Source organism: Xanthomonas sp., assembly GCF_017163755.1.
Taxonomy (GTDB): Bacteria; Pseudomonadota; Gammaproteobacteria; order Xanthomonadales; family Xanthomonadaceae; genus Xanthomonas_A.
Genome location: NZ_JAFIWC010000007.1, coordinates 1 through 55,725 on the forward strand (window position 1 = coordinate 1; position 55,725 = coordinate 55,725).

Consider the following 55,725-nt stretch of genomic DNA (forward strand, 5'->3'; position numbering starts at 1 on the left):
GTCCCCAGTCCCCAGTCCCCAGTCCCAATCCCGGCCCAAACCTACATCGCCCGCGTCACCTGCCCGCCCAGGCCCAGCGCCATCAGCACCTCCTGCGCCTTTTCCAGCAGTTCGTCGGCCACGCAGACCTGCACCACGCCGAACGGCGGCAGCTCGCCCATGCCGCCGAGCAGCGATTCGCCGAACACGAAGGCGGTGATGCCCGCGTCCTCCAGCGCGTGCTTGGCCAGGTGCGCGTCGATCAGGTGGCTGGCGCGATAGGCGATCTGCATGGCCGGCCCTCAGCCGCGCGCGGCGACTTCGGCGGCCGCGTCGTCACGCCACTGGCGCAGCGCCGGCAAGGCCTCCAGTGCCGCGAGGTACTCCGCGGCGGCGGGCGGCACCTCGACGCCATAGCCGGCGAAACGTACCGCCACCGGCGCGAACATCGCATCGACGATGCCGAACTCGCCGCACAGGAACGGGCCACCGGCGCCATGCGCGCTGCGCAGCGTGTCCCACAGCTGCACGATGCGCTCGATGTCGTCCTGCGCCTCCGCGTCCCAGCGGCAGCCGTCCGGCCGGCGGCAGGCCTGCATCGGCAGCTGCCGGCGCAGCGCCAGGAACCCCGAGTGCATCTCGCACGCCGCCGCGCGCGCCTGCGCCCGCACCTCCAGCGCGGCCGGCCAGCCGCGGCCGTCCAGCCAGCGCTCGTTGGCGTACTCGCAGATCGCCAGCGAATCCCATATCTGCAGGGTGCCGTCCCACAGCGCCGGCACCCGCCCGGTCGGCGAATAGTCGCCGATGCGCTCGGCGAACTCGGGCGTATCCAGCGGCAGCGGCACCTCCTCGAACGGCACCGCGAAGTGCCGCAGCAGCAGCCACGGCCGCAGCGACCACGAGGACAGGTTCTTGTCGCCGATGACCAGACGGGGAAGCGGCATGACCGGGATCTCGCACAGGGATGGACTCGCAGCGTACGCGGCGGCGCGCGAGGCGGCTAGCCGGGCGCGATCGGTCGCCGTTCGCCGTTCGCCGACGCTGCACGCGCCCGGTGGCCGCCGCTTCCGTCCGAAATGCCCGCAGATGCGCCGGAACGCGGGCCAACCGCCGCCATGGGGTAAATAATTGTTTACTTGTAGACTGTCGCGTACCCACTTTTTGTTGACGCGCGCATGTCCGAGACCCCCGCCACCGATCCCGCCGCCCCGGCCGAGAAGAAAGACTTCATCCGCCAGATCGTTCGCGACGACCTGTCCAGCGGCAAGCACGCGAGCATCCGCACCCGCTTCCCGCCCGAGCCCAACGGCTACCTGCACATCGGCCACGCCAAGGCGATCTGCCTGGACTTCGGCATCGCCGCCGAATTCGGCGGGCGCTGCAACCTGCGCTTCGACGACACCAACCCGGCCAAGGAAGACCCCGAATTCGTCGCCGCGATCCAGGACGACGTGCGCTGGCTGGGCTTCGAATGGGCGCAGCTGCGGCATGCCTCGGACTATTTCGAGGTGTACTACCTGGCCGCCGAGAAGCTGATCCGCGACGGCCACGCCTTCGTCTGCGACCTGTCGGCCGAGCAGGTGCGCGAGTACCGCGGCACGCTGACCGAGCCGGGCCGCAACTCGCCCTGGCGCGAACGCAGCGTCGAGGAGAACCTGGACCTGTTCCGGCGCATGCGCGCCGGCGAGTTCCCGGACGGCGCGCGCACCCTGCGCGCCAAGATCGACATGGCCAGCGGCAACATCAACCTGCGCGATCCGGCGCTGTACCGGATCAAGCACGTCGAGCACCAGAACACCGGCAACGCCTGGCCGATCTACCCGATGTACGACTTCGCCCATTCGCTCGGCGACGCGGTCGAGGGCATCACCCATTCGCTGTGCACGCTGGAGTTCGAGGACCACCGCCCGCTGTACGACTGGTGCGTGGACAAGGTCGACCTGGCCGCGCATCCGCAACTGCTGCAGCCGCTGCTGGACAAGGGCCTGCCGCGCGAGGCCGCCAAGCCGCGGCAGATCGAGTTCTCGCGCCTGAACATCAACTACACGGTGATGAGCAAGCGCAAGCTCACCCAGCTGGTCGCCGAGAAGCTGGTCGATGGCTGGGACGATCCGCGCATGTACACGCTGCAGGGCCTGCGCCGCCGCGGCTACACGCCGGCGTCGCTGCGCCTGCTGGTGGACCGGGTCGGCATCAGCAAGCAGAACTCGGTGATCGACTTCTCGGTGCTGGAAGGCTGCCTGCGCGAGGACCTGGATGCCGCCGCGCCGCGGCGCATGGCGGTGATCGACCCGCTCAAGCTGGTGCTGGGCAACCTGCCCGAAGGCCACAGCGAGACGCTGAGCTTCTCCAACCATCCCAAGGACGAATCCTTCGGCCAGCGCGAGGTGCCGTTCGCGCGCGAACTGTGGATCGAACGCGAGGACTTCGCCGAAGTGCCGCCCAAGGGCTGGAAGCGGCTGGTGCCGGGCGGCGAAGTGCGCCTGCGCGGCGCCGGCATCGCCCGCGTCGACGAGGTGGTCAAGGACGCCGCCGGGCAGATCGTGGAGCTGCGCGGCTGGCTGGACCCCGAATCGCGCCCGGGCATGGAAGGCGCCAACCGCAAGGTCAAGGGCACCATCCACTGGGTCAGCGCCGCGCATGCGGTGGAAGCGGAGATCCGCCTGTACGACCGCCTGTTCTCGGTGGAAAAGCCCGACGACGAGTCGGAAGGCAAGACCTACCGCGACTACCTCAACCCGCACTCCAAGCGCAGCGTGCGCGGCTACGTGGAGCCGGCCGCCACGCAGGCGGCGCCGGAGCAGGCGTTCCAGTTCGAACGCAGCGGCTACTTCGTCGCCGACCGCTACGACCACAGCGCCGCCAGGCCGGTGTTCAACCGCAGCGTGACCCTGCGCGACACCTGGGCCAGCGGGCACGGCGCGGGCTGAGCGGACGGTGTCGCGCCGGCCTGCCCGTCCGCGTCCCGGCGCGCCGGGCCTGCACGCGGCAGCTGCCGCGCCGATCGCGCCTGCCGGCAGGCGGCGCATCCGGCAGGCCCCGCGCCGGTGTCGACCGGCCGCATGCACCGCGGTGCCATGGCGGCCGTGCCGCCCGGCGGCGAGCGCGCGCTAGCATGGCGCCCATGCCGCCCGCTCCCGCGCTGAGCCTGCGCAGCTACGGCCGCGACGGCCATGCCCACCAGCACGCGCACGTGCAGATCGTGCTGCCGCTGCGCGGCGAGCTGGAGATCGAGGTGGGCGGGCACGGCGGGCGCGTGGATGCGTTCCGCGCGGTCGTCGTCGCGCCGCAGACCCGGCACGCGCAGTCGGCCACGGGCGAGAACCGCTTCCTGGTGCTGGACTGCGACAGCGCCGGCTTCGACGAGGCGACGCTGGAGCGGCTGCAACGGCATCCGTTCGTCGACCTGCCGCCGCAGTTGCAGCGCCTGCTGGCCTCGCTCGGGCGCGCGCAGGCGCAGGCCGCCGGCCCGCCCGCGAACGCCGCCGCCTGCGCCGCGCTGATGCTGCAACAGCTGCGCGCGCAGCGCCACCCGTGGGCGCGCTTGCAGGCGCTGTGCCGGCGCATCGAGGCCGCACCCGGCCAGCCCTGGCCGGTGCAGCGCATGGCGGACGCGGCGCACCTGAGCGCGAGCCGCCTGCACGCGCTGTTCCGCGAGGCGCTGGGACGCACGCCGCAGGACTGGCTGTCGGCGCGCCGGCTGGACTGGGTGCGGCGGCAACTGGTGCACAGCGAGCGGCCGATCGCGCAGCTGGCGCAGGAAAGCGGCTATGCGGACCAGAGCGCGCTCACCCGCGCCTTGCGCCGCGCGACCGGCGATACGCCCGCCGCGTATCGCCGCCGCCACCGCGCGGCCCGCCTGCGGCCGGAACAGTAGCCTGGGACAAGCCATGCCGGCGCGCGCCGGCCATGCTGGCATCGCACGGATCTGAACGAGCGGACTGGAACGAGGCACGGCATGCGCGAGCGTTTATGGGCAGGCGTGGGCAGCGGCATGGCCGCCGGCGCGCTGTGGGGGTTGGTGTTCCTGGCGCCGCAGCTGCTCGCCGGGTTCTCGCCGCTGCAGCTGTCGGTGTCGCGCTACCTGGCCTACGGCGCGGTCGCCGCGCTCGTGCTGGCGCCGCGCTGGCGCGCCGCCACCGCTGCGCTGGGCGCGCCGGAATGGTGGGCGCTGCTGCGGCTGAGCCTGCTCGGCAACATCGTCTACTACGTGCTGCTGGGCAGCGCGGTGCAGTGGGCCGGCGGCGCGGCGACCGCGCTGGTCATCGGCCTGCTGCCGGTGGTGGTCACGGTGGTCGGTTCGCGCGCGGCCGGGGCGGTGCGCCTGCGCCGGCTGGCCGGCCCTTGCGCGCTGTGCGTGGCCGGCGTGGCGCTGGTGGCGGTGCAGACGCTGGGCGACGATCGCCATGCGCTGGCCAGCGTGGGCACGCGCGCGGCAGGACTGGCCTGCGCGGCCGGCGCGCTGGCGTGCTGGGCCGCGTATTCGGTCAAGAATTCGCGCTGGCTCTCGCGCCGGCCCGACGTTTCCGGGCGCGACTGGTCGCTGCTCACCGGCGTGGTCACCGGCGCGCTGGCGCTGGCACTGGCGGTGCCAGCGTTCGCGTTCGGGCGCAGCGCGCACGCCGCCGCGGACTGGGCGCGTTTCTGGGCCATGGCGATGGTGCTGGCGGTGTTCGCCTCGGTGATCGGCAACGCGTGCTGGAACCGCGCCAGCCGGTTGCTGCCGCTGACCCTGGTCGGGCAGATGATCGTGTTCGAGACCGTGTTCGCGCTGCTGTACGGGTTCGCCTGGGACGCGCGCTGGCCGACCGCGCTGGAGGCGGCGGCCATCGCCTGCCTGCTCGGCGGCGTGCTGTGGTGCGCGTCGGCGCACGTGGAACGGCGCCCGGTCGCGCCGCTGTCCGGGCCATGAGCGCGGCGGGATGCGCGAGGGTCCTGGTAGCGCGATCTGGATCGGCCGCGCCGTGGCCGGGGCGCGGAAGAGCCAAGGAGCCCATGTCGGCAGCCGAACCGGGCGATCCACCGCCTCTGCGCATTGAACGCGGCCTAGCCGTTGCCGTCACTGACGCGCGCGCGGCCGCAGCGGCGCCAGCCTGCGGCAGCGTCACGCGCGGCGCCCGGACGCCGGGGACGCAACCCGGATTACCCCTATCCCGCCCACAGGCCCTAGGATCGTCCGGTACCTCCATGGAGCCTGCGATGAAACGCCTGATCCTGCCCTTGCTGTTGCTGCTGGCCGCCTGCGCCGGCAGCGTCCCGCAGTCCACCGCCGACACCCCGGCCGCCGACCCCGCCACCCAGGCCCCGCGCGGACTGCCGGTGAAGGTGGACACCACCTGCCGCAGCGACGCCGACTGCACGGTCAAGAACGTCGGCAACTGCTGCGGCGCGATGCCGGCCTGCGTCAACCGCGACAGCCCCACCGACCCGCAGGGCGTGCAGGCGCAATGCCAGGCCAGCGGCCGCATGAGCGTGTGCGGCTCGCGCGCGATCGGCGGCTGCCAGTGCGTGTCCGGGCAATGCACCGCCAAGGACGCGCAAGCCGATACACTGCGCCGCCCGATGACCGCCGAACCCGTCCGCTGATGCTCTACGCGCAAGTCCATCTCACACTGCCGGCCTGGATCCACGACGCGCTGGATCCGCAAGCGGTCTATCCGGACGACGCCGACAAGGTGGCGCTGGCGGTCGAGCTGTCGCGCCTGAACGTGGAGGCCGGCAGCGGCGGCCCGTTCGGCGCGGCGGTGTTCGGCCCGGACCACCGGGTGATCGCCGCCGGGGTGAACCGGGTGGTGCCGCAGGCCACGTCGCTGGCGCATGCGGAGAACATGGCCTACATGCTGGCCCAGCAGCGCCTGCAGACCCCGCGCCTGAACGCGGTGCTGTCGCCGGTGACCCTGGCCACGTCGGCGCAGCCGTGCTGCCAGTGCTACGGCGCCACCGTCTGGGCCGGCATCGACCGCCTGCTGATCGGCGCCAGCGCCGAGGACGTGATGGCGCTGACCGAATTCGACGAGGGCCCGCTGCCGGCCGACTGGATCGGCGAACTCAACCGCCGCGGCATCGAGGTCGTGCGCGGCCTGCACCGCGACGCCGCCTGTGCCGTGCTGCGCCGCTATGGCGAGCTCGACAGCCCCCGCTACTGACTGACGCCGCACCGGCCAAGGCCCCCATGTCCTTCCTCAACGGCCTGCTGTGCTACTGCCGGCAAGGCTTCGAACCCGAACTGGCGGCGGAATTGAACGACCGCGCCGCGCGCGCCGGCCTGGCCGGCTACGCGCGCACCGAGCGCAACGCCGGCTATGCGCTGCTGATCTGCGACCAGCCGCTGCCGCCGCGCGCGATGCCGTGGCGCGGACTGATCTTCGCGCGGCAGAAGCTGCGCCTGCTGGCCGAGCTGCGCGAGCTGGACCCAAGCGACCGCATCACGCCGATGGTGCAGGCGCTTGCCGGGCAGACGCGCTTCGGCGACCTGTGGGTCGAGCACCCGGACTCGGACGAGGGCAAGCAACTGTCGGGCCTGGCGCGCAGCTTCGGCAACGCACTGCGCCCGGCGCTGCGCAAGGCCGGCCTGCTCAGCGACAAGCCGCAGCCGAAGCTGCCGCGCCTGCACGTGTGCTTCATCGCCGGCACCCACGCGTTGCTGGCCATCGCCGACAGCGACGATAGCGCGCCGTGGCCGCTCGGCATCCCGCGCCTGAAGCTGCTGTCCGACGCGCCGTCGCGCTCGGCGTTGAAGCTGGAGGAGGCGTTGCTGGCGCTGATGACGCCGGACGAGCGCCAGGCGCTGCTGCAGCCCGGCATGCGCGCCGCCGACCTGGGCGCTGCGCCCGGCGGCTGGACCTGGGTGCTGACCCGCCAGCACCTGCACGTGACCAGCGTCGACAACGGCCCGCTGCGCCAGCACGTGCTCGACACCGGCCTGGTCGAGCACCTGCGCGCCGACGGCTTCCAGTGGAAGCCGCCGCAGGCGCTGGACTGGATGGTCTGCGACATGGTCGAGCAGCCGATCCGCGTCGCCGAGCGCATGGCCACCTGGTTCCGCGAAGGCTGGTGCCGGCACGCGATCTTCAACCTCAAGCTGCCGATGAAGAAGCGCTGGGACGAGACCCAGCGCTGCCTGGACCTGTTCGCCGAACGCGCCGACCGCCCGCTGCAGATCCGCGCCAAGCAGCTGTACCACGACCGCGAGGAAATCACCGTGCTGGCGATGCCGGCCTGAGCTTGCAAGAAAGCGGATCCGAGCGACGCTCCGTGTAGGAGCGGCTTCAGCCGCGACGGGCTTTACCGGGAACGCCTGTCGCGGCTGAAGCCGCTCCTACAAAAACAATCGCGGAAAGAACGGCGACGGGCCTCTGCCAGCGCCGGCGACAGCGGCCATCGGCACCTCGTCGCGCGCTGTCGCTACAGCACGATGCGCTTGCCGCCCTCGCGCGCGGAACGGAAGATCGCATCGAGCACGCGCATGTCGCGCAGGCCTTCTTCGCCCGGCACGCGCAGCGGCGTGCCCTGCAGGATCGCCAGCGCGTCCTCGTCCATCTGCAGCGCCTGCTGGTGCTGCACCACCGCGTCGAACACGCGGCCATCGCTGGCGCGGCCGCGGATGCCGTCGTAGCTCTGGAACGGGGACAGCTCGTACCAGCCGCGCTCGCAGTCGGCGCGCAGCAGGTTCATCGTGCGGCCGAAGCTGGTGGCGCAGTCGGCGACCACGCCGCCGGGGAATTCGAGGGTGAAATCGGTGTGCTCGTCGACCTCGTCGAACAGCGCCGGACGGTCGGTGTGCTGCCTGGCGCTGACCGCCAGCGGCTCGGCGCCGGCGGTATAGCGCGCGCCGTTGAGCGAGTACACGCCCATGTCGTACATCGCGCCGCCGCCGAACTGCTTGCGCAGGCGCCACGGGCGCTCGCCGCTGGCGTCGCGGTAGCCGTCGTAGCCGGCCTCGGCGCGGATCTTGCGCATCGCTCCGAACGGGCGCTCCTTGGCCAGCGCGATGATCCGGCGCGTGTTGGGCTCGTGCTGCATCCGGTAGCCGATGCTCAGGCGCACCTTGTTGCGCGCGCACGCGTCGATCATCGACTGCGCCTCGCCGGCGTTCATCGCCATCGGCTTTTCGCACCATACGTGCTTGCCGGCCGCCGCCGCGCGCAGCGTCAGCGGCGCATGCAGGTGGCTCGGGGTGACCACGTAGACCACGTCGATGTCCGGGTTGTCGGCGATGCGGTCCATGTCGTCGTAGCTGTAGACGTTGCGGTCGGGAATGCGGTGGCGCGACTGCCACTGCGGAATCTTCTCCGGCGAGCCGGTGATGATCCCCGCCAGCCGGCAGTGCTTGGTCAGCGCCAGCCCGGGCGCCAGGCGCCCGCCGGCGTAGCCGCCGAGGCCGGCCAGCGCCACCCCGAGCGGCTTCTTCCCGGCGCTGTGCGTGGCCGCCCACAGCGGCGAGCCGATGGAGGCCAGGCCCGCGCCGGACAGGGCGGCGAGCAGACGACGACGATTCGGCGAATACAGCGACATCACGGAGTCTCCCTGGTGGCGGCCGGCGCGGCGGATCGAACCTTAGCGCATCCCCGGCATGCCGTTGTGAGCGCCATCCCGCCGCCGCCGCGGGCTCTGGCACACTGCGCTGCCCCGAAACGTCGTGGAGCCTCCGATGACCCGTCTACCGCTGCGCGCCGCCGGCGCCGGACTGCTGCTGGCCTGCGCCGCGCAGGCCGCCGCCACGTCGGGCGAGGCGCTGTTCAGCGCCCGCGACCTGATCGGCGACGGCAGCTTCACCCACAACATCGAAGGCCCGGCCAGCGGCCCCGACGGCGCGCTGTACGTGGTCAACTTCGGCCGTGACGGCACCATCGGGCGGGTCGAACTGCAGGCCGACGGCAGCGCGCGCGCCGCGCTGTTCGTGGCGCTGCCACCGGGCAGCATCGGCAACGGCATCCGCTTCGGCCGCGACGGGCGCATGTACGTCGCCGACTACGGCAAGCACCAGATCCTGCGCGTGGACCTGCGCAGCAGGCGCATCGAGGTCTACGCCACGTTGCCGGGCGCGTTCCAGCCCAACGACATCGCGATGGCCGCCGACGGCACGCTGTACGCCAGCGACCCCGACTGGCACGGCAACGGCGGCCAGCTGTGGCGCATCGATCCGGACCGCAGCGTGCATCTGCTGGAAACCGGCATGGGCACCACCAACGGCGTGGAGGTCAGCGCGGACGGCACGCGCCTGTACGTCAACGAGAGCATGCAGCGCAGGGTCTGGGTCTACGACCGCGGGCGCGATGGCGGCCTGTCCAACAAGCGCCTGCTGATCGAGTTCGCCGACTTCGGCCTGGACGGCATGCGCTGCGACGCCGACGGCAACCTGTATCTGACCCGCTACGACGCCGGCAAGATCCTGGTGGTGGACCCGGCCGGCAAGCCGCTGCGCGAGATCGCCACCCGGGGCCGCAAGCCGAGCAATATCGCCTTCGGCGGGCGCGACGGGCGCGACGTGTTCGTGACCCTGCAGGACCGCGGCGCGATCGAGACCTTCCGCGCCGACCGCCCGGGCCGCGAGCGCGGACGTTGATGGGATGGGCATCGCAGCGGCGTCTCAGCCCGCGCAATCGGGCGCTGGCATGATGCAGTCCTGAACTGGAGGGGACCACCATGCAGCCGATCGAACTGAAAGACCCGGCCGGATTCGCCGAGGAATTCCTGCGCCTGACGCTGCTGCAGGGGTTCCAGTCGCTGACCAAGCGCGATCTTGAATTGCTCATCTTCGTGCTGCTGGAACGCGACGGCGCGATCTCGCGCAGCGATTCCAACAACACCGTGGCGATGCAGCTGCGGCTGACGCCGGCCAAGGTCAAGGGCCTGCGCCGCGACGGTTACGCGCGCTGGCGCGCGCTGGTGCCGGAGGAAGGCGACGCCGCGCTGGAGCGCATCGTGGCCACGGTGCTGACCGAGGACAACCTGCGCTCGGGGGCCAAGCACGTCAGCGAGCGCAGCAAGAAGGACGGCTTCCTGGCGGTGCGGATCGAGCATCCGGACGACCAGCAGCGCTTCGAGCAGGCGATCATCGACGTCGGCGCGATGCCGGTGTACGAGCGCAACCGCGAGGTGGTGGCGGTACGCTTCGACACCCTGCTGAAGATCGCCGAACGCTGGGGCTACCTGCAGCAGGAGCCGGAGAAGATCGTGCGCGAGCTGGAAAAGCTCACGCCCACCGCCGAGGAAGTGGCCGACCTGTTGAAGAAGGACGTCGGCAAGCTACGCTGGGAGGACGTGCGGCGCGCGCTCAACAGCCTCGGGGCCAAGGCCATCGCCAGCACCGCCGAAGGGGGATTGAAGGGCCTGCTGAAGCTGGCCTTTCCGTTCATTCCCGGCTGAGCGCCGCCGCCGCGCCCGTTCCCGATCCGCCACCGGAGACCACGTTTGTCCATGCAACGCACTGCCTTGATCCTGGCCCTGGGCCTGACCGCGGCCAGCACCGCCCCGCTGCACGCGCAGAACCTGAAGGCGACCTCCGAAGCGGTCGCCGAACCGTTGCGCGAGGCGCCGCTCATCATCGTCTCGCAGCCGCTGGCCGGCGGCGAGGTCACCCATCAGGCGAAGGTGCAGGTCGGCGCCGGCGAGGCGCCGGTGACGGTGCGCTCGATCCAGCCCAATGCCGTGGTCGGCGACTACCGCATCGACTTCGATGCGCTGGACAGCGACCGCGACGGCTACCTCAGCCGCAGCGAGGCGCAGGCCAACCCGGCGCTGGCCGACGAATTCAATGCGCTGGACACCGCGCACAGCGGCCGCCTGAGCCGCGAGCAGCTGGCCGGCTGGCTCAAGTAGGTCCCACCGCCTGCGCAACGGGGGCGCCGGGTAGCGCTCGGGCCATCGGTCACGGCAGCAGGCGCAGCGGCAGCGACTTGCTTCGCCTGCCGCGGCCCGCGGAGCGTGGCCGGTGGCCCGACACCAGGCGTACCCACAGCGGCCCACCGGCTTCCTGCAGGAGCGGCTTCAGCCGCGACCGGCAACCCACGGCCACGTCGAGCCGTGCCTGCTCGGCCGACGCCTCCACAACAGCGATCCGCGCCTGCGTAGCTTCGTAAGAGCGCCGCAGGCGCGATCGCGAAGCGGCAGGCGCCTTGCCGGATCCGCCACGCCCACCCGCAGCGCGCCTACACCCCGGACGCGCGCTTCCAGAACCCGTGCAGCATCCCCGGCAGCGCGCTGGCCAGCCCCAGCAGCGGGCCGCGCAGCAGGGTCAGGTGCATCTCGTCGTTGGAGAACAGGCGGTTGATCGCCTCGAAACCGTAGGCGGCCACCGCGTTGTCGCTGCGCCGCCCGCGCGCCCAGCGCGCCAGCCGGTGCGGCGCCGACCAGTCGACCCGCCGCGCCTGCGCCTGGCGCACCTGCGCCGCCAGCGCGCTCACGTCGCGCAGGCCCAGGTTCACGCCCTGACCGGCCAGCGGATGCACCACGTGCGCGGCATCGCCCAGCACCAGCAGGCGGCCGCGGTGGTACTCGTCCACCAGCTGCCGGCGCAGCGGGAAGCCGGCCCGCGGCGACAGCGCGCGCACCGCGCCCAGGCGCGCGCCGAAGGCCTGGGTCAGCTCGCGTCCGAACGCCGCGTCGTCCAGCGCCAGCACCCGCGCCGCCTCGGCGTCGGGCAGGGTCCATACGATCGAACTGCGGCCGTCGGCGAACGGCAGGAACGCCAGCGGCCCGCCCGGCAGGAAGCGCTGCCAGGCGGTGTCCTGGTGCGGCTGTTCGGTCTGCACGAAGGCGACCACGCCGCGTTGCCCATAGTCGTGCGCCACCGCGGTCAGCCCGGCCAGCTGGCGCAAGGTGGAATCGGCGCCGTCGGCGGCGATCGCCAGCCGCGCATCGAGCCGGCTGCCGTCGTCCAGGCGCAGCCGCACCCGCTCGTCCAGCTGCTCCACCGCGTCCACCCGCGCCGGGCAATGCAGTTCCACCCCGGCGCCGGGCAGGGCCGCCCACAGGCGTTCGACCAGCAGCGCGTGTTCGACGATCCAGCCCAGTTGATCGCGCCCCAGCGCGTCGGCGTCGAAGGCCAGTTCGCCACCGCCGCCGGCATCCCACACGCGCATGCGCCGATACGGGGTCGCGCGCCGGGCCAGCACCTGCGGCCACACGCCCAGCGCCTGCAGCAGCGCCGCGTTGTCCGGGGCGAACGCGTAGACGCGCAGGTCCGGCTCGGCCTGCGACCAGCGCGGCGGCTCGCGCCCTTCCACCAGCGCCACCGCCAGGCCCTCGGCGGCCAGCGCCAGCGCGCAGGCCGCGCCGACCACGCCGCCGCCGACCACCACCGCGTCCAGCGGTCCGCGCCGGCTCATGCGCCGGCTCCGCGGCACAGCTGCGGCACGTCGCCGCGGAACCCCATCGCGCCGCCGACCAGGAACGACTGCAGCGGCGCGGCCTGCGCCGCCGCCAGCAGGCCCACGCTGCGCAGCGGGCGCAGCAGCGGCGCCGGATTGGCGGTCAGCCGCGCCAGGCCGCCGGAGAAGGTCACGGTACGCTGGCGGTCCTGCTCGCGGCGCTGCGCATAGCGCTGCAGCAGCGCCGGCGCGCCGGCGTCGTCCGCCTGCTCGATCGATTCGGCCAGGGTCAGCGCGTCGCGCAGGCCCAGGTTGAAGCCCTGCGCGCCGAGCGGATGCAGGGTCTGCGCGGCGTTGCCGAGCAGCACCGCGCGCGCGCCGGTCAGGCGTTCGGCCAGCACCTGCACGATCGGATAGGCGCTGCGCTCGCCGCTGCCCAGCAGGCGCCCGACCCGCCAGCCCAACGCATCCTGCAGGCGCTGCAGCCAGGCGGCCTCGTCGAGCGCGGCGACCGCGTCGGCCTGTTCGGCGGCCACGGCGTGGACCGCGCCGTAGTGGCGGTCGCCGCGCGGCAGCAGCGCGGTCGGGCCGTCGTCGCGGAAGCGCTCGTAGGCGGTGCCGTCGGGCTGGCGGCTGCCGCGCACGCGGGCGACGAACAGGGTCTGGCGGAAATCGTGGCGGTTGGCGCCGATGCCCAGCGCGGCGCGCACCGCGCTGGCGGTGCCGTCGGCGCCGACCAGCAACCGGCTCTCCAGCACCTGGGTGGCGCCGTCGTGGGCGATGCGCACGCGGCGCAGGCCGTCGTCGCCGTCTTCGTCCAGGCCGAGGAACTGCGCCGGCCGGTAGCGGGTGACGCTGCGCAGTTCCGCCAGGCGCGCTTCCAGCGCCTCGCCGAAGTCGCGCGCCACCACCACCTGGCCGAACGCCTCGCGCCCGTAGTCGGCCGCGTCCAGCCGGACCCGGCCGAAATCGCCGGCGCGGCTGACGTGGATGCGGCGGATCGGCCCGGTCGGCGCGCGCAAGCGCTGCATCACCCCCAGAGCGCTCAGCGCGTTGACCGTGGCCGCGGCGAAACTGAGGTTGCGCTGGTCGAACACCGGCGGCAGCGCGCCCGGCGGCGCGGCCTCGACCAGGCCCACGTCCACCCCCAGCCGGTCCAGCGCGATGGCCAGGCTGGCGCCGACCAGGCCGCCGCCGACGATCACCACATCATGTCGTTTGCTCATCCGGCCATGATACGACCGTCGCCCGAATCGACGGTGATCCCGCCGCGCGCATCCGCTGATGCGATGCACATCCGCCGCGGCCCGTGCGCGCGCCCTGGACGATGCGCGCGCTCGGCACCGCGCCGGCGGCGGCCTGGCCGGAAGGAGCGCGCGACGCGGCATGGCGAACGCCTCGCCGGCGCGGCAACCGCATCGACCCGCTGCGCCGCCGGACCATGGCCGCGCCTGTGCGCAGCGCTCCTGCGGCGCAGCGGGCGCCGGTGGCTTAGAATGCCCCCCTGCCCGAGGAGCCCCGCATCATGACCGCCACGCCACAACGCCTACTCGTCCTGTTCGTGTTGATGCTGCTGATGATGGCCAGCCGCGCGCACCCGTTCGAACATTTCACCCCGCCGGACGCCTCCTGGGCGGCCTTCTTCATCGGCGGGTTCTACCTGCGCAGCTGGTCGCGCTGGGCGTTCCCGCTGCTGATGGCGCTGGCGGTGGCGATCGACTGGTTCGTCATCACCCAGCAGGGGCTCAGCTTCTGGAACCACTACTGCGTCTCGCCGGCCTACTGGTGCCTGGTCCCGGCCTACCTGACGCTATGGCTGGGCGGGGCGTGGCTGCAGCGGCACTACGCCGGCGCCAGCTGGGCCGCGCTGGGCCGGCTGGCCGCGGCGCTGGTGGTGTCGGTGGCGCTGTGCCAGCTGATCGCGCAGGGCAGCTTCTACTGGATCAGCCGCAGCGTCAGCGAGCCGACCCTGGCCGGCTGGTGGAAGAACTACACCGACTGGCTGCCGCCCTACCTGCTCACCACCGCGGTCTACACCGGCATCGCCGCCGCGCTGCTGGTCGCCGCCGAGCGGATCGCGCCGCTGCTGCCGCAGGCCGGGAAACGGCTGGACCACTGACCGGCGATGGGCAACCGCCTTTCGAAGATCTATACCCGCACCGGCGACGACGGCAGCACCGGCCTGGGCGACGGCAGCCGCACCGGCAAGGACTCGGCGCGGGTGGCCGCCTACGGCACCGTCGACGAGGCCAATTCGGCGATCGGCCTGGTGCTGGCCGCCGCCGTGCCCGACGACATCCGCGCGCTGCTGACCGCGATCCAGCACCAGCTGTTCGACCTGGGCGGCGAGCTGTGCATCCCCGGCCACGCCGCGATCCAGGCCGCCGACATCGACGCGCTGGAACGGCACCTGGACCGCCACAACGACCCCCTGCCGCCGCTGAAGGATTTCATCCTGCCGGCCGGCGGCGAGGCCGCGGCGCGCTGCCACCTGGCGCGCACCATCGTCCGCCGCGCCGAGCGCGAAACCGTGGCGCTGGCGCGCCAGGAGCCGGTGCGCCCGGAAGCGGTGCGCTATCTCAACCGCCTGTCCGACCTGCTGTTCGTGCTGGCGCGGGTGCTGGCGCGCGCCGACGGCCAGGGCGAAGTGCTCTGGCGCCACGACCGCCGCCAGGCCTGACCATGGCCGGCGCATCGCGCACCGAAGTGCCGCCATGCTGATCTACACCCACCCTGCCTGCCTGGGCCACGATCCCGGCCCGGAGCATCCGGAACGCCCGGACCGGCTGCGCGCGGTCACCGAGGCGCTGCGCGAGGCGTTTCCGGAACTGGAATGGCGCGAGGCGCCGCTGGCCAAGCTCGGCGACCTGTCGCGGGTCCACGACAAGGCGTTGATCGACGAGGTGCTCAGCGCCGACGTCGACGGCCGGCGCATGCTCGACATCGACACGGTGATCTCGCCGGGCTCGCGCACCGCCGCGTTGCGCGCGGCCGGCGCCGGGCTGGCGGCGGTGGATGCGGTGATGCTCGGCGAGACCGACACCGCGTTCTGCGCGGTGCGCCCGCCCGGCCACCACGCCACCGGCCAGGCCGCGATGGGCTTCTGCCTGTTCAACAACATCGCCGTCGCCGCTGCCCACGCCCGCGACAAGCACGGCCTGGAGCGCATCGCGATCGTCGACTTCGACGTGCACCACGGCAACGGCACCCAGGCGATCTTCGAGCGCGACCGGACCGTGCAGTACCTGAGCACCCACCAGTCCGGGCTGTTCCCCAACTCCGGCGGCGTGCACGAACGCGGCGTGGGCAACGTGCACAACGCGCTGCTGCCGCCGGGCAGCGGCGGGTTCCGCTTCCGCAACACCTGGGCCGACCAGATGCTGCCGCTGCTGGACGGCTTCAAGCCGCAGCTGCTGCTGATCTCGGCCGGCTTCGACGCGCACATGCGCGACCCGCTGGCCGACCTGATGCTGGAAAGCGAGGACTTCGGCTGGCTGACCGCCGAACTGCGCGCCCTGGCCGGGCGGCATGCGCGCGGCAGGGTGGTGTCGATGCTGGAAGGCGGCTACGACCTGCAGGCGCTGCGCGAGGCCAGCGTCGCCCACGTCGGCGCCCTGCGCTAGGGCCTGTCGCCGAAGGGCGGGCGGATGAACCCCGGCCCCTGCCCGGAAACGCCTTCATTGCCCCTATGCGTGGGATGGGGCAAGCTAGCGGCCGTTTTAGCCCGATACCTGACGCGCGTGCGCCGAGCCCTCCGCCTGCTACCTCTTCCGTTCAGTATCGCCCTTTGCCTGCCGGCAATGGCCGCGGAGAAGCCACCGAATTGGGGGCTGTGCCCCGCGACCGACGTGCTGCCGAAATTCGACGACGCGCCCAAGGTCGATCCGAAGATCGCCGCGATCCGCGACCAGCAGCCGACCGACATCGAAGGCGACCAGCTCTCAGGCACCACCACCACGCCCAACTACCAGGGCAACGTGGCGCTCAAGCGCGGCGACCAGTTCCTGGGCACCGACAACCTGCGTTTCGACACCGAGACCGGCAACTACATCGCCGAAGGCCACGTGCGCTACCAGGACTCGTCGATCCGCATGGTCGCCGAGCGCGCCGAGGGCAACCAGGACACCGACACGCACAAGATCACCGACATCCGCTACCAGCTGATCGACCGCCGCGGCAACGGCAAGGCCGATTCGGTCGACCTGCAGGGCGCGCTCGGGCAGATGCACCGCTCCACCTACACCACCTGCGACCCGTCGCAGCGGGTGTGGGAACTGCATGCGCCGGAGATCGACGTGGACAACGACGAGGGGTTCGGCACCGCGCGCAACGCCATCCTCAAGATCGGCAACGTGCCGGTGCTGTACGCGCCGTGGTTCAAGTTCCCGATCGACGACCGCCGCAGCAGCGGCTTCCTGTTCCCGGCGGTGGGCTTCTCCGGGCGCAACGGCTTCGACTACATGCAGCCGTACTACCTCAACCTGGCGCCGAACTACGACGCCACGCTGTATCCGCGCTACATGAGCGACCGCGGCTTCATGCTGGGCAGCGAGTTCCGCTACCTGTACGACGGCGGCAAGGGCGAGCTCGAGGCCGCCTACCTGCCCAGCGACAAGCTGCGCGACAAGGACCGCGGCAAGTTCGAGTACATCGGCTACCACAACATCGATTCGCACTGGCAGGCGCGCGCGTCGATCGCCTGGGTCAGCGACGAGCGCTACACCGAGGACTTCTCCAACCGCCTGCTCGGCACCTCCATCTCCAACCTGCAGAGCACCATCGGCGTCTACGGCACCGGCGAGAACTGGACCGGCGGGCTGATGGCCGACCGCTGGCAATTGACCGACTACACGCTGACCGAGGCGTCGCTGCCCTACAACCGGCAACCGCGCGCCTTCGTCAACTGGGACCGCTCGTTCGGCAACTGGTTCGAGGCCGGCGTCTATGCCGAAGCGGTGCGCTTCGTGCACGACGACGTACACCAGAAGGATGTCGAAAACGAACGCACCGGCGAGGTGACCGAGATGCCCGGCGGGTCGCGCCTGGACCTCAAGCCCTACATCTCGATGCCGCTGGCCGGCGCCGCCTGGTTCTTCAATCCGACCCTGGCCTGGCGCTACACCGCCTACCAGCTCGAAGACGACCTGGCCGACACCCTGGGCGGGGACACCTCGCCGTCGCGCAGCCTGCCGATCGCCACCGTCGACACCGGCCTGTACTTCGACCGCGACACCCGCTTCGGCGACACCAACTACCTGCAGACCCTGGAGCCGCGGCTGTTCTACCTGTACACGCCGTACCGCAACCAGGACGACCTGCCGATCTTCGACACGCGCGAGTTCACCTTCAGCTGGGGCCAGCTGTTCCGCGACTCGCGCTACACCGGCGCCGACCGCCAGAACGACGCCAACCAGCTGACCCTGGCGCTGAGCTCGCGGCTGCTGCGGCAGAACGACGGCAAGGAGAAGCTCTCGGTCAGCCTGGGCCAGATCCTGTACTTCACCGATTCGCGGGTCAGCCTGCCGGGCAGCGACACCAGCATCGAACAGGGCAAGTCGGCCTGGATCGCCGACGCCAACTACATGATCAACGACCGCTGGACCATAGGTACCACCTACCAGTGGGACCCCAAGTACCGGCGCAAGGACCTGGCCAGCTTCCGCACCCGCTATCTGCTGCCGGGCGACGGCATCGTCAACCTGAGCTACCGCTTCCGCCGCGACCTGCTCGAGCAGGCCGATCTGTCGTTCCTGTATCCGATCAACCCCACCTGGAGCGTGGTCGGCCGCCACTACTACTCGATCGAAGACAAGAAGTCGCTGGAAACCATCGCCGGCGTGCAGTGGGACAGCTGCTGCCTGGCGGTGCGCGCGCTGGCGCGGCGCTACGTGCGCAATCGCGAAGGCGACCTGGATACCGCGTTCCAGGTCGAGTTCGTGCTGAAGGGACTCTCCTCGCTTGGCCAGGACACGGACCGCGTTCTGCGCCGTGCTATTCTCGGCTACAACCGCGACGACCTGTACTTGGTCCCGCCCAGCAACACCACGACCGATCCGGACGATTACGATCCGAACCAGATTCCATGACTAAGACCCTCCCTGCTTTGCTCGCCACCTTGCTGGCGATCGCCGGCGTGTCCGCTCCGGCCGCCGCGCAACAAACCCAACCGCTGGACCGCATTGCCGCGGTGGTCGACGAGGATGTCGTGCTGCAGAGCGAACTGGATCGTGCCGTACGCAACGTGAAGGGCCAGTATGCCGGCCGCGAAGCGCAGCTGCCGCCGGACAACGTGCTGCAGCGGCAGGTGCTCGAGCGCCTGGTCCTGGTCAAGCTGCAGGTGGCGCGCGCCAACAGCACCGGCATCCGCGTCGGCGACGATGAACTGAACCGCGCGATCGCCAACATCGCCCAGCAGAACGGCACCGATGTCGAGGGCCTGGGCCGGAAGCTGGCCGCCGACGGCATGTCGTTCAACGACTTCCGCAGTTCGGTGCGCGACGAGATCACCGTGCAGCGCCTGCGCCAGAGTTTCGCGCAGAGCCGCATCAACGTCAGCGAGAGCGAAGTGGACGCGGCGCTGGCGCAGCAGGCCAACACCGGCGCGCAGTACCACCTGGCGCACATCCTGGTCGGCCTGCCCGAAGGCGCGAGCGCCGAGCAGATCAAGACCGGCCAGAGCAAGATCGAGGGCGTCAAGAACCTGATCGACAAGGGCGAGATCGATTTCGCCGCCGCCGCGGTGCGCTATTCCGATAGCCCCAACGCGCTGGAAGGCGGCGACCTGGGCTGGCGCAGCCTGGACGAGATCCCGAACGCGTTCGCGCAGTTGATCCGCGACCTCAAGCCGGGCCAGGTCGCCGGCCCGCTGCGCGGCCCCAGCGGCTTCCAGCTGCTGAAGCTGGTGGAGATCCGCGACGCCTCGGCGAACCCGGAAAAGAAGACGGTCACCGAATACCACGCGCGGCACATCCTGATCCGGATCAACGAAGCGCAGCCCGAGGCGGAGGCCAAGGCCAAGATCGACACGCTGCGTGCGCGCATCGCCGGCGGCGCCGATTTCCAGGCGGTGGCCAAGGAGTCCTCCGAGGACGCCACCAGCCGCAGCCAGGGCGGCGACCTGGGCTGGTTCCCGGCCGACGCGTTCGGCCCGGACTTCGGCCGCCAGGTCGAGGGCCTGAGCGACAACCAGGTCTCGCAGGCGTTCCGCACCGAGGCCGGCTGGCACATCGTGCAACGCGTGGGCACGCGCCAGACCGATGTGACCAGCGATACCCAGCGCGCCCAGGTCCGCGAGACCATCGGCCGCCGCAAGCTGGAGGAAGAGTACAACCGCTTCCTGCAGGAAATGCGCGGCGAAGCCTTCGTCGACCTGCGCGTCGGCGATCGCGCCGAAGCCAGCGGCGCGGCGCAGGCGCCCTCCGCCCCGGCCGCGACGCCGACCAAGCCGTAAGCGGTGCTGCCCTCGCTCGCGCTGGTGCCGGGCGAGCCGGCCGGGATCGGCCCGGAACTGTGCGTGCGGCTGGCCCAGCAGCCGCGAGACGACTGCCGGCTGCTCGCCTTCGCCGATCCCGATACCTTGCGCGCCGCCGCCGCGGCGCTGTCGCTGCCGCTGCAGCTGCTCCCCGAATCCGACTCCGCCCGCCGCCCCGGCGACCTGCGCCTGCGCGCGGTCGGCAACGCCGTGCCCAGCCGTTCCGGGCGCACCGACCCGGCCAACGCCGCAGCGGTGATCGCGGCGCTGACCCAGGCCGCCGATGACTGCCTGCATGGCCGGCTCGATGGCGTGGTCACCGGCCCGGTGCACAAGGCCGCCATCAACGACGGCGGCATCGCCTACACCGGCACCACCGAACTGCTCGCCGCCCATGCCGGCTGCGAGGTGGTGATGATGCTGGCCAACGACACCCTGCGCGTGGCGCTGGCCACCACCCACCTGCCGCTGCGCGCGGTCGCCGACGCGCTGACCCCCGCCCTGCTGGAACGTTGCCTGCGCATCGTCGACGCGGCGCTGCGGCGCGATTTCGGCATCGCCGCGCCGACCATCGCGGTGCTCGGGCTGAACCCGCATGCCGGCGAAGACGGCCACCTGGGCCGCGAGGAAATCGAGGTGATGGCGCCGGTGCTCGACGCCTTGCGCGGCGAAGGCCTGCGCCTGCGCGGCCCGCTGCCGGCCGATACCGCGTTCCTGCCGCAGAAGCTGGGCGGGTTCGATGCGGTGCTGGCGATGTACCACGACCAGGGCCTGCCGGTGCTCAAGTACAGCGGCTTCGAGCAGGCGGTGAACCTGACCCTGGGCCTGCCCTACCCGCGCGTGGCGGTCGACCACGGCACCGCGCTGGAGCTGGCCGGGCGCGGCGTCGCCGATCCGTCCAGCCTGTTCGCCGCGGTTGCGCTGTGCGCGCAACTGGCCGCGCGCCGCGCGCGTCTGTAGGAGCGGCTTCAGCCGCGACCAGGCGTTGTCGGTAGCGCCCGGTCGCGGCTGATGGCCCGAGGCCATCCAGAGCCGCTCCTACAGGACCGCGCCGCGCGCCATCCCGGCCCCATCCCGATAAGATGGCCGCATGACTTCCTATTCCGGCTTCAGCGCCCCGGCCAAGAAATCGCTTGGCCAGCACTTCCTCAGCGACCGCCACTACATCGACAGCATCGTCCGTGCGGTGAACCCCAAGCCCGACGACCTGCTGGTCGAGATCGGCCCCGGGCAGGGCGCGATCACCTTCCCGCTGCTGCGCCGCCATGGCCGCCTGACCGTGATCGAGTTCGACCGCGACCTGATCGCGCCGCTGACCGCCGCGGCCGCCGGGGTCGGCGAACTGACCATCCTCAACCGCGACGTGCTGTCGGTGGATTTCGCCGAACTGGCGGCCGGGCGCCGGATCCGGCTGGTCGGCAACCTGCCCTACAACATCTCCTCGCCGATCCTGTTTCATGCGCTGGACCACGCCGCGGCGATCGCCGACATGCACTTCATGCTGCAGAAGGAAGTGGTCGAGCGCATGGCCGCCGCGCCCGGCAGCAAGGTCTACGGCCGGCTCAGCGTGATGCTGCAGGCCTACTGCGAGGTCGACTCGCTGTTCGTGGTGCCGCCGGAGGCATTCCGGCCGCCGCCGAAGGTGGATTCGGCGGTGGTGCGGCTGCTGCCGCGCGCCCCCGCGGACATCGGTATCGACGACCGCAAGCGGTTCGCCGACGTGGTCCGCGCCGCGTTCGGGCAGCGCCGCAAGACCCTGCGCAACGCCCTCGGCGGGGTCTGCGACGCGGCCCAGTTCGAGGCCGCCGGGGTGCGCGCCGACGCGCGCGCCGAACAGCTGGAAGTGGCCGACTTCGTCCGCCTGGCCAACGCCGCGCATGCGTGAATCCCCTAGCGAAGCGGCTTTGCTTACACTGTGAACATGGACGATGAAACCCGCTACCGGATCGAGGTCGAAGTGTCGCCTCGCTTCCTCGACGACCAATCCACGCCGGAGGACGGGCGCTATGCGTTCGCCTACAGCATCCGCATCCGCAACCGCGGCCAGGTCGCCGCGCGGCTGATCGCGCGCCACTGGGAGATCACCGACGGCAACGGCCGCGTGGAACGCGTGGACGGGGACGGCGTGGTCGGCGAGCAGCCGCGGCTGCGGCCCGGCGAGGATTTCCGCTACACCTCCGGGCTGATGCTCGAGACCGAGCACGGCACCATGCGCGGGCACTACGACATGGAGGCCGACGACGGCACCCATTTCGTCGCGCCGATCGCGCCGTTCGTGCTGACCGTGCCGCGGACCCTGCACTGATGGGGCGCGGCGCATGAGCGTATGGGCCATCGGCGACCTGCAGGGATGCTACGACGTCACCCAGCGCCTGCTCGAGCGCATCCGCTTCGATCCGGCGGTGGACCGGCTGTGGTTCTGCGGCGACCTGGTCAACCGCGGCGGGCAGTCGCTGGAAACGCTGCGCCTGGTGCATTCGCTGCGCGAGTGCAGCGTGGTGGTGCTCGGCAACCACGACCTGTCGCTGCTGGCGATCGGCGAGCGCAGCCCCGAGGAGCAGCGCAAGGTCAATCCCGACCTGCAGCGCATCGTGCTGGCCGAGGACCGCGACGAACTGCTGACCTGGCTGCGCCTGCAGAAGCTGCTGCATGCCGACCGCGAGCTGGGCTGGATGATGATCCATGCCGGACTGGCGCCGAAATGGACCACCACCCTGGCCGAGAAGCACGCGCGCGAGGTCGAGCACCAGTTGCACGGCAACGGCTACCGCAAGCTGTTCCGCAACATGTACGGCGACCGCCCGGCGTGGTCGCCCGGCCTGACCGGCTACGACCGCTCGCGCGCGATCATCAACATGTTCACCCGCGCGCGCTATTGCACGCCGCGCGGGCGCATCGCGATCGAGGAGAAGGGCACGCCGGGCACCCAGGCGCAGGGCCTGTATCCCTGGTTCGAAGTGCCGGGCCGCGCCGAGCGCGACCTGAAGATCGTCTGCGGCCACTGGTCGACGCTGGGCCTGACCATCACCCAGGGCGTGCACGCGATCGACACCGGCGCGGTGTGGGGCGGCAAGCTCACCGCGCTGCAGCTGGACAGCGAGGACCTGCACGTGGTGCAGGTGCCGGGACGCCCGGCCGAGGGGCCGCCGCCGGTACCGCGCGCGCGTCCGCCACGGCGGCGCTCGGGCGGTGGACGCGGTGCAGGTGGTGGTGCTGCGGCGCCGCCGTCGCCCGCCCAGGACTGACAGCGGCCTCGCGGCAAGCAGAGCGTGCATGACTGCGCCCGGGTTCGATCCGAATCCGGATATCCCTGTAGGAGCGGCTTCAGCCGCGACCGGGGCTTTCCCGACAAAGCCAGTCGCGGCTGAAGCCGCTCCTACAACACACCCCGCTACGACGCTCCGCCGCCTGCGAATTGCATCGGAATGCCTTGACCAAGGTGTCCCTGCTGCGATGCCTGCGGTGGCGAAGCGATGGCCTCACAGCGCCGCGCCACCTGTCGCCAAAGCGAATCGCTACGGCGCGCTGCGCCTGCGCCGGTAATCGACGAACTCGAACGCCAGCGCATGCCGGGCATCGGCCGCATGCGCCTGCCGCGCCACCACCTCCCAGTCGCCAGCATCGAACGCCGGGAAATGCGCATCGGCACCCTCGACCACCGTGTCCACGTGGGTCAGGTACAGCATCTCGGCATGCGGCAGGGCCAGGGCGAAGATGTCGCCGCCGCCGATCACCGACAGCTCCTCGGCGCCGTTCGCCCGGGCCGCCTCGATCGCCGCCTGCAACGAGGGCACCGCCTGCATGCCCTCGAACGGCACCCGCCCCGAACGCGTCATCACCAGGTTCAACCGGCCCGGCAGCGCGCGGCCAAGCGACTGCGCGGTCTTGCGCCCCATCAGCACCGGCTTGCCGAGGGTCAGCGCCTTGAACCGCTTCAGGTCGTCGGGCAGCCGCCACGGCAGGTCGTTGTCGCGGCCGATGGCGTTGGCGCGGTCCAGCGCGGCGATCAGGGTTATTCGGGACCCGGGACCCGGGACCCGGGACTCGTCCACATCCGTCCTCGCCGATGCCGCCGCTTTTGCTTCTTCCGAGTCCCCCGTCCCGAGTCCCGAGTCCCGACCCTTCATACAGCCACCGGCGCCTTGATCGCTGGATGCGGGTCGTAGCCTTCGATCGCGATGTCGTCGTAGGTGAACGCGAACAGGTCGGTGACCTGCGGGTTGAGCCGCAGCGTCGGCAGCGGACGCGGCGTGCGCGACAACTGCTCGCGCGCCTGCTCGTAGTGGTTCGCATACAGGTGCGCGTCGCCCAACGTGTGCACGAAATCGCCCACGCCCAGGCCGGTGGCCTGCGCCACCATGTGGGTCAGCAAGGCGTAGCTGGCGATGTTGAACGGCACGCCGAGGAAGATGTCGCCGCTGCGCTGGTACAGCTGGCAGCTGAGCTTGCCGTCGACCACGTAGAACTGGAACAGCGCATGGCACGGCATCAACGCCATCTGCGGCAGCTCGGCCACGTTCCAGGCGCTGATCACCAGCCGCCGCGAATCCGGGTTGCGCTTGATCTCGTCCACCAGCCAGCGGATCTGGTCGATCTCGCCGCCGTCGGCGCTTGGCCAGTGCCGCCACTGCTTGCCGTACACCGGACCGAGCTCGCCGTTCTCGTCGGCCCACTCGTCCCAGATGCTGACCTTGTTGTCCTTCAGGTAGGCGATGTTGGTCTCGCCTTTGAGGAACCACAGCAGCTCGTGCACGATCGAGCGCAGGTGCAGCTTCTTGGTCGTCACCAGCGGGAAGCCGGCATTGAGGTCGTAGCGCATCTGCCAGCCGAACACGCTGCGCGTGCCGGTGCCGGTGCGGTCGGCCTTCTCGGCGCCGTGCTCGAGCACGTGCCGCAGCAGTTGCAGGTAGGTGTTCATGGCTGGCTCTCCTGCGCCGGCGGCGCCGGCTGCAGCACCGGCGCGCGACGCGACATCCACAACAGGATCAGGCCCAGCAGGATCAGCGGCGTGCTCAGGATCTGCCCCATCGTCAGCCAGTGGAACGCCAGGTAGCCGATCGGCGCATCCGGCACGCGCACGAACTCCACCGCGAAGCGGAACACGCCGTACAGCAGCGCGAACAGGCCGGACACCGCGTAGCGGCGGCGCGGCTTGAGCGAGAACAGCCACAGCGCGGCGAACATCGCCAGTCCTTCCAGCGCCGCTTCGTACAGCTGCGAAGGATGCCGCGCGAACTTGTCCAGCGCGCCGGCGGCGTACTGCGCCTGGATCTGCGCCGGCGGCACGTTGGCCAGTTCCGGCGCGTGCGGGAAGATCACCCCCCAGCCGGCCTCGGTGAACTTGCCCCACAGCTCGCCGCCGACGAAGTTGCCGACGCGGCCGAAGCCCAGCCCCAGCGGCACCAGCGGGGCGACGAAATCCATCGTGTCGAAGAAGTGCAGCCGCGCCTTGCGCGACCACCACCACGCCGCGGCCAGCACGCCGAGCAGGCCGCCATGGAAGCTCATGCCGCCGTCCCAGACCTTGAACAGCAGCAGCGGGTTGGCGAGGAAGTCGCCGAAGGCGTAGAACAGCATGTAGCCGATGCGCCCGCCGAGCACCACGCCGAGCATCGAATAGAACAGCAGGTCGGAGAAGCCTTCCATGTTCACGCCCGGCAGGCGCCCGGCGCGGATGCGCAGCCTTCCCAGCCACCACGCCGACGCGAACGCGGCCAGATACATCAGGCCGTACCAGTGCACCTTCACCGGGCCGAGCGAGAAGGCGATGGGGTCGATCTGGTGGAGATAGGTCATGCGCGGGCGTCGGCCGGGAAAGCGGGTCGCCTATTCTGCCATTGCCGCCGCCGCTTGCCGCGGCCCGCGCCGCGTCCGGTAGCGCCCGGCTTCATCTGCCGCCGCGCAGGCCCCGCGGGTGGCGTGCCGGCCACGCTGGCCGCGCCAGTCCTGGCTCAGTCCAGCACCTGCGGCATGTTCGGCAGTTCGTTGCGGTCCGCAGCGCCAGGTTGCGCCGGGAAATGCTCGGCCAGCAGCGCCGATACCGCCGCCACGCCGGCGATCACCGCCTTCTCGGCCTGGCCGGCACGCATGTCCTGTTCGATCAACGCGCAGACCTGGCGCCATTGCGCCGCGTCCACGCGCCCGCGCAGGCCGCGGTCGGCGACGATCTCGATGCGGTGGTCGGCGAGCAGCAGGTAGATCAGCACGCCGTTGTTGTCCTCGGTATCCCAGGTCCGCAACTGCGCGAAGGCCTGTTCGGCGCGCACGCGCGGCTCCACCCCGCGCAGCACCGCCGACGGCGCCAGCGCCGATTCCACCGCGAACATCACTTGGCCGCGATGGGTGCGCTCGCCGGCCGCGATCGCCGCGGCGATGCGTTCCAGGCACGGGTTGGGGAACAGCGCCTGCGCCGACGGCGCGAACAGATGCCGCAACAGTCTCATCACCAGCTCCCCGAGGCGCCACCGACCGCGCGCCCCGGCGCCAGGCCCGACAGCAGGCCGAGCACCAGCCCGATCGCGCCGGCGAGCAGGCCGACCAAGATCGAGGAACTCAGCAGCAGGCCCACGCCGCCGCCGGCGACGCCGGCCAGCACGCCGCGCAGCAGCCGCGGCGCGCGCGCGAACAGCGTCTGCGCGGCGATCGCGGCGAACAGGCCGGCGAAGAAGCCGAACGGCAGGCCGCTGGCGCCGCGCCGGCCGTCGTCGGCGTCATGCGTGCTGACCGGGGCCGGCAGCGGCTCGCCGTCGACCAGCCTGACCAGCATCGCGGTGGCCTCGGCGATGCCGCCGCCGTAGTCGCCGGCGCGGAAGCGCGGCGCCAGGTACTCCTGGATGATGCGGTTGGCGATCGCGTCGGGGATCGCGCCCTCCAGGCCGTAGCCCGGCTGGATCCTCACCCGCCGGTCGTCCTTGGCCACCACCAGCAGCACGCCGTCGTCCACGCCCTTGCGGCCCAGCTGCCATTGGTCGAACACGCGCTGGGTGTATTGCTCGATGGTCTCCGGCGCGGTGCTGGCGACCATCAGCACCTGCAACTGGCTGCCCTTGCGCGCCTGCAGCTCGCGCGCCTGCCGCTCCAGTTGCGCGCGCTGCGCCGCGTCGAGGGTGCCGGTGCGGTCGACCACCGGCGCGTCCAACGGCGGGATCGGCGCCTGCGTCGGCGCCTGCGCCCGGCCGGGCAGCGGCGACAGCCCCAGCAGCAGCGCGCAGAGCCAGGCGGCAAGCCAGCCGCCGCGCGCGGCCGTTGCGTTGATCGAAGCGCTCATCGCCGGCTCCAGCGCCACGCCACGCCACGCCCCGGCGCAGCGGCGAGCGCTGCCGCGCGGCGCTCAGGCCCGGTCATCGGCGCGCCGCGCCTCGCTCACTGGCCCGGTGCCGGCTGCTGCGCCGGCGCCGGCCTGGAGCCGAAGTCGACCGCGGGCGCCTCGGAAATCTGCGCTTCGTTGGCCACGCTGAAATTCGGCTTTTCCTTGTAGCCGAACATCTTGGCGGTGAGCACCGGCGGGAACGAGCGGATGTAGGTGTTGTAGTCCTGCACCGCCTGGATGTAGCGGCCGCGGGCCACGGTGATGCGGTTCTCGGTGCCTTCCAGCTGCGCCTGCAGGTCGCGGAACGACTGGTCCGACTTCAGGTTCGGGTAGTTCTCGGTCACCACCAGCAGCCGCGACAGCGCGCCGGACAGCTCGCCCTGGGCCTGCTGGAACTGCTGCAGCGACGCGGCGTCGTCGGCGTTGACCTGGATCTGGCCGACCCTGGCACGCGCATTGGTCACGTCGGTGAGCACCTGCCGCTCCTGGTCGGCGTAGCCCTTCACCGTGTTGACCAGGTTCGGGATCAGGTCGGCGCGGCGCTTGTACTGGTTCAGCACCTCGGACCAGCCGGCCTTGACCGCCTCGTCCTTCTGCTGGATCGCGTTGTAGCCGCAGCCGGACAGCAGCACCGCCACAGCGGCGAGGAACAGCGTACGGGACAACAGGCGCATGGCGCATCTCCGGTGGCAGGACGCGCGCAGCTTGCCACGCGCCCCGTGAAAACGCAGCCCGCGCCCGGGCTCAGCCGGCTACCACTGGCCGGCGCCGGGCACATGGTGCGCGGCGGCGCGGCGGCGCATCAGCAGGTTCAGCCACTCCACCAGCACCGAGAAGCCCATCGCCGCGTAGATGTACGGCTTGGGCACGTGCACGTCGAAGCCGTCCAGGACCAGCACCACGCCGATCATCAGGATGAAGGCCAGCGCCAGCATCTTCACCGTCGGGTTGTGGTCGATGAAGCGGCCCAGCGGGTTGGCCGCCAGCAGCATCACCGTGACCGCCAGCAGGATCGCCGCGACCATCACCGGGATGTGCTCGGCCATGCCGACCGCGGTGATCACCGAATCCAGCGAGAACACGATGTCGATCACCGCGATCTGCGCGATCACCATCCAGAACACGCCCGACGCCTTGCTGGTGGTGGGATCGGCGTCTTCGCCGCCGGTGATCATCTCGCGGATCTCCATCGCGCCCTTCACCAGCAGGAACAGGCCGCCGACGATCAGCACCAGGTCGCGCACCGAGATGTCCATGCCGGCCACGGTGAACAGGGTCACCTGCATCCGCGCCAGGAACGCCAGCGACACCAGCAGCGCGATGCGGGTCAGGCACGCCACGGCGATGCCGAACTTGCGCGCCGCCGGGCGCTGCGCCTCCGGCAACTTGCTGACCGCGATGGAGATGAACACCAGGTTGTCGATGCCCAGCACGATTTCCAGCCCGCTCAGCGTCAGCAGGGTGAGCCAGGTGTTGGGATCGGCGAGAAACTCAAAAGACATGGAGATCAATCCTTAACGGGAAGAGGAAAGCTGCCGGCATCACAGCCAGCGCGGTGCCAGGATCAGGCCCCAGCACAGCGCGACGTTGGCCAGCATCACGAATACCGCGGCCGAGCCCATGTCCTTGGCGCGCCCGGCCAGTTCGTGGTGTTCCGGCCCGTAGCGCTCGATCACCGCCTCGATCGCGGAGTTGAGCAGTTCCACCGCCAGCACCAGCAGCAGCGACCCTATCATCAGGATCCGCTGCACCGGGTCGGCGCCCAGCCACAGCGCCAGCGGCGCCAGCACCACGAACAGGCACACCTCCAGCCGGAACGAGGACTCGTGCAGCCACGCCGCGCGCAGCCCCTGCCACGACCAGCGCGCGGCCATCAGCATGCGGCGCGGGCCGCGCGGCATATGCCCCAGGTGGTCGGCCACGCCCTCAGCCCCGGCCTGCGGAAGGAGGACACGGCGGCAGCGGCCGGAAATGAGCGGTCATCGGGGATCGAGGCGAACGGCAGGAGCCGGATTTTGCCACAAGCCCCCGCGCCGCGCTGTGCAGGCGCCGGCGCGGCGGCGATTTGCGCGCGGCGCGCCCGCTGCGGCACCATCGTCGGCCGCACCCGTACTGCAACAGGAAGGCCATGCACACGACCCTGACCCCCTTGCGCGCGGCGCTGCTCGCCGCCACCGTCTCGCTGTTCGGGCTGGGCCCGGCGCCGGCCCTGGCGCGCGCGCCGGCGGCCGCGCCGCAGGTGCCCGAGCAGGTGTCCAACGCCGCCTGGGAAGAAGACATGGCGCGCTTCGCCAAGGCCGACGCCGCGCACCCGCCCAAGCCGCACGGGGTGCTGTTCGTCGGCAGCTCGTCGATCCGCTTCTGGGAATCGCTGGCGGCCGATTTCCCGGGCGTGGAGGTGATCAACCGCGGCTTCGGCGGCTCGGAGATCCGCGACAGCACCTGGTACGCCGACCGCATCGTGGTGCCGTACAAGCCGCGCCTGGTCGTGTTCTACGCCGGCGACAACGACCTCAACAGCGGACGCAGCCCGCAGCAGTTGCGCGAGGACTTCGTCGCCTTCGTCGCGCGGGTGCGCCGCGACCTGCCGCGCACCCGCATCGCCTATATCTCGGTCAAGCCCAGCCCGGCGCGCGCGCAGCTGATGCCGAAGATGGCCGAGGCCAACCGGCTGATCCGCCAGGCCGCCGCCGGCATGCGCCAGGTGGACTTCATCGACGTGTACACGCCGATGCTCGGCAGCGACGGCCAGCCGCGCCGCGAGCTGTTCGGCGACGACCAGTTGCACATGACCGCGGCCGGCTACGCGCTGTGGCGCGACACGGTCAGGCCGTACCTGGCGGCGCACTGAGCCCGGCGGACGCGGCGAAGCGCACCGTGGCGGTGGTGCCGCCGCCCGGCGCGCTGTCCAGCCGCACCTGCCAGCCGAAGCGCTCGCACAGCCGGCGCACGATCGACAGGCCCAGCCCGGTGCCCTGCGGGCGGTCGGGTTCGGCGCGGAAGAACGGCTCGAACGCGCGCTGCAGCGCCTCGTCGGACATGCCGATGCCGGTGTCGCGGATGCGCAGACTGTCGGTGCCGATCTCGACCTCGATGCTGCCCGCGTCGGTATAGCTGCAGGCGTTGCGCAACAGGTTGCTGACCACCACGTGCAATACCCGCGGCGGCGCATGCAGCCGCGCCGGCACCCGCACGTTGACCACCAGCGTCACCGGCTTGCCGGCCAGCAGCTCGCGCGCGTTGTCGGCCTCGTACTGGACGACGTCGGCGACGTCGACGTTCTCGCTCTGCGGCACCACGTCGGCTTCGCGCGCCAGGATCAGGAACGCGTCGATCACCGCCTCCATGTCGCGTCCGGCGCGCTGGATGCGCTGCAGGCTGCGGGCCAGCCGCGGCGGCAGTTCCGGATCGGTCATCGCGATGTCGCTGGCGACGCGGATCACGGTCAGCGGCGTGCGCAGCTCGTGGCTGGCGTCGCGGGTGAAGTTGCGTTCGCGCGAGACGTGGTCGGTGACGCGCAACGCCAGCGCATGCAGCGCCGTGGCCAGCTGCCGCGACTCGCCCTGGACCTCGGCGGGCAGGTTCTCCGGCGCCAGGTCGGCCGCCGCCGGGTGCCGCGGATCCCACTGCGACACCCGCCGCGCCAGCCAGTTGACCGGCGACAGCAGGCGCCGCGAGGCGCGGTAGGCCAGCCACCCCACCACGCTTACCGCCAACAGCGTCAGCAGCGCCGGCACCAGCCCGAACCAGAACGCCAGCTGGTCCGCCTGCGCACCGAGGAACACCAGGTACAGGCGCCCGGCCGGGCGTTGGTCGACCAGCACCAGATCGCCGCCGCTGCGTTCGTGCAGGCCCGGGCGCAAGGCGCGCAGTGGCGCGGGCACCGCCGCGTCCGAGCGGCCGGCAGGCACCACATAGCCGCGCAGGGCGTGGCTGTCGGGCGGCGGCTGGCCGCGGTCGCTGGCGTACAGGCGCCAGTAGTGGTCGGCCTCCTGGCGCATCACCGAGCCGACCAGCGAGTGCTTGACCACCGCCACGACCAGATAACCGCCGAGCACGGCCACCACCGCTGCCAGCAGCAGCCGCGAAAACAGCGCGATACGAAGTGTGTGCGGCAACCCAAGCGGCATTACGGCTTCCGTGTGTCGTCGCAAAAAGTATAAAAAGACGAGCCGTGAGCCCGCCGTGCAAGCAGGCGCCCGCTGGCGCGGGTGCCTGCTCGCGGTGCCCGGCGCACGCTCAGCTCATCGGCTGGGCGATGTCGGCGATGCGGTAGCCGGCGCTCTGCACGGTGTGCAGCAGCGGACGGTCGAACGGCTTGTCGATGATCTTGCGCAGGTTGTACAGGTGGCTGCGCAGGGTGTCCGAGTCCGGCAGGCCGTTGCCCCAGATCTCGCGCTCGATCTCCTGCCGCGTGACCACCCGCGGCGACTCGCGCATCAGGATGGTCAGCAGGCGCAGGCCGATCGGCGACAGCTGCAGCTCGGTGCCGGCGCGGGTGGCGCGCATGCTCACCGGGTCCAGCACCAGGTCGGCGACCTTCAACACCTCCGAGCCTACCTGGCGGCGCTCGCGACGGATCAGCGCGCGCAGCCGCGCTTCCAGTTCCTGGATCGCGAACGGCTTGGTCAGGTAGTCGTCGGCGCCGAAGCCCAGCCCGGTGAGCTTGTCGTCCAGCGTGTCGCGCGCGGTCAGCATCAGCACCGGCGTGGACTTGCGCGCGTCGTTGCGCAGCCGGCGGCACACTTCGATGCCGTCCAGGCGCGGCAGCATCAGGTCCAGCACCACCACGTCGTAGCTGTTCTCGGCGGCCAGGCGATATCCGTCCAGGCCATCGCAGGCGTAGTCCACTTCGAATCCCCGGCCTTCGAGGTATTCGCCGATCATCTCGGAGATGTTGCGGTTGTCCTCGACCACCAATACGAGTCCGGAGGTTTCCTTGGTCTGACGCATAGAGCTTCCTCATTCTTCAGCTTTGTGAAACATGCCGGATCACCGGTGGTGACGGCGTGAAGATGGCCTCATGTACCTGACCCTAAGTAAAATCAACCACTTATCAGCGGCCTGAGCTTGGGCCAGACGTTGTCCAGCACCCTCGGCTGGCCAGCCGCGGTCGGGTGCAGGCCGTCGTCCTGCATCAGCTTGGGGTCCAGCGCCACGCCCTCGAGCAGGAACGGCAGCAGCGCGGTCTGGTACTGTCGGGACAGGTCGGCGTAGGTCGCGCGCAGCCGCTGGCGGTACGCCGGGCCGTAGTTCGGCGGCACGTCGATGCCCAGCAGCAGCACCTTGGCGCCGGCGTCGCGGCTGAGCACGATCATCTTCTCCAGGTTGCCGCGCAACTGCGCCGGGGTCAGTCCGCGCAGGGCGTCGTTGCCGCCGAGCTCGATCACCACCACCGCCGGCCTGTGCTTCTGCAACAGTCCCGGCAGGCGGGTCAGCGCGCCGGAGGTGGTCTCGCCGCTGATGCTGGCATTGACGACGGCCGGTGGTGCCTTCATCTCCTGTTTGAGGCGGCGCTCCAGCAGCGTCACCCAGCCGGACTGGACCGGGATGTTGTGCGCGGCGCTGAGACTGTCGCCCACCACGAGCACCGGCCCGGGCGGACCTTTGGCACAGGCGACGGCCGGCAGCAACAGCAACCATGCCAGCCACAGCCAGGCGCCACGCGTCCAGGCCGGTGTTTCCTTCCTATCGTTGCCACGCATCCGGAGATTTCCTCATCGACAGTCTGGCCCCCACTACCCGCACCGGCATCGCGATCGACGTACGCGATGTCGGCAAATCCGTCAGCGGACCGGAGGGAACGGTCCACATTCTCGACAAGGTCGGATTGACCATCGATGAAGGTGACAGCGTCGCCATCGTCGGCGCCTCCGGTTCCGGCAAGACCACCCTGCTCGGCCTGCTCGCCGGGCTGGACCTGCCCAGCCGCGGCGAGATCGTGCTCGCCGGGCAGTCGCTCAACGCGCTGGACGAGGAGGCGCGCGCCGCCTTGCGCGCGCGCGAGGTCGGTTTCGTGTTCCAGAGCTTCCACCTGCTGCCGTCGCTGACCGCCGAGGAGAACATCGCGCTGCCGCTGGAGCTGGCCGGGCGCGAAGACCCGGCGCGGGTGCGCGAGGTGCTGCAGGCGGTAGGCCTGACCGCGCGCGCGCGGCACTACCCGCGGCAGCTGTCCGGTGGCGAGCAGCAGCGCGTGGCGCTGGCGCGCGCGTTCGTGGCGCGGCCGCGGATCCTGTTCGCCGACGAGCCCACCGGCAGCCTCGACCAGGCCACCGGGCAGCAGATCAGCGACCTGCTGTTCGCGCTCAACGCCGGCAGCGACACCACGCTGGTGCTGGTGACCCACGACCTGCGCCTGGCGCAGCGCTGCGAACACCGCTACCGGCTCGACGGCGGGCGCCTGGGCCCGGCCGAAGCGGTGACCGGCGCATGAACGTCCTGCGCCACGCGCTGCGCTCGCTGCGCCGGGAAATCCTCGCCGGCGACCTGCTGACCGTGTTCGCCGCGCTGGTACTCGGCGTGGCGGTGATGACCGCGGTCGGCACCCTGGTCGACCGCGTCACCCTGGCGCTGACCGGCAGCGCCGCCGAAGTGATCGGCGGCGACCTCGGCGTCACCGGGCGCCAGGACATCCCGGCCGCGTTCGCCGCCGAAGCGCAGCGTCGCGGCCTGCGCAGCACCCGCCTGGTCAGCTTCCCCAGCGTGCTGTTCCATGGCGAGGCCAGTCAGATGGCCAACATCAAGGCGGTCGCCGACGGCTATCCGTTGCGCGGCGAACTGCAGGTGGCGCGCGACACCGCCGGCGCCGGCAGCGAGCGCGCCGGGCCGCCGCCGCGCGGCCAGGCCTACGCCGATCCGCGCCTGCTCGAGGCGCTGGGGCTCAAGCTCGGCGACGCACTGGAATTCGGCGCCGGCACGTTGCGCGTGACCCGCGTGCTACGCGCCGAACCGGACGCGTCCGGCGAACTGATGCAGCTGTCGCCGCCGTTGCTGGTCAACCGCGCCGACGTCGATGCCGCCGGCCTGCTCGGCCCCGGCAGCCGCGCCTCGTACCGGCTGATGTTCGCCGGCGCGCCGGGCGAGATCGCCGCGCTGCGCGAATGGCTGCAGCCGCGCGCCAAGGCGTTCCGCCTGGTCGGCATCGAGGACACCCAGCGCGGCGTGCGCGGCGCCTTCGACCGCGCCGGGCGCTTCCTCGCGCTGGCCGCGCTGCTGGCGGTGCTGCTGGCCGGCGTGGCCACCGCGCTGGCGGCCAACCGCTTCGCGCTGCGCCGCATCGACAACGTCGCGGTGCTGCGCTGCCTGGGCGCGCGCCAGCGCGACATCCTCGGCGCGCTGGCGCTGCAGTTGCTGCTGCTGGCGATCCCGGCCTGCGCGCTCGGCGTGGGCCTGGGCATGCTGGCGCAGATCGGCCTGGTCGAGGCGCTGGGCAGCCTGATCCCGAACCGGCTGCCGCTGCCGCAGGCGACCCCGGCGCTGGCCGGCGCCGGCATCGGCCTGTTGCTGCTGCTCGGCTTCGGCCTGCCGCCGCTGTTGCGGCTGCGCAACGTGCCGCCGATGCGCGTGCTCAACCGCAGCTTCGCCGCGCTGCCGCCGACCTCGCTGCTGGTCTACGCCGCCGCGCTGGCCGCCACGGTGGTGCTGGCGGTCTACGCCACCGGCGACGGCCTGCTCGCGGCCTGGGTGCTGGGCGGGCTGACCGCGCTGGCCGCGCTCGCGGCGCTGGTCGGCAGCGTGCTGCTGGCGCTGCTGCGGCGCCTGCAATCGCGGCTGCGCGGGCCGTGGAAGCTCGGCCTGGCCTCGCTGACCCGGCGCCGCGCGCTGAGCGTGGTGCAGCTGGTGGGCCTGTCGCTGTCGCTGTGCGCGTTGCTGCTGCTGGCGGTGATCGGTCCCGGCCTGCTCGGACAGTGGCGCGACCGGCTGCCGGCCGATACGCCGAACTACTTCCTGATGAACATCCAGCCCGACCAGTCCGAGCAGGTGCTGCAGACGCTGCGCGGGCTGGGCGTGGCCGATGCGGCGGTGGAGCCGTTCAGCACCGGCAAGCTGGTGGCGATCAACGGCAAGCCGCCGCAGCGCCAGGACCAGGGCCCGGACGAGGACGGCGACGGCGTCGACCGGCCGATCAACTTCTCCTGGCGGCATACCTTCCCCGCCGCCAACACGCTGCTGTCCGGACGCTTCTGGGCGCCGGACAGCACCGCGGCCGAAGCCTCGGTGGAGGAAGGCTGGGCGCAGCGCTACGGGCTCAAGCTCGGCGACACGATCACCCTGTCGCTGGGCGAGCAGCAGCGCAGCTTCACCGTCACCAGCCTGCGCAAGGCCGACTGGGATTCGTTCCGGGTCAACTTCTTCCTGTTGATCAACGCCGGCGCGGTCGAAGACGCGCCCTACAACCTGATCTCCGCGTTCCACCTGCCCGGCGGCAACGCCGCGCCGCTGGCCGGGCTCACTCGCAGCTATCCGAACGTGTCGCTGCTGGACATCGACGCGATCCTCGGCCGCGTGCGCGAGGTGATCGACCGCGTCGCGCAGGCGGTGCAGCTGGTGATGGGCTTCAGCCTGCTGGCCGGCGCGCTGGTGCTGCTGGCCGCGTTGCAGGCCACCGCCGGCGAGCGCCGCTACGACAGCGCGGTACTGCGCACGCTGGGCGCGCGCCGCGGCCAGCTGCGCGGCGCGGTGCTGGTGGAATTCGGCACGCTCGGCCTGCTCGCGGCGATCCTGGCGGTCGGCGCGGCGGCGGTCATCGGCGTGGTGGTCGCCAGGCAGGCGTTCGAACTGGCGCTGTCGCCGCCGTGGCCGGCGCTGCTGCTCGGCGGCCTAGGCGGCGTGCTGCTGAGCCTGCTCGCCGGCTGGTCGGGCACCCGCCGCATCCTGCACACGCCGCCGGCGCTGGCGCTGCGCGAGAGCTGAGCGCCGCCGGCGCGGACGCGGCGGGGCGCCGACGCGGCTCGCCGCAGCGACCGGGATTCCGGCGCTGCTCGACCCCGCCGTTGGAAGCAGCGGTTCAGCCTGTCCGAAGGCGCCCACGGACGAAGGGCGCTGCCATGCGTGCCAACTTCAAAACGCCAGCTGGGTTTCAATGATGACGACCAGGATTGCATGAGGAACATCGGCCTGCTTGCCTACCAGGACATGCAATCGCTCGACCTGATCGGGCCGCTCGACGTATTCGGCATGGCCAATAGCGCGGCCACAGGGGAACCGCCCTATCACCTGCATGTCATCGGCCTGGATGCCGCCCCAGTTCGAGCCGAGAACAACCTCATCGTCACCCCCACCTGCACGCTCGACGACGCGCCACCGCTGGACACCATGCTCATCCCCGGCGGCATCGGCAGTCGCCGTTTCGACAGCGATGCACGGCTGCTTGCATGGCTGCGCCAGCGCGCCGCCACGACCCGCCGCATGGTCAGCGTCTGCACGGGCATCTACATCCTCGCGGCGACCGGTTTGCTCGACGGCCGTCGCGTCACCACCCACTGGCGCCATGCCACCGACGTGGTGCGCCGCTACCCGGCGCTGGATATCCAGCCGGATCAGCTGTTCCTGCGCGACGGCCGCTTCGCCACCTCCGGCGGATTGACTGCCGGCATGGACCTGGCGCTGGCACTGGTCGAAGAGGATCTTGGCGCCGCCATCGCGATGGAAGCGGCGCGCGATCTGGTCATGTACGTGAAACGCCCCGGCAATCAGGCGCAGTTCTCCATGCCGCTGGCCGCGCAGATCCGCAGCACCGGGCGCATGGCCGGCCTGCTCGAATGGCTGCTCGATCATCTCCCTGAAACGCTTAGCGTTGAGCGCATGGCCGAATACGTGGCGATGAGCCCGCGCAATTTCCGCCGCGTATTCGCGGCCACGTTCGCCACCACGCCGGCACGTTTCGTCGAACGGCTACGCCTGGAACAGGCATGCCTGCAACTGACGTCCAGGCACGATTCCATCGAACGCATCGCCAGCGTGGTCGGCTTCAACAGTGCGGACGCCTTCCATCGCGCATTCCGCAATCGCTACGGCATCACCCCTGGCGAGTATCGGCAACGCTTCGGGCCATGAAGCGTTGGCCGGATCTGTCGGCCATTTGGCCGCTCTCCGCCGAGCATGCCCCTAGAATCCCCCGAATGCATCCGACGGGCTGGGTCCGCCGCCCGCGTGCGGGCGCATGGCGCGATGCGGATGATTCGCGGAACGACGAGGATGAATGAATGAAGTGGGTTCTCGCTTTTTGCCTCCTGGCCGTCTCGACGGCGGCCGGCGCCGTGATCGTCGCGGCGGACGTGGAAGATGCCAGCTATCGGGTCCCGGCTGCGTCATTCCCCGCGCTGGTCGACCTGCCAGGCGAGGGACACGGCGTACTGATCGCGCCGCAATGGGTCGTCACCGCAGCGCATGCGGCGCCGATGCAGATGCAAGGCATGGAGGAAGAGGTCTCCATCGGCGGCATGGCGCGCAAGGTCAGACGTGTGGTGACCTATCCCGGCTACGAGAAACTGCCCGATCGGCTGGTCAACGAGGCCCTTGCGTCCGGCGACCTCTCCAAGCTGAGCGCCTTTCTCGCAGCGTCCAACGATATCGCGCTGATCGAACTCGTCTCGCCGGTGACGGATGCGACTCCCATCGCGCTCTATCGCGGCGACCAGGAACCGGGAATGACCGCCGAGCTGGTGGGCAAGGGCGCCACGGGCAATGGCGGCGCAGGCCAGGATCCCCACAGCCCGCATCGCACCGTCCTGCGCCACGCCTTCAACGTGATCGTCGGTGCCGACGCACGCTATGTCTGGTATCGATTCGACCCGCCACCGGCGGCCCTGCCGCTGGAGGGAATCACCGGAAGCGGCGACAGCGGCGGCCCCTTGCTGATCGGAGCCGGGCGTTCGAGGCAACTCGTCGGCCTGGCGTCCTGGAGCAAGTATCCGCCGGACCATCCATTCTGGAAGACATGGACACCGGATCGCCCATTCGTAGAAGGCCTCTACGGCCAGATCGTGCACGCCGTGCGCATCTCGCGCTACATCCCATGGATCGAAAGCGTGATTTCCGCATCCGCGGGCACCGGGAGCGGACAGCAGGCCGCGCAAGCGGAGCGCTCCGTCCAGCGGATGCGCGACGCGCACCCCTGATTCCGGCAAAGGCGCCGTGCGGCCGCCTTCCCCGCCCTGGGTACGTGGCGCCGCTCAGCGCGCGGCGGGTGCCGGCTCCACCCATTGCGCGAACACCGCGTCGATCTGCGCATCGTCCACCGTCTTGCCCTGCTGCAGCGACTCGGCCTGGGTGAACAGCGGCACGATCATCGCCATGCCGTCGAGCTTGGTCTTCAGCCGCACGCCCGGCGCCTGGCCGAGGAAGCGGTCCCAGCGCGCGCGCACCTTGGCCCAGTAGCCCTGCGTGGCCTTCCAGTAGGCGTAGGCCGGCTTGAAGTCCACCTCGCCGGTCTTGGCGTAGTCGTTGAAGCCGAACTCGCGCGCGATCGCCTGCTGGCTGCCGTCGGCCTGGCGCAGCAGCTTGGTGTTGAACTGCTCGTGGGTCCAGCCGTTGGGGGTGAGCGTGTGCCGGTTGACCACCGACAGCGCGTTGTAGTCGCTGCGCTTGGTGTATTCGCGACGCGGCAGCGGGCGCCAGCTCAGGTCGCTGGTCCAGGTCGGGTGGCCGTCGGCGTAGTCCCAGCGGCCGGTGCCGCAGTAGCGCGGGGCATCGCTGACCTCGTAGACGCACTGGGTCCACGCGCCGCGGGTCAGCGCCGCGGGCAGCGGCCGCACCGTCCAGGTCTGATCGGCGCTGAACTCGAAGCGCTGCGCCGCCTCGTAGATCCAGTCCTGGCGCCAGTGCTTGGTCACATGGCCGCTCTTCGCGTCGACCAGCAGGTGCTGCAGCACCACCTTGCGCGGGCTGTCCTCGACCACGATCACCACCTCGTTGGCGCCGCTGCGCATCGCCGGCGCGCGCTCGTAGCCGGGCTTGAGCAATACCGTCTCGTCGAAGGCGAAGTCGACGATGTATTCGCCCTGCATCGCCAGGATGCTGGCGCGGTCGCGCTGCGGCTCGGCGTCCTGCGCCTGGGCCAGGCCGCTGCCGGCGAGCAGCAGCGCGGTGATGAGCAATCGTTTCATGTCGGGTTCGGTTTCGCTGGAGGGAGAAGAGGATGCGCGGCGGCGGGGCCGTCGCCTACAGCCGCAGCAGCGGCCATTCGTGGTCCGGGTCGCGGCGCGGCGGCGGCTGCCCGGCGCGCGCGCAGCAGCAGTCGTCCACCAGCACTTCGCCGTCGGCGGCCTCGAGCCGGGCGATGCGGCGCGCCAGGGTGGCGCCGAGCGGCGACACCGTGGCGACGCTGGCGGCCAGCTCGCCCTCGGCCGCGTGCAGGCGCAGCGCGCGCGCGTGCCAGCTGTCCCCGCCCAGGCGCCGGGCCAGGCGCCGCCACAGCCGTTCGGCGACGCCGGCATCGGCCGGCGGGTGCGGATCCTGCGGCAGTCCCGACAGCAACGCGTCCCAGGCGACGAAGTCGCTGTCCGGCAGCAGGTACAGGCGCCAGCAGCACTGGTCGTGGCGGTCGAAGAACCACAGGCTCTCGCGCAGCCCGTCGCTGTCCACGCCGAGCTGCGAGGACGCGCGCACCGCGCGCGACCAGCCGACCAGTTCGGCGCCCAGCTGCGGACGGTACAGGCACAGCACGGTGCCCAGGCCGGCCAGTTGTGCCGGCCGCGGCAACGGCGCGGTTCGCGCGATGCGCGCGGCGGCCATGGACGCGGGCAGCGAGGCGGCCATCGGCGGCGCTACCAGTCCACCGCCAGGCTCACCGACAGGTTGCGGCCGGCGCCGGTGTAGCGGTCCAGCACCGCGCTGCCAACCGGCGTCGCGTTCGGCAGCGCGCTGCTGTCGATGTAGGTGCGGTCGGCCAGGTTGAACACGCCGACGTTGAGCTTGGCGCCGGGCGCGAAACGCCAGTGCGCCATCAGGTCCAGCGTGGCGTAGCCGGCCGGCGCGTAGTACGTCGGCAGCGCCGGACGCCGCTGGCGGTCGACGAAGGTGCCGACGAGTTCGGCGCCCCACGCGTCGCGCTCGTAGTTCAGGCCCACGGTCGCGCGCAGCGGATCCACCGAGTTCAGCGGCGCGTCGTCGGTCTGGTTGTCGCCGCGCGCATAGGCCGCCGCGGCGTGCATCGACCAGCCGCTCCAGCGCGCGTCGAGCGCGCCGAAGTCCACGCCGGCCTTGGCCTCCACGCCCTTGATCACCACGTGGTCCACGTTGCGCGACTGGTACAGCATCAGCCCGTCGGCGTTGAAGCCGACGAAGCTGTAGGACTCGATGAAGTCGCGATAGTCGTTGTAGTAGCCGCTGAGGCCGAAATAGCCGGCATCGCCGGCATAGCGCAGGCCCAGCTCGCCGCCCTTGCTGGTTTCCGGCTTCAGGTCGGGATTGGCGATGGCGGTATAGCCGACGACCAGATTGGTGAAGCCGATGTTGACGTCGTTGTACGGCGGCGCGCGGAAGCCGTGCGCGTAGTTGGCGTACACCGACCAGGCGTCGTTGAAGCGCCAGATCGCGCCGAGCTTGGGCGAGACGTTGCTGTCGGTGACCCGCTTCGCGGCCACCCCGGGATTGTCGCCGGCGAAGATTTCATCGACCTGTGGCGACAGCTTGTAGTAGTCCACGCGCACGCCGGGGATCAGGCTGAAGCGGCCGTCGGCCATGCGCATCTCGTCCTGCAGGTAGGCGCCGGCCTTGGTGGTTTCGGTGACCGGGAAGTCGCGCACCGGGAACGTCTCCAGGCCGACGGTCTTGCTGATCGCGCCGGTGGCCAGGTTCTGCGTGTGGCCGTCGCGCTTCTCGTGGGTGTCGCTCCACGACACGTCGATGCCGTAGCTGATGTCGTGGGCGACGCTGCCGTGGTCCACGTGCTTTTGCAGGTTCGCCTGCAACCCGTACACGCGCTGGTCGAAGTTGTGCTCCGTGTGCCGCAGCGTGTTGTTGCTGCGGCGCTCGTCGGTGCGCTGCAGGCTCTCGCTGTCCTGCCGGTACAGCTGCCATTGCAGCGCGTCGGCAAGGGTGGTGTCGAGCCGGTCGGCCTCGTGCGCCAGCGCCACGCGCGCGCGGGTCTGGTGATCGCGGCCGCGCTGGGACAGGATGGTGGCGCTGACGTTGCTCAGCGCGTCGATGCGCCCGTAGTCCTCGTTGCCGTCCACGGTCAGCTTGAAGCGCTGGTTCTCGCTCGGCGCGAACACCAGCTTGCCGAGCAGGCTGCGGCCATCGGTGCTGAGCGGATTGGGCGCGGTGCGCGCCGCGCCGACGCTGCGGTTGTCGCCCTGGGTCTCGCTTTCCTCGCCCTGGCGGTGGCTGACCGCGACCATGCCGCTCCAGCGCTCGCCGCCGAACGCGCCCAGCGCGCCGGCGAACAGGCCGTCCCATTCGCCTTCGTAGCCGAACTTCACCCCGACGTAGCTGTGCTTGTCCGCCGCCAGGTAGTCGGACGGGTCCTTGGTCACGTAGGCGACGACGCCGCCGAGCGCGTCCGAGCCGTACAGCGCGCTGGCCGGGCCGCGCACGATCTCCACCCGCTTCAGCGTCTCCAGGTCGACGAAGTTGCGGTTGGCGCTGAGGTAGCTGCCGAAGCTGAAGCCGTCGGAGACCGGGATGCCGTCGGTCTGGATCAGCACGCGGTTGCCTTCCAGGCCGCGGATGCGGATGCCGCTGACGCCGCTGAAGCGGCCGCTGCCGGTGGTCACCGACACGCCGGGCGTATAGCGCAGCAGGTCCTTCAGGTCGTGCACCAGATGCTCGTCCATCTGCTCGCGGTCGATCACGTCGACGCTGCTGGGCACATCGACGATGGCGCGTTCGGTGCGCGTGGCGGTGACCTGCAGGCGCTCGAAGTCATGGGGCGTAGGGGCGGCCTCGGCGGCCTGGGCAGCGGCGGGCGCAGCGGCGGCCAGGGCCAGCCACAGCGCGCGGGTCAGCGTAGCGGTACGTATCATCGGGTTCATCGGTGGTCGCGAGAAGACCCCCGGCAACGCCGGCGCAAGGCCGGCGCGGGCGCCGAGGGGGAGAGAACGGTTCGCGACTGCGGGGCGGCCGCGGCGGGACCGCGCGGGCCCCGCCAGGTGGCGGCAGTGTCGAATAGCGTCAGTGCGGCGCGCCGGAGCGCGCGGCGGGCTATTTGGTCAGGATCAGCTTGTCGTTGCTGGTATGGCGCAGGCGGTACACGCGGTCGCCATGCTGGATCAACACCTCGCGGCGGCCCTTGAGCAGGGCGTCGCTGCTGATGGTCTCTTCGGCCGGCACCGCGCGCGGCAACGCGCGCTCGCGCAGGCTGAGGGTTTCGGGGTGACGCAGCAGGACAGGTTGAGCGGTCATGATCTGGCTCCGTGCACAGGGGACGGATAAGATGATAATGATTCTCACTCGTTAATCAAGAGCAATTCTCGTTTGGACGATTCGAACTGTCGATGCGCTTGGCCGCGACGACAGGCGCAGCCAATGGCTACCCCAAAAAGCCGCCAGGACGACCCAATCCCAGGCTGAGAAATACCCATCCGAAAGATGCGCTCTGCAAGTCCCGAGTCCCGAGTCCCGAGGTCCCCGGTCCCCGGTCCCCGGTCCCCGGTCCCTGGTCCCTGGTCCCGGCTTCCCGGCCCCCTACTCCACCGCCGCCTCAACCCCAGCCCACACCGCGTCGTCGTAGCGCTCGGCCAGTTCCAGCGCGCCCAGGTTCTCCTGCAGCTGCGCCACCCGGCTCGCGCCCAGGATCACCGTCGATACCTGCCGATTGCGCAGGCACCAGGCGATGGCCAGCGTGGCCGGCGCCGCGCCCAGTTCGGCGGCCAGCGCGGTGAAGCGGCGCGCGCGCTCGATGCGGCGCTGCTGCGGCGGCCCGATCACCTCCTCGTGCAGCCAGGCATTGCCGGCCTGCCCCAGCCGCGAGGCCGGGTCGATGCCGTCGTTGTACTTGCCGGTCAGCAGCCCCGACGCCAGCGGCGACCAGATCGTGGTGCCCAGCCCCAGCTCGGCGTACAGCGGCGCGTACTCGCGCTCGACCCGCTCGCGGTGCAGCAGGTTGTACTGCGGCTGCTCCATCGACGGTCCCTGCAGGCCGTGCGCGCGCGCGATCGTCGCCGCCTCGCGGATGCGTTCGGCCGGCCATTCCGAGGTGCCCCAGTACAGCACCTTGCCCTGGCGGATCAGCGCGTCCATCGCGCGCACGGTTTCCTCCACCGGCGTGTCCGGGTCCGGGCGATGGCAGTAGTACAGGTCCAGGTAGTCCACCCGCAGCCGGCGCAGCGCGGCGTGGCAGGCGTCGGTGACGTGCTTGCGCGACAGCCCGCGCTGGGTCGGGCGCGGCTGCGCGACGGCGCCGAAGTAGACCTTGCTGGATACGCAGTAGCCGTCGCGCGGCAGCCGCAGGTCGGCGATCACGTCGCCCATCACCTGCTCGGCGCGGCCCTGCGCGTAGACCTCGGCGTTGTCGAAGAAGTTGACCCCGTGGTCCCAGGCGGTGGCGATCAGCTCGCGCGCCTCGTCGCGGCCGATCTGGCCGCCGAAATTGATCCAGGCGCCGAACGACAGCGCCGACAGCTGCAGCCCGGTGGCGCCAAGGCGACGGTAGTGCATGGAGGACTCCTGGAGCGGCGGTGGGCCCGCGGCGCGGTGCCGGCGGGCGGTGGCACAGTGTAGCCAGCGCGGCCGGCGCGGTCGCGCGGCCGCACCGCGCCTCGCCCCGACGCCGGTCCGCGGCGCTGAACGGGGTTTGCCTTGCCGCCCGTCACCCCCTGCACTAGGCTTCCTCTCTTTGTCCGGCGATCCAGGGGAAGCAGATGGTCGAGGGTTTGGGAAGGATCGGCTTCGGCCTGTTCGGGTTGGCCGTGCTGATCGCGATCACCTGGCTGTTCTCCAACAACAGGCGCGCGGTGGACTGGAAGCTGGTCGTCACCGGGCTGATCCTGCAGATCGCCTTCGCCGCGCTGGTGCTGCTGGTGCCGGGTGGGCGCGACGTGTTCGACGGGCTCGGCCGGCTGTTCGTGAAGGTGCTGAGCTTCGTCAACGAAGGCTCCGGCTTCATCTTCGGCAGCCTGATGGACGTCGACAGCAATGGCTTCATCTTCGCCTTCCAGGTGCTGCCGACGATCATCTTCTTCTCGGCGCTGATGGGCGTGCTCTACCACCTGGGCGTGATGCAGGCGGTGGTGCGGGTCATGGCCTGGGCGATCACCAAGGTGATGCGCGTGTCCGGCGCGGAAACCACCAGCGTGTGCGCCAGCGTGTTCATCGGCCAGACCGAGGCGCCGCTGACGGTGCGCCCCTACATCCCCAAGATGACCGAGTCCGAACTGCTGACGATGATGATCGGCGGCATGGCGCACATCGCCGGCGGCGTGCTGGCCGCCTACGTGGGCATGCTCGGCGGCACCGATCCGGCGCAGCAGGCGTTCTACGCCAAGCACCTGCTGGCGGCGAGCATCATGGCCGCGCCGGCGACGCTGGTGGTGGCCAAGCTGCTGGTGCCGGAGACCGGCACGCCGCTGACCCGCGGCACGGTCAAGATGGAAGTGGAGAGGACCACCAGCAACGTGATCGACGCGGCCGCCGCCGGCGCCGGCGACGGCCTGCGCCTGGCGCTGAACATCGGCGCGATGCTGCTGGCGTTCATCGCGCTGATCGCGCTGGTCAACGCGCCGCTGACCTGGATCGGCGAGGCCACCGGCCTGCAGGCGCTGCTCGGCAAGCCGACCAACCTGTCGACGATCCTGGGCTACGTGCTGGCGCCGATCGCCTGGGTGATCGGCACGCCGTGGGCCGATGCGACCACGGTCGGCTCGCTGATCGGGCAGAAGGTGGTGATCAACGAGTTCGTCGCCTACAGCGAGCTGTCGCAGATCGTCAAAGGCCAGGTGCCGGGCGTGAGCCTGAGCGACGAGGGCCGGCTGATCGCCACCTACGCGCTGTGCGGCTTCGCCAACTTCAGCTCGATCGCGATCCAGATCGGCGGCATCGGCGGCCTGGCCCCGGAACGCCGTCACGATCTGGCCCGGTTCGGCCTGCGTGCGGTGCTGGGCGGCTCGATCGCCACTTTCATGACCGCCACCATCGCCGGTGTACTGTCGCATTTCGGTTGAACGCTGTACCCGCTAGTCCCCCCGTCTTACTGTCGAGAAGTTGCATGTCTATGAGTTCGGTCATCGTCGTCGGTTCGTTCAATGTCGACCACGTCTGGCGCTGCGAAACCCTGCCCGCGCCCGGCGCGACCATCGCCGGCCGCTACAGCACCGGCCCCGGCGGCAAGGGCTTCAACCAGGCCGTGGCCGCGGCGCGCGCCGGCGCCAGGACCAGCTTCGTCTGCGCGCTGGGCGACGACGCCGGCGGCGCGATGGCGCGTGCGCTGGCCGCGCAGGACGGCATCGCGCTGGTCGCCGAGGCCAGCGTCGAACCGACCGGCACCGGCGGCATCTACGTCGACGGCCACGGCCGCAACACCATCGTGATCGGCGCCGGCGCCAACGCCACGCTGAGCACCGGCTTCGTGCAGGCGCAGCGCGCGCTGCTGGGCTCGGCGCGGGTGCTGCTGGCGCAGCTGGAATCGCCGATCGAGACCATCGAGGCGACGCTGGCGCTGGCGCGCGAGGCGGGCGTGTGCACGGTGCTCAACGCGGCGCCGGCCAACGCCCAGACCAGCATCGGCCTGCTCAAGCTGGCCGACGTGTTGACCCCGAACGAAACCGAGTTCGCGGCGCTGCTGACGCGCCACGTCGGCGAGCGCCTGGACGCGGACGACGTCGCCGCCACCGACGGCGGCAGCCTGCACGCGCTGTGCCGCAAGCTGCTGCCGGGCGGCACCGTGGTGGTGACGCTGGGTTCGGTCGGCGCGTTCATTTCCCATGCCGACGACCTGCGTGGCGACGCCCAGCCCTACTACCGGGTCGCCGCCGAGCCTGCGCAGACCGTGGACACCACCGGCGCCGGCGATGCCTTCAACGGCGCGCTGGTGGCGTCGCTGGCGCAGACGCCGAACGCGGCGTTCGCCACCCACGTGCGCTTCGCCAACCGCTACGCGGCGCGGTCGACCGAGGCCGAGGGCGCGGCGGCGTCGATGCCACAGCTCACGCCCGACGCGGCCTGAGCCTCGATCCGCCGGCCCGGCGGGCCGCGCCGGCCGATCGCCGCGTTTCTCCCGGGTCGTGTCCGGCCGCGGATCGCCGCATGGCCGGCCGCAGCGCGCGCCTCCTGGACTGACGGCGCGATCCTGACCGCCCCGCGCCGCGGCACTACAATGGCCGCATGCGCATCGGCCCCTACCTGATCGAACCGAAGGTGGTCCTGGCCCCGATGGCCGGGGTCACCGACAAGCCGTTCCGGCTGCTGTGCAAGCGCCTGGGCGCCGGCCTGGCGGTGTCGGAGATGACCATCTCCGATCCGCGCTTGTGGCAGACCCGCAAGTCGCTGCAGCGCATGGACCACGCCGGCGAGCCGGACCCGGTCAGCGTGCAGATCGCCGGCACCGAGCCGCAGCAGCTGGCCGAGGCGGCGCGCTACAACGCCGACCACGGCGCGCAGCTGATCGACATCAACATGGGCTGCCCGGCCAAGAAGGTGTGCAACGCCTGGGCCGGCTCGGCGCTGATGCGCGACGAGGCGCTGGTGGCGCGCATCCTCGGCGCCGTGGTGAAGGCCAGCCCGGTGCCGGTGACGCTGAAGATCCGCACCGGCTGGGATTGCGACCACCGCAACGGGCCGGCCATCGCGCGCATCGCGCAGGACTGCGGCATCGCCGCGCTGACCGTGCACGGCCGCACCCGCGACCAGCACTACAGCGGCCAGGCCGAATACGCGACGATCGCGCAGATCAAGGCCGCGCTGCGCATCCCGGTGATCGCCAACGGCGACATCGATTCGCCGCACAAGGCCGCGCAGGTGCTGGCGGCCACCGGCGCCGACGCGGTGATGGTCGGCCGCGCGGCGCAGGGGCGGCCGTGGGTCTTCGGCGAGATCGCGCATTACCTGGCCACTGGCGAAGTACTGCCGGCGCCGCCGCTGGCGTTCGTGCGCGACACCCTGCTCGGCCACCTGCAGGCGCTGCACGCGTTCTATGGCGAAGCGCAGGGCGTGCGTATCGCGCGCAAGCACCTGGGCTGGTACGCCAGGGACCGCCCGGAGAACGCCGCGTTCCGCGCCGTGGTCAACCGCGCCGAGACGGCGCAGGCGCAGCTGGCGCTGACCGCCGACTATTTCGATGCGCTGATCGCCGGCGTGCCGCCGGCGTTGTCCGCGGCGGCCTAGCCGCGACGCAGGAGCCCGCCCATGAGTTCGCCCGACGCCCCCACCTACCTGCACGGCTTCTCCGGCACCGAGCAGGCACGGCTGCTGAAACAGGCGCGCCTGCTCGAAGCCACGCTGTTCAACCAGATCGACTACACCGGCGCGCGGCGGCTGCTGGAAGTGGGCAGCGGCGTCGGCGCGCAGACCGAAGTGCTGCTGCGCCGCTTCCCCGACCTGCACGTCACCGGCGTGGACCTGAGCGAGGTGCAACTGCAGGCCGCGCGCGACAACCTGCAGCGCATGCCATGGTGCCGCGAGCGCTACACGCTGCAGCAGGCCGATGCCGGCGACCTGCCGTTCGAGCCGCGCAGCTTCGATGCGGCGTTCCTGTGCTGGGTGCTGGAACACGTGCCGTCGCCGGCGCGGGTGCTGAGCGAAGTGCGCCGCGTGCTGGCGCCGGGTTCGCCGGTGTACGTGACCGAGGTGATGAACGCCTCGTTCCTGCTGCATCCGTATTCGCCCAACGTGTGGCGCTACTGGATGGCGTTCAACGACTTCCAGTACGACCACGGCGGCGACCCGTTCGTCGGCGCCAAGCTGGGCAACCTGCTGCTGGCCGGCGGCTATCGCGACGTCAGCACCGAGATCAAGACGCTGCACCTGGACAACCGCGAACCGGCCCGGCGCAAGACCATGATCGCGTTCTGGGAGGAGGTGCTGCTGTCGGCCGCCGAGCGGCTGCTGCAGGCCGGCGCGGTCGGCGAGGACACCGTGGCCGGCATGCGCCGGGAGATGGCGCAGGTGCAGAGCGATCCGGACGCGGTGTTCTTCTATTCGTTCGTGCAGGCGCGCGCGACGGTCTATTGAGCGCACAGCGGCGCCGCCGACCGGCGCGCCGCGCTCAGCGTGGGCCGGGTTGCGCCGACGCGCCGACCGGCGTGGCCGCGGCCGGTTCGGTCCAGATCCGCTGCCACATCCGCGCCAGCGCCGCGCCAATCTGCCCGCGCGCCACCGGTGCGCGGTAGGCCGCCGACAGCTGCCTGGGCTCGATCGCCTGCCACTGCCCGCCGCGCTGCGCGGCCACCGCGAAGTTGAAGTTGTAGTCCGGCTCCAGGCCCATGCGCAGGTCGCTGAGGACCAGTTCGCCGTCCTTGACCTGGGCGCGCATGAAGCCGCGGTTGAACCAGCTCAGCCGCTGCACCGCCGGCAGCGCGCGCACTTCGCCCAGCGCCTGGGTATTGGACGGGTAGCCCTGGAAGCGCATCGGCCCGCGGTCGGCGACCAGCGAGCGCTCGCCGATCACGTAGCCCCCCGGCGTCATCGCCACCACCCGCCACAGCAGCGTGTTGAACGGCATCGGCACCGAGAAACGCGGCGCGTGCTGCAGGCCCATCGCCGCCAGCGCGCGGTCGGCTTCGCGGTCGACCAGCTGCTTGGCCAGCAGCGACCAGCCCAGGTAAGCGCTGCTCAGCAGCAGCGCGCCGAGCAGCGCCCGCTGCGCGACGCGCCGCTCGCGCGCCCACCACGCCACCGCGCAACCGACGATCAGCCACAGCGTATAGGCCGGATCGATGATGAACACGCTGGACCACATCGCCGGCGGCGGGCGCAGCGGCCACCACAGTTGGGTGCCGTAGACGGTGAACGCGTCCAGCAGCGGATGGGTGATCAAGGCCAGCTGGATCGCCCAGAACCAGCGCCGCGGCGCTTGCGCCACGCGGCCGTGGCCGAAGCGCCGGAACAGCCACCAGAGCAGCGCGCCGAGCAGCGGCAGCACGAACAGCGAATGGCTGAAGCTGCGGTGCACCGTCATCAGCGTCACCGGGTCGCGGGTCAGCGGCAGCAGGATCAGCGAGTCCAGGTCCGGCAGGGTGCCCAGCGCCGCGCCGGCGAGCAGCGCGGCGCGGCGGTGCGCCGCGGGAGTGATGGCGGCGGCGACGGCCGCGCCGAGAACGATCTGGGTGAGGGAGTCCATCGGCCGATGCTAGCAGGCGCGGCCGTCGCCGCCATGTGCGCTTGCCTGGAAGCGGCCTAGCCCTCCCCTGCCAACTCGCGGCCAGCGACCCGCACGACGCTTGCAGGAGGGGCTTCAGTCCCGACCGTCGGAGCCGGATGCGGTGCGGCTTCGGTGTCGCGACTGAAGTCGCTCCCACAGCGAGCGTTCGTTTGGGAGCAGCCACCCGACGCTTCGCACGCCAGCTCGGCGGTTGTCAGCCACGCGCTCTCGATGAGGGACTTCAGCCCGACTGCTGTTCGGAGCCGGATGCGGTGCGGCTTCGGCGTCGCGACTGAAGTCGCTCCCACAGCGAGCGTCTGCCCGGGAACGGCCAACTTACGCCCGCAGCAGACCAGCGCGTGGGAATGCCCTCGCCTGCGTAACGCTACCGCCGCGCGGTCACGCCGCCTGCGGCAGGCGCAACACGCGCGGCGCCAGGGTCTGCAGCACCTGCCCGGTATGCGACAGCAGCTGCAGGCGGCCCTGGTGGTCCTCGCCCAGCGCGGTCAGGCTTTCGACCCAGTCGCCGTCGTTGGCGTAGACCAGGCCGTCGCGCTCGAACAGCCCGGCGCGGTGCACGTGCCCGCAGACCACGCCGTCCAGGCCGCGGCGGCGCGCATCGTCCAGCCCGGCGCCGACGAAGCGCTCGATGTAGCGTTCGGCCGCCCCGCTCTGCCGTTTCAGGTAGTCGGCCAGCGACCAGTAGCGCATGCCGAAGCGGCGCCGCACCCGGTTGGTCAGCTGGTTGCCGGTGAGGATGCGGTAGTACAGCCAGTCGCCGAGCTTCTCCTGCAGGCCGCCGAACTGGGTGACCGCGTCGTAGTCGTCGCCGTGCACCACCAGCAGGCGGCGGCCGTCGGCGGTGACGTGCACCGCGCGCCGGCGCACCTGCATCGCCGGCAGCGCCAGGCCGCAGAAGCGGCGGATCGGCCGGTCGTGGTTGCCCGGCACGTAGATCAGCTCGGTGCCGCCGCGCGCCAGCGCGTGCAGCGCCTCGACCACCCGCTGCTGCGGCGCGCCCCACACCGCGCGGCGCTGCGCCATCCACCAGAAGTCGACGATGTCGCCGACCAGGTACAGCTGCCTGCAGTGCAGCCCGCCGAGGAAATCGGCCAGCTCGCGCGCATGGCAATGCGGCGCGCCCAGGTGCACGTCGGAGACGAACACCGCGCGTCGCGGGGACAAGCTGCTCACCGTGCTCATGCCATCACCTCTTCGCTGCGTGGCTGTTGCAGATAGCGCATGCGCTTCCTGGCGCGGATGCGCTGCAGGTCCACTTCGATCAGGCCGTCGACCGCGTCGCTGAACTGCGGGTCCACGCCGAAGGCGAGGAAGCGCGCGCCGCCGGGTTCGCACAGTTCGGTGTACTGCTTGTAGAGCATCGGCACCGCGGCGCCGAGCGCGTCCAGGTTGCCCTTGAGCACCTTGAACGCGGTCTCGGCATCCAGTTCGCCGCAGTCCGACGGCGCGTCGCGGTAGGCGAACGGGTGCGAGGACGCCGCCTCGCCGCGCAGGTCGCCGTAGTAGCGCGCGTAGTAGGCGACGATCTGTTCGCGCGCCTGTTGCGGCAGCGCGGCGCTGATCGACACCGCGCCGAACAGGTAGCGCACCTGCGGGTGCCGGCGCAGGTAGGCGCCGATGCCCTGCCACAGGTAGTCGATGCTGCGGCTGCCCCAGTAGTCCGGCGCGACGAAGCTGCGCCCCAGTTCCATGCCGGCGGCGATGCGCGGCAGCAGCGCCTCGCCGTAGCGGAACAGGCTGGCGGTATAGAAGCCGGCCAGCCCGCGCTCGGCCAGCACCTGCGCGCCGCGGGCGATGCGGTAGGCGCCGGCCACGCGCGCGGCGGCGGCGTCCCACAGCACGATGTGTTCGTACCAGGTGTCGTAGTCGTCCACGTCTAGGCGCCGGCCGCTGCCCTCGCCGACCGCGCGGAAGGTCAGCTCGCGCAGGCGGCCGATCTCGCGCAGCAGCGCCGAGCCGGCGCGCAGCCGGCCGACGCGGATCTGCTTGCCGTCGAAGGTGTCGCCGAGCGGCTGCAGCGCCGCGACCTCGGCGCCGACCGCGGCCGGATCGACCGCCTCGATCAACGCCTCCACCGCCGGCGCCGCAACCGCCTGGCCCGCGCCGCGGCCGCGTCCCAGCGCGTACAGCTCGCGGCGCAGCCGGCGCATCAGTTCCGCCTCGGGCACGTCCTGCGGCAGCGCGCGCGCGCTGCCCAGGGTCAACGCGATGCGCCGCTCGCGGCGCGCGAACATCTCCCGCGCCAGCAGCGCGGTGCCGGCCGGCTTGAACAGCGCCGAGGCGCCGTAGAACAGCGCCGAGTTGCGCGCATGGATGCGCACCGGCAGCACCGGGGTGGCGGTGCGCAGCGCGAAGCGCAGGAAGCCGCGGCGCCAGCGGCCGTCGGACACCCCGCCCCAGCCCAGCCGCGACACCTCGCCGGCCGGGAACACGATCACGCACTGCTCCTGCGCCAGCGCCTGCTCGATCGCGCGCATGCTCGACGCCGCCGGCGCGCCGCCGAGGATGCGCACCGGCAGCAGCAGGTCCTGCAGGCCGTCCAGCGCCGACAGGAAATCGTTGGCGACGATCTTCACGTCGCGGCGCACACTGCCGACGCAGTCCAGCAGCGCCAGCGCATCCAGCGCGCCGGACGGATGGTTGGCCACGATCAGCAGGCGCCCGCGCGGCGGGATCCGCCCGGCCGCCTCCGGCGCGACCACGTAGCGCGCCTGCAGGAAGTCCAGCCCGGCCTGGACCAGGGCGAAACCGCGCAGGTCGCGGTTGGCGTCGAGGAAGGTTTCCAGCGAATCCAGGCCCGACCACTTCTGCAGGCCGCGCAGCAGCGGCCGCACCAGCCGCGAGCGGCGGCCGGCGAACCAGTGCGGGTAGCGGGCCTGTAGGCGGCGTTCGAGTGCGAGCACGGCAAGTCCCCCTTGCTGACTGCGCACAGCTTGGGCCGCGGCGGCGACACCGATCTTGCAATACGGCTACGCCACGATGACGGCCGCCGCCCCCGTCCCTGAGCGGTTTAACCTTTGTCCGACCCCGCCGTGCGCACAATGCACGCAACCCCGCGCCCGTGTATCATGCGCGTCCATCTTTTCATCCGAATACAAGGATATAGCCGCGATGTCCAGCTATCTCTTCACCTCCGAGTCGGTCTCCGAAGGCCATCCGGACAAGATCGCCGACCAGATCTCCGACGCGGTGCTCGACGCCATCCTGACCCAGGACAAGCGCGCGCGCGTGGCCTGCGAGACGCTGGTCAAGACCGGCGTGGCGATCGTCGCCGGCGAGATCACCACCAGCGCCTGGATCGACCTGGAAGCGGTGACCCGCAAGGTGATCCTGGACATCGGCTACAACAGCTCCGACGTCGGCTTCGATGGCGAGACCTGCGGCGTGCTGAACCTGATCGGCAAGCAGTCGCCGGACATCAACCAGGGCGTGGACCGCAAGAAGCCCGAGGAACAGGGCGCCGGCGACCAGGGCCTGATGTTCGGCTACGCCACCCGCGAGACCGACAGCTTCATGCCGGCGGCGATCCACCTGTCGCACCGCCTGGTCGAACAGCAGGCCAAGATCCGCAAGAAGAAGAACTCGGCGCTGGCGTGGCTGCGCCCGGACGCCAAGAGCCAGGTCACCCTGCGCTACGAGAACGGCGTGGCGACGGCGATCGACGCGGTGGTGCTGTCCACCCAGCACGACCCGGACATCAAGCAGAAGCACCTGATCGAGGCCGTGCGCGAGGAGATCCTCAAGCCGGTGCTGCCGGCCAAGTGGCTGCACAAGGGCACCAAGTTCCACATCAACCCGACCGGCAAGTTCGTGATCGGCGGGCCGGTGGGCGACTGCGGCCTGACCGGGCGCAAGATCATCGTCGACACCTACGGCGGCTGGGCGCGCCACGGCGGCGGCGCGTTCTCCGGCAAGGATCCGTCCAAGGTCGACCGTTCCGCGGCCTACGCGGCGCGCTACGTGGCCAAGAACGTGGTCGCCGCCGGCCTGGCCGACCGCTGCGAAGTGCAGGTGTCCTACGCCATCGGCGTGGCCGAGCCGACCTCGATCTCGGTGACCACCTTCGGCACCGGCAAGATCGCCGACGACAAGATCGAGAAGCTGATCCGCAAGCACTTCGACCTGCGTCCGTTCGGCATCATCCAGATGCTCGACCTGATCCATCCGATGTACCAGCAGACCGCCTCGTACGGCCACTTCGGCCGCACTCCGAAGGCCTTCACCTACACCGACGGCACCGGCGCGCAGCACAACGCCACGGCGTTCTCGTGGGAAAAGACCGACCGCGCCGACGCGCTGCGCGCCGACGCCAAGCTGAAGTAAGTCCGCCGCGTTTCAGGGCGACGAAGAACGGGCCGCGATCGCGGCCCGTTTTTTTGCACGCCTAGCCAGCACCGGCGCCACCGCTACTAGGTGCGGTGGCGATGCGACCCGCATGCGGCGCAGGCCGTGGCCGCGCCTGGCCCTGCAGGCATGCGCTCGCCGAAACCGCCGGCGCCGGCGCCGGCGCTACAGCCGCACGTCGATCCGTACCGTGTCGCTGCCGGCGCCGCGCGCGACGACGATGCGCTCGCCGACCCGCTCGAAGCTCAGGTCCACCTGCCGTTCGCCGACCCGCAGCCGCTGCAGCTGCAGGCGGTTCACCCCGTCCGGCAGGCACGGCCGGTCGACGTGCACTTCGCCGCGCGCGGCATCGATGCGCACGCCGAGGCAGGCCTGCAGCAGCATGAACACCGAACCGGCCGCCCACGCCTGCGGCAGGCAGGCGACCGGATAGGCGATCGGCGCCTGCCCCGGCGAACGCGGGAAGCCGCAGAACAGCTCCGGCAGGCGCATGCCGAAGTGGGCCGCGGCCTCGAACAGTTCGGTCAGCAGCCGCGCCGCATCCAGGCGCTCGCCGTAGCGCGCGATGCCGGCCGCGCACAGCGCCACGTCGTGCGGCCATACCGAGCCGTCGTGGTAGGACATCGGGTTGTAGCGCGCCTGGCCCGAGGCCAGCGTGCGCACGCCCCATCCGCCGTCGAACGCCGGCGACCCCAGCTGCGCGGCCACCGCGCGCGCATGCTCGGCCGAGGTCGCACCGGCGAACAACAGGTGCCCGGCGTTGGAGGCGCGCACGCGGCAGCGCCGGCCTTCGCCGTCGCGCGCGATGGCGTAGAAGTTCAGCGCCGGGTCCCAGAACAGCGTCTCGATCTTCTCGCGCAGCGCCTGTGCGCGCGCATTCCAGCGCGCGGCGTCGGCATGCGCGCCGCGCGCGTCGGCCAGGGCCGCCAGCGCCTCCAGTCCGGCACAGGCATAGCCCTGCACTTCCACCAGCGCGATCGGGCCGGGCGGGATCGTGCCGTCTTCGTGGAACACCGAATCGCCGCTGTCCTTCCAGCCCTGGTTCAACAGCCCGCCCGGTTCGCCGCGGTGGTAGGCCAGCAGGCCGTCGCGGTCGGCGTCGCAGCTGCGTTCGATCCAGCCCGCGGCCGCGGTCAGCGACGGCCACAGCTGGTCGACGAAGGCCTGGTCGCCGCTGCGCTCGGCGTAGGCGCCGGCGAGCATCAGGAACAGCGGCGTGGTGTCCACACCGCCGTAGTACAGGCCGAACGGCAACTCCTGCAGCGCCACCATCTCGCCCTTGCGCGATTCGTGCATGATCTTGCCGGGCGTCGAATCGCGGAACGCGGAGGTCTCGCGTGCCTGGTGCTGGGCCAGATACGCCAGCACCCCGCGCGCCAGCGACGGATCCAGCCACAGCGTCTGCAGCGCGGTGATCACCGCATCGCGGCCGAACGGGGTGGAGAACCAGGGAATGCCGGCGTAGGGATAGGGCCCGGTGGGCAGGTCGCTGGTCAGCAGCGCGATGTCGGCGCGCGAGCGCTGCAGCCACGCATTGAACAGGCGGTTGCTGCTGCGCGGCTGCGCGCCGGTGCGGCGCCGGCGGCGCATCGCGTGCAGCGCGGCGGCCGCGGCGCGGCGGAAGCGCGCGCGATCGGGCTGCGCCGGATCGGCGCCGGCTTCCAGGTACAGGGTATGGCTGCCGCCAGGCGGCAGCTCCAGCTGGAAGTCGGCGCGGTCGGCGATCAGCACCTGCGGCGGCTGGGAAAAACTCAGGCACAACTGCCGCATCTGCCCGTCCAGGCCCACGTAGCTCAGGTTCGCCGCCTGCGCCGACAGCGCCGGCGGCAGCTGCTGGCCGCGGCCGTTGCGGCGCGCGCCGCGCACCTCGAACATGTCGTGGAAGTCGGCGCCGAACTCCAGCCCGATGGCGAAGCGCAGCGGTGCTTCGCCGTAGTTGCGGCAGGTGATGCGCTCGTACATGCGCGCGTCCCACAGAAAACGCGTGCGCTCGACGTGAATCACCCCTTCGGCCGGCGCCGTGTCGCCCAGCGGCGGCAGCGGGCGGTTGGTCAGG

At 71.2% G+C, this 55,725-nt stretch carries 53 protein-coding genes (1 of these 53 only partly in view); 28 read left to right on the plus strand and 25 right to left on the minus strand.

The window, feature by feature from the left end; all coding sequences use genetic code 11:
* Positions 1-41: 41 nt before the first annotated feature.
* Together JR065_RS06130 and JR065_RS06135 are read right to left on the minus strand one after the other, a co-directional pair.
* On the minus strand, positions 42-272 hold the full coding sequence (locus tag JR065_RS06130) for a DUF2007 domain-containing protein (protein ID WP_206233061.1): 231 nt from the start codon (positions 270-272) through the stop codon (positions 42-44).
* A gap of 9 nt (positions 273-281) precedes the next feature.
* A complete protein-coding gene (locus JR065_RS06135; protein WP_206233063.1) occupies positions 282-923 on the minus strand; it encodes a glutathione S-transferase family protein in 642 nt (213 codons plus the stop codon).
* A gap of 231 nt (positions 924-1,154) precedes the next feature.
* Here JR065_RS06135 and JR065_RS06140 point away from each other — a divergent pair, with 231 nt between their 5' ends.
* The 6 genes from JR065_RS06140 to rlmM all read left to right on the plus strand — a co-directional run bounded on the left by JR065_RS06140 (position 1,155) and on the right by rlmM (position 7,201).
* Entirely contained in the window at positions 1,155-2,909 is a 1,755-nt protein-coding gene (locus JR065_RS06140) for a glutamine--tRNA ligase/YqeY domain fusion protein (RefSeq protein ID WP_206233064.1), read from the plus strand.
* Between the two features lie 194 nt (positions 2,910-3,103).
* The gene (locus JR065_RS06145; RefSeq protein WP_206233066.1) at positions 3,104-3,856 is read left to right on the plus strand and encodes a helix-turn-helix transcriptional regulator; all 753 of its coding nucleotides are present in this window, start codon (positions 3,104-3,106) and stop codon (positions 3,854-3,856) included.
* Between the two features lie 81 nt (positions 3,857-3,937).
* Positions 3,938-4,891, plus strand: coding sequence for a DMT family transporter (locus JR065_RS06150; protein WP_206233067.1), 954 nt, complete (start codon positions 3,938-3,940; stop codon positions 4,889-4,891).
* A gap of 317 nt (positions 4,892-5,208) precedes the next feature.
* Entirely contained in the window at positions 5,209-5,565 is a 357-nt protein-coding gene (locus tag JR065_RS06155) for a hypothetical protein (protein ID WP_429001845.1), read from the plus strand.
* Positions 5,565-6,125, plus strand: coding sequence for a nucleoside deaminase (locus JR065_RS06160; protein WP_206233069.1), 561 nt, complete (start codon positions 5,565-5,567; stop codon positions 6,123-6,125). The genes JR065_RS06155 and JR065_RS06160 overlap by 1 nt, the downstream gene beginning before the upstream one ends.
* Before the next feature lie 26 nt (positions 6,126-6,151).
* Positions 6,152-7,201, plus strand: a complete 1,050-nt coding sequence (gene rlmM / locus JR065_RS06165; RefSeq protein WP_206233070.1) for a 23S rRNA (cytidine(2498)-2'-O)-methyltransferase RlmM — start codon at positions 6,152-6,154, stop codon at positions 7,199-7,201.
* A 182-nt stretch (positions 7,202-7,383) separates the two neighbouring features.
* On the opposite strand, the gene JR065_RS06170 is transcribed toward rlmM, so the two are convergent.
* Entirely contained in the window at positions 7,384-8,493 is a 1,110-nt protein-coding gene (locus tag JR065_RS06170) for a Gfo/Idh/MocA family protein (RefSeq protein WP_206233072.1), read from the minus strand.
* 136 nt (positions 8,494-8,629) lie between these two features.
* On the opposite strand from JR065_RS06170, the gene JR065_RS06175 reads away from it, so the two are divergent.
* The 3 genes from JR065_RS06175 to JR065_RS06185 all read left to right on the plus strand — a co-directional run bounded on the left by JR065_RS06175 (position 8,630) and on the right by JR065_RS06185 (position 10,800).
* Positions 8,630-9,544, plus strand: a complete 915-nt coding sequence (locus JR065_RS06175) for an SMP-30/gluconolactonase/LRE family protein (RefSeq protein ID WP_206233074.1) — start codon at positions 8,630-8,632, stop codon at positions 9,542-9,544.
* A gap of 80 nt (positions 9,545-9,624) precedes the next feature.
* Positions 9,625-10,347: a hypothetical protein gene (locus JR065_RS06180; RefSeq protein WP_206233076.1), complete on the plus strand. Its 723-nt coding sequence runs from the start codon at positions 9,625-9,627 to the stop codon at positions 10,345-10,347.
* A 51-nt stretch (positions 10,348-10,398) separates the two neighbouring features.
* A complete protein-coding gene (locus JR065_RS06185) occupies positions 10,399-10,800 on the plus strand; it encodes an EF-hand domain-containing protein (RefSeq protein ID WP_206233078.1) in 402 nt (133 codons plus the stop codon).
* Between the two features lie 329 nt (positions 10,801-11,129).
* Here the strand turns inward: JR065_RS06185 and JR065_RS06190 are convergent, their stop codons facing one another.
* Both JR065_RS06190 and ubiH read right to left on the minus strand, forming a co-directional pair.
* Positions 11,130-12,308 (minus strand): UbiH/UbiF family hydroxylase, encoded by a 1,179-nt coding sequence (locus JR065_RS06190; protein WP_206233079.1) that lies wholly within the window; start codon positions 12,306-12,308, stop codon positions 11,130-11,132.
* Entirely contained in the window at positions 12,305-13,516 is a 1,212-nt protein-coding gene (gene ubiH, locus JR065_RS06195) for a 2-octaprenyl-6-methoxyphenyl hydroxylase (RefSeq protein ID WP_206233081.1), read from the minus strand. The genes JR065_RS06190 and ubiH overlap by 4 nt, the downstream gene beginning before the upstream one ends.
* Before the next feature lie 299 nt (positions 13,517-13,815).
* On the opposite strand from ubiH, the gene JR065_RS06200 reads away from it, so the two are divergent.
* The 9 genes from JR065_RS06200 (at position 13,816) to JR065_RS06240 (ending at position 23,006) form a co-directional block, all read left to right on the plus strand.
* A complete protein-coding gene (locus tag JR065_RS06200) occupies positions 13,816-14,409 on the plus strand; it encodes a hypothetical protein (protein WP_206233083.1) in 594 nt (197 codons plus the stop codon).
* Between the two features lie 6 nt (positions 14,410-14,415).
* Positions 14,416-14,970: a cob(I)yrinic acid a,c-diamide adenosyltransferase gene (locus tag JR065_RS06205; protein ID WP_206233085.1), complete on the plus strand. Its 555-nt coding sequence runs from the start codon at positions 14,416-14,418 to the stop codon at positions 14,968-14,970.
* Positions 14,971-15,004: 34 nt separating this feature from the next.
* Positions 15,005-15,913 (plus strand): histone deacetylase family protein, encoded by a 909-nt coding sequence (locus JR065_RS06210; RefSeq protein WP_206233087.1) that lies wholly within the window; start codon positions 15,005-15,007, stop codon positions 15,911-15,913.
* A gap of 117 nt (positions 15,914-16,030) precedes the next feature.
* On the plus strand, positions 16,031-18,376 hold the full coding sequence (lptD, locus tag JR065_RS06215; RefSeq protein WP_206233089.1) for an LPS-assembly protein LptD: 2,346 nt from the start codon (positions 16,031-16,033) through the stop codon (positions 18,374-18,376).
* The gene (locus tag JR065_RS06220) at positions 18,373-19,740 is read left to right on the plus strand and encodes a peptidylprolyl isomerase (RefSeq protein WP_206233090.1); all 1,368 of its coding nucleotides are present in this window, start codon (positions 18,373-18,375) and stop codon (positions 19,738-19,740) included. The genes lptD and JR065_RS06220 overlap by 4 nt, the downstream gene beginning before the upstream one ends.
* A 3-nt stretch (positions 19,741-19,743) precedes the next feature.
* A complete protein-coding gene (gene pdxA, locus JR065_RS06225) occupies positions 19,744-20,721 on the plus strand; it encodes a 4-hydroxythreonine-4-phosphate dehydrogenase PdxA (RefSeq protein WP_206233092.1) in 978 nt (325 codons plus the stop codon).
* 130 nt (positions 20,722-20,851) lie between these two features.
* On the plus strand, positions 20,852-21,646 hold the full coding sequence (gene rsmA, locus JR065_RS06230; protein WP_206233094.1) for a 16S rRNA (adenine(1518)-N(6)/adenine(1519)-N(6))-dimethyltransferase RsmA: 795 nt from the start codon (positions 20,852-20,854) through the stop codon (positions 21,644-21,646).
* 36 nt (positions 21,647-21,682) lie between these two features.
* Positions 21,683-22,066 (plus strand): Co2+/Mg2+ efflux protein ApaG, encoded by a 384-nt coding sequence (apaG, locus tag JR065_RS06235; protein WP_206233096.1) that lies wholly within the window; start codon positions 21,683-21,685, stop codon positions 22,064-22,066.
* Positions 22,067-22,079: 13 nt separating this feature from the next.
* Entirely contained in the window at positions 22,080-23,006 is a 927-nt protein-coding gene (locus JR065_RS06240) for a symmetrical bis(5'-nucleosyl)-tetraphosphatase (protein WP_206233098.1), read from the plus strand.
* Positions 23,007-23,276: 270 nt separating this feature from the next.
* Here the strand turns inward: JR065_RS06240 and JR065_RS06245 are convergent, their stop codons facing one another.
* The 8 genes from JR065_RS06245 to JR065_RS06280 form a co-directional block, all read right to left on the minus strand.
* Complete coding sequence (locus JR065_RS06245; protein WP_343237251.1) at positions 23,277-23,777, minus strand: dihydrofolate reductase; 501 nt, start codon at positions 23,775-23,777, stop codon at positions 23,277-23,279.
* Positions 23,778-23,884: 107 nt separating this feature from the next.
* On the minus strand, positions 23,885-24,679 hold the full coding sequence (locus JR065_RS06250; RefSeq protein ID WP_206233102.1) for a thymidylate synthase: 795 nt from the start codon (positions 24,677-24,679) through the stop codon (positions 23,885-23,887).
* Positions 24,676-25,557: a prolipoprotein diacylglyceryl transferase gene (gene lgt / locus JR065_RS06255; protein ID WP_206233104.1), complete on the minus strand. Its 882-nt coding sequence runs from the start codon at positions 25,555-25,557 to the stop codon at positions 24,676-24,678. The genes JR065_RS06250 and lgt overlap by 4 nt, the downstream gene beginning before the upstream one ends.
* 155 nt (positions 25,558-25,712) lie before the next feature.
* Entirely contained in the window at positions 25,713-26,204 is a 492-nt protein-coding gene (locus JR065_RS06260; RefSeq protein ID WP_206233106.1) for a TPM domain-containing protein, read from the minus strand.
* Positions 26,204-27,028: a TPM domain-containing protein gene (locus JR065_RS06265; RefSeq protein ID WP_206233108.1), complete on the minus strand. Its 825-nt coding sequence runs from the start codon at positions 27,026-27,028 to the stop codon at positions 26,204-26,206. Before JR065_RS06265 ends, JR065_RS06260 begins: the two co-directional genes overlap by 1 nt.
* A 95-nt stretch (positions 27,029-27,123) precedes the next feature.
* Complete coding sequence (locus JR065_RS06270) at positions 27,124-27,744, minus strand: LemA family protein (protein ID WP_206233110.1); 621 nt, start codon at positions 27,742-27,744, stop codon at positions 27,124-27,126.
* A 78-nt stretch (positions 27,745-27,822) separates the two neighbouring features.
* Positions 27,823-28,572 carry a TerC family protein gene (locus JR065_RS06275; protein ID WP_206233112.1) on the minus strand — a complete coding sequence of 250 codons (750 nt, stop codon included), beginning with the start codon at positions 28,570-28,572 and terminating at the stop codon, positions 27,823-27,825.
* 39 nt (positions 28,573-28,611) lie between these two features.
* On the minus strand, positions 28,612-28,992 hold the full coding sequence (locus JR065_RS06280) for a diacylglycerol kinase (protein WP_206233114.1): 381 nt from the start codon (positions 28,990-28,992) through the stop codon (positions 28,612-28,614).
* A 206-nt stretch (positions 28,993-29,198) separates the two neighbouring features.
* Here JR065_RS06280 and JR065_RS06285 point away from each other — a divergent pair, with 206 nt between their 5' ends.
* On the plus strand, positions 29,199-29,921 hold the full coding sequence (locus JR065_RS06285; RefSeq protein WP_206233116.1) for an SGNH/GDSL hydrolase family protein: 723 nt from the start codon (positions 29,199-29,201) through the stop codon (positions 29,919-29,921).
* On the opposite strand, the gene JR065_RS06290 is transcribed toward JR065_RS06285, so the two are convergent.
* The 3 genes from JR065_RS06290 to JR065_RS06300 all read right to left on the minus strand — a co-directional run bounded on the left by JR065_RS06290 (position 29,896) and on the right by JR065_RS06300 (position 32,775).
* Complete coding sequence (locus JR065_RS06290; protein WP_206233118.1) at positions 29,896-31,200, minus strand: sensor histidine kinase; 1,305 nt, start codon at positions 31,198-31,200, stop codon at positions 29,896-29,898. The two genes, JR065_RS06285 and JR065_RS06290, sit on opposite strands and share 26 nt — an antisense overlap.
* A 109-nt stretch (positions 31,201-31,309) precedes the next feature.
* Positions 31,310-32,023, minus strand: a complete 714-nt coding sequence (locus tag JR065_RS06295; protein ID WP_003481607.1) for a response regulator transcription factor — start codon at positions 32,021-32,023, stop codon at positions 31,310-31,312.
* Between the two features lie 92 nt (positions 32,024-32,115).
* Positions 32,116-32,775 carry an arylesterase gene (locus tag JR065_RS06300; RefSeq protein ID WP_206233120.1) on the minus strand — a complete coding sequence of 220 codons (660 nt, stop codon included), beginning with the start codon at positions 32,773-32,775 and terminating at the stop codon, positions 32,116-32,118.
* Between the two features lie 125 nt (positions 32,776-32,900).
* Between JR065_RS06300 and JR065_RS06305 the strand changes: the two genes are divergently transcribed.
* The 4 genes from JR065_RS06305 to JR065_RS06320 all read left to right on the plus strand — a co-directional run bounded on the left by JR065_RS06305 (position 32,901) and on the right by JR065_RS06320 (position 38,190).
* A complete protein-coding gene (locus tag JR065_RS06305; protein WP_206233122.1) occupies positions 32,901-33,503 on the plus strand; it encodes an ABC transporter ATP-binding protein in 603 nt (200 codons plus the stop codon).
* Positions 33,500-35,983: an ABC transporter permease gene (locus JR065_RS06310; protein ID WP_206233124.1), complete on the plus strand. Its 2,484-nt coding sequence runs from the start codon at positions 33,500-33,502 to the stop codon at positions 35,981-35,983. Before JR065_RS06305 ends, JR065_RS06310 begins: the two co-directional genes overlap by 4 nt.
* A gap of 189 nt (positions 35,984-36,172) precedes the next feature.
* The gene (locus tag JR065_RS06315) at positions 36,173-37,126 is read left to right on the plus strand and encodes a GlxA family transcriptional regulator (RefSeq protein ID WP_206233126.1); all 954 of its coding nucleotides are present in this window, start codon (positions 36,173-36,175) and stop codon (positions 37,124-37,126) included.
* A gap of 149 nt (positions 37,127-37,275) precedes the next feature.
* Entirely contained in the window at positions 37,276-38,190 is a 915-nt protein-coding gene (locus tag JR065_RS06320; protein WP_206233128.1) for a S1 family peptidase, read from the plus strand.
* A 54-nt stretch (positions 38,191-38,244) separates the two neighbouring features.
* On the opposite strand, the gene JR065_RS06325 is transcribed toward JR065_RS06320, so the two are convergent.
* The 5 genes from JR065_RS06325 to JR065_RS06345 form a co-directional block, all read right to left on the minus strand.
* Positions 38,245-39,177, minus strand: coding sequence for a DUF6607 family protein (locus tag JR065_RS06325; protein ID WP_206233130.1), 933 nt, complete (start codon positions 39,175-39,177; stop codon positions 38,245-38,247).
* A 55-nt stretch (positions 39,178-39,232) separates the two neighbouring features.
* Positions 39,233-39,829, minus strand: coding sequence for a Hemin transport protein (locus tag JR065_RS06330; RefSeq protein WP_206233132.1), 597 nt, complete (start codon positions 39,827-39,829; stop codon positions 39,233-39,235).
* Positions 39,830-39,837: 8 nt separating this feature from the next.
* Positions 39,838-42,036 (minus strand): TonB-dependent hemoglobin/transferrin/lactoferrin family receptor, encoded by a 2,199-nt coding sequence (locus JR065_RS06335; protein ID WP_206233133.1) that lies wholly within the window; start codon positions 42,034-42,036, stop codon positions 39,838-39,840.
* A gap of 178 nt (positions 42,037-42,214) precedes the next feature.
* Positions 42,215-42,415: a hemin uptake protein HemP gene (gene hemP, locus JR065_RS06340; RefSeq protein ID WP_206233135.1), complete on the minus strand. Its 201-nt coding sequence runs from the start codon at positions 42,413-42,415 to the stop codon at positions 42,215-42,217.
* A 282-nt stretch (positions 42,416-42,697) separates the two neighbouring features.
* Positions 42,698-43,669, minus strand: coding sequence for a potassium channel beta subunit family protein (locus tag JR065_RS06345; RefSeq protein WP_206233137.1), 972 nt, complete (start codon positions 43,667-43,669; stop codon positions 42,698-42,700).
* Positions 43,670-43,872: 203 nt separating this feature from the next.
* Between JR065_RS06345 and JR065_RS06350 the strand changes: the two genes are divergently transcribed.
* From JR065_RS06350 to JR065_RS06365, 4 genes are all read left to right on the plus strand, one after another.
* Positions 43,873-45,171 carry a NupC/NupG family nucleoside CNT transporter gene (locus JR065_RS06350; protein ID WP_206233139.1) on the plus strand — a complete coding sequence of 433 codons (1,299 nt, stop codon included), beginning with the start codon at positions 43,873-43,875 and terminating at the stop codon, positions 45,169-45,171.
* 50 nt (positions 45,172-45,221) lie between these two features.
* Entirely contained in the window at positions 45,222-46,172 is a 951-nt protein-coding gene (locus tag JR065_RS06355) for a ribokinase (RefSeq protein ID WP_206233268.1), read from the plus strand.
* Between the two features lie 158 nt (positions 46,173-46,330).
* Positions 46,331-47,329: a tRNA dihydrouridine synthase DusB gene (gene dusB / locus JR065_RS06360; RefSeq protein WP_206233141.1), complete on the plus strand. Its 999-nt coding sequence runs from the start codon at positions 46,331-46,333 to the stop codon at positions 47,327-47,329.
* Between the two features lie 21 nt (positions 47,330-47,350).
* Complete coding sequence (locus tag JR065_RS06365) at positions 47,351-48,175, plus strand: class I SAM-dependent methyltransferase (RefSeq protein WP_206233142.1); 825 nt, start codon at positions 47,351-47,353, stop codon at positions 48,173-48,175.
* A 34-nt stretch (positions 48,176-48,209) separates the two neighbouring features.
* Here JR065_RS06365 and JR065_RS06370 read toward each other — a convergent pair whose 3' ends face one another.
* From JR065_RS06370 to JR065_RS06380, 3 genes are all read right to left on the minus strand, one after another.
* Positions 48,210-49,283, minus strand: coding sequence for a metal-dependent hydrolase (locus JR065_RS06370; RefSeq protein WP_206233144.1), 1,074 nt, complete (start codon positions 49,281-49,283; stop codon positions 48,210-48,212).
* A gap of 420 nt (positions 49,284-49,703) precedes the next feature.
* A complete protein-coding gene (locus JR065_RS06375; RefSeq protein WP_206233146.1) occupies positions 49,704-50,507 on the minus strand; it encodes a UDP-2,3-diacylglucosamine diphosphatase in 804 nt (267 codons plus the stop codon).
* Entirely contained in the window at positions 50,504-52,228 is a 1,725-nt protein-coding gene (locus JR065_RS06380) for a GNAT family N-acyltransferase (RefSeq protein ID WP_206233148.1), read from the minus strand. The genes JR065_RS06375 and JR065_RS06380 overlap by 4 nt, the downstream gene beginning before the upstream one ends.
* A gap of 208 nt (positions 52,229-52,436) precedes the next feature.
* On the opposite strand from JR065_RS06380, the gene metK reads away from it, so the two are divergent.
* Positions 52,437-53,648, plus strand: coding sequence for a methionine adenosyltransferase (gene metK, locus JR065_RS06385; protein WP_206233150.1), 1,212 nt, complete (start codon positions 52,437-52,439; stop codon positions 53,646-53,648).
* 186 nt (positions 53,649-53,834) lie between these two features.
* Here metK and JR065_RS06390 read toward each other — a convergent pair whose 3' ends face one another.
* Positions 53,835-55,725, minus strand: the 3' portion of a protein-coding gene (locus tag JR065_RS06390; RefSeq protein ID WP_206233152.1) for an amylo-alpha-1,6-glucosidase. 230 nt of this gene lie beyond the right edge of the window; only the last 1,891 of its 2,121 coding nucleotides appear in the window; its start codon lies off the right edge, out of view; the stop codon is at positions 53,835-53,837.

Excerpts from the sequence above, each read along its gene's own strand:
- JR065_RS06145 (WP_206233066.1), top strand. The coding sequence starts at position 3,104 with ATGCCGCCCGCTCCCGCGCTGAGCCTGCGCAGCTACGGCCGCGACGGC.
- hemP (WP_206233135.1), bottom strand. The coding sequence starts at position 42,415 with ATGACCGCTCAACCTGTCCTGCTGCGTCACCCCGAAACCCTCAGCCTG.
- JR065_RS06210 (WP_206233087.1), top strand. The coding sequence starts at position 15,005 with ATGCTGATCTACACCCACCCTGCCTGCCTGGGCCACGATCCCGGCCCG.
- rlmM (WP_206233070.1), top strand. The coding sequence starts at position 6,152 with ATGTCCTTCCTCAACGGCCTGCTGTGCTACTGCCGGCAAGGCTTCGAA.
- JR065_RS06180 (WP_206233076.1), top strand. The coding sequence starts at position 9,625 with ATGCAGCCGATCGAACTGAAAGACCCGGCCGGATTCGCCGAGGAATTC.
- metK (WP_206233150.1), top strand. The coding sequence starts at position 52,437 with ATGTCCAGCTATCTCTTCACCTCCGAGTCGGTCTCCGAAGGCCATCCG.
- JR065_RS06365 (WP_206233142.1), top strand. The coding sequence starts at position 47,351 with ATGAGTTCGCCCGACGCCCCCACCTACCTGCACGGCTTCTCCGGCACC.
- lgt (WP_206233104.1), bottom strand. The coding sequence starts at position 25,557 with ATGACCTATCTCCACCAGATCGACCCCATCGCCTTCTCGCTCGGCCCG.
- JR065_RS06175 (WP_206233074.1), top strand. The coding sequence starts at position 8,630 with ATGACCCGTCTACCGCTGCGCGCCGCCGGCGCCGGACTGCTGCTGGCC.
- JR065_RS06135 (WP_206233063.1), bottom strand. The coding sequence starts at position 923 with ATGCCGCTTCCCCGTCTGGTCATCGGCGACAAGAACCTGTCCTCGTGG.
- JR065_RS06260 (WP_206233106.1), bottom strand. The coding sequence starts at position 26,204 with ATGAGACTGTTGCGGCATCTGTTCGCGCCGTCGGCGCAGGCGCTGTTC.
- JR065_RS06130 (WP_206233061.1), bottom strand. The coding sequence starts at position 272 with ATGCAGATCGCCTATCGCGCCAGCCACCTGATCGACGCGCACCTGGCC.
- dusB (WP_206233141.1), top strand. The coding sequence starts at position 46,331 with ATGCGCATCGGCCCCTACCTGATCGAACCGAAGGTGGTCCTGGCCCCG.
- ubiH (WP_206233081.1), bottom strand. The coding sequence starts at position 13,516 with ATGAGCAAACGACATGATGTGGTGATCGTCGGCGGCGGCCTGGTCGGC.
- JR065_RS06150 (WP_206233067.1), top strand. The coding sequence starts at position 3,938 with ATGCGCGAGCGTTTATGGGCAGGCGTGGGCAGCGGCATGGCCGCCGGC.
- rsmA (WP_206233094.1), top strand. The coding sequence starts at position 20,852 with ATGACTTCCTATTCCGGCTTCAGCGCCCCGGCCAAGAAATCGCTTGGC.
- JR065_RS06345 (WP_206233137.1), bottom strand. The coding sequence starts at position 43,669 with ATGCACTACCGTCGCCTTGGCGCCACCGGGCTGCAGCTGTCGGCGCTG.
- JR065_RS06275 (WP_206233112.1), bottom strand. The coding sequence starts at position 28,572 with ATGTCTTTTGAGTTTCTCGCCGATCCCAACACCTGGCTCACCCTGCTG.
- JR065_RS06375 (WP_206233146.1), bottom strand. The coding sequence starts at position 50,507 with ATGAGCACGGTGAGCAGCTTGTCCCCGCGACGCGCGGTGTTCGTCTCC.
- JR065_RS06170 (WP_206233072.1), bottom strand. The coding sequence starts at position 8,493 with ATGTCGCTGTATTCGCCGAATCGTCGTCGTCTGCTCGCCGCCCTGTCC.
- JR065_RS06160 (WP_206233069.1), top strand. The coding sequence starts at position 5,565 with ATGCTCTACGCGCAAGTCCATCTCACACTGCCGGCCTGGATCCACGAC.
- JR065_RS06285 (WP_206233116.1), top strand. The coding sequence starts at position 29,199 with ATGCACACGACCCTGACCCCCTTGCGCGCGGCGCTGCTCGCCGCCACC.
- JR065_RS06190 (WP_206233079.1), bottom strand. The coding sequence starts at position 12,308 with ATGAGCCGGCGCGGACCGCTGGACGCGGTGGTGGTCGGCGGCGGCGTG.
- JR065_RS06205 (WP_206233085.1), top strand. The coding sequence starts at position 14,416 with ATGGGCAACCGCCTTTCGAAGATCTATACCCGCACCGGCGACGACGGC.
- JR065_RS06350 (WP_206233139.1), top strand. The coding sequence starts at position 43,873 with ATGGTCGAGGGTTTGGGAAGGATCGGCTTCGGCCTGTTCGGGTTGGCC.
- apaG (WP_206233096.1), top strand. The coding sequence starts at position 21,683 with ATGGACGATGAAACCCGCTACCGGATCGAGGTCGAAGTGTCGCCTCGC.
- JR065_RS06370 (WP_206233144.1), bottom strand. The coding sequence starts at position 49,283 with ATGGACTCCCTCACCCAGATCGTTCTCGGCGCGGCCGTCGCCGCCGCC.
- JR065_RS06335 (WP_206233133.1), bottom strand. The coding sequence starts at position 42,036 with ATGATACGTACCGCTACGCTGACCCGCGCGCTGTGGCTGGCCCTGGCC.
- JR065_RS06320 (WP_206233128.1), top strand. The coding sequence starts at position 37,276 with ATGAAGTGGGTTCTCGCTTTTTGCCTCCTGGCCGTCTCGACGGCGGCC.
- JR065_RS06250 (WP_206233102.1), bottom strand. The coding sequence starts at position 24,679 with ATGAACACCTACCTGCAACTGCTGCGGCACGTGCTCGAGCACGGCGCC.
- JR065_RS06300 (WP_206233120.1), bottom strand. The coding sequence starts at position 32,775 with ATGCGTGGCAACGATAGGAAGGAAACACCGGCCTGGACGCGTGGCGCC.
- JR065_RS06220 (WP_206233090.1), top strand. The coding sequence starts at position 18,373 with ATGACTAAGACCCTCCCTGCTTTGCTCGCCACCTTGCTGGCGATCGCC.
- JR065_RS06270 (WP_206233110.1), bottom strand. The coding sequence starts at position 27,744 with ATGCGCCTGTTGTCCCGTACGCTGTTCCTCGCCGCTGTGGCGGTGCTG.
- JR065_RS06295 (WP_003481607.1), bottom strand. The coding sequence starts at position 32,023 with ATGCGTCAGACCAAGGAAACCTCCGGACTCGTATTGGTGGTCGAGGAC.
- JR065_RS06265 (WP_206233108.1), bottom strand. The coding sequence starts at position 27,028 with ATGAGCGCTTCGATCAACGCAACGGCCGCGCGCGGCGGCTGGCTTGCC.
- JR065_RS06185 (WP_206233078.1), top strand. The coding sequence starts at position 10,399 with ATGCAACGCACTGCCTTGATCCTGGCCCTGGGCCTGACCGCGGCCAGC.
- JR065_RS06355 (WP_206233268.1), top strand. The coding sequence starts at position 45,222 with ATGAGTTCGGTCATCGTCGTCGGTTCGTTCAATGTCGACCACGTCTGG.
- JR065_RS06310 (WP_206233124.1), top strand. The coding sequence starts at position 33,500 with ATGAACGTCCTGCGCCACGCGCTGCGCTCGCTGCGCCGGGAAATCCTC.
- JR065_RS06200 (WP_206233083.1), top strand. The coding sequence starts at position 13,816 with ATGACCGCCACGCCACAACGCCTACTCGTCCTGTTCGTGTTGATGCTG.
- JR065_RS06330 (WP_206233132.1), bottom strand. The coding sequence starts at position 39,829 with ATGGCCGCCTCGCTGCCCGCGTCCATGGCCGCCGCGCGCATCGCGCGA.
- JR065_RS06290 (WP_206233118.1), bottom strand. The coding sequence starts at position 31,200 with ATGCCGCTTGGGTTGCCGCACACACTTCGTATCGCGCTGTTTTCGCGG.
- JR065_RS06315 (WP_206233126.1), top strand. The coding sequence starts at position 36,173 with ATGAGGAACATCGGCCTGCTTGCCTACCAGGACATGCAATCGCTCGAC.
- JR065_RS06140 (WP_206233064.1), top strand. The coding sequence starts at position 1,155 with ATGTCCGAGACCCCCGCCACCGATCCCGCCGCCCCGGCCGAGAAGAAA.
- JR065_RS06325 (WP_206233130.1), bottom strand. The coding sequence starts at position 39,177 with ATGAAACGATTGCTCATCACCGCGCTGCTGCTCGCCGGCAGCGGCCTG.
- JR065_RS06240 (WP_206233098.1), top strand. The coding sequence starts at position 22,080 with ATGAGCGTATGGGCCATCGGCGACCTGCAGGGATGCTACGACGTCACC.